Raw genomic sequence first — 56717 nt, 5'->3', positions numbered from 1 at the left:
GAGGCGGTCCTTGACCTCGTTCCAGAGGTTGGCGCCCTGCAGCGACTTCTCCACGAGGTCGTCCGCATCGGACTTGCTGATGCGCTTGTTGTTGAGCTTCACCCCGGCCAGCACGTTGTCGCGGATGGACATCGTAGGAAACGGGTTGGGGCGCTGGAACACCATGCCGATCTGCCCGCGCACGGTCACGGGGTCGACGGCGGAGTCGTACAGGTTGTCACCGTCGAGCAGCACCTCACCCTCCACGCGGGCACCGGGGATGACCTCGTGCATGCGGTTCAGGGTGCGCAGGAACGTCGACTTGCCGCAGCCCGACGGGCCGATGAAGGCCGTGACGGAGCGGGCTTCGATGTTGATGTTGACGTCCTCCACGGCAAGGAACTTGCTGTAGTAGACGTTGAGGTCCTTGACGTCGATTCGCTTGGACATTGCTTCCTTATCGGTCGGTACCGCGAGTGCTCAGCGGCTGGTCTTGGGGGCGAAGATCTGGGCGACGAAGCGGGCCACGAGGTTCAGCAGCATCACCATGAGGATGAGCAGGAGCGCCGCCGCCCAGGCGCGCTGGGTACTCGGATCGGGCGACGTCGGGGACGTCGGGGTGAGGATCTGGTAGTAGATGAAGGTGGGCAGCGTGCTCATCCAGCCGCTGAACACGTTCCAGTTGATGGAGCTCGCGAATCCGGCTGTCACGAGGATGGGCGCCGTCTCGCCGATCACGCGGGCGATGGAGAGCGTGACGCCGGACGCGATGCCCGAGATCGCCGTCGGGATGACCACCTTCGTGATGGTGCGCCACTTACGCACCCCCAGCGCGTAGGCCGCTTCGCGGAGCTCGTTCGGCACGATCTTCAGCATCTCCTCGGTGGACCGCACCACCACCGGGATCATCAGCACCGAGAGCGCGACGGCGGCGACGAAACCGGTGCGGGTCCCGGGGCCGAAGAGCAGGGTGAAGAGCGCTGCCGCGAACAGCCCGGCCACGATCGAGGGGATGCCCGTCATGACGTCCACGAAGAAGGTGATCGCCTTCGTGAGGTTCTTGCCGGCCCCGTACTCGACCAGGTAGACGGCGGTGAGGAGACCGATCGGCACGGAGATCAGGGTGGCCCAGAGGGTGATCTGCAGGGTTCCGAGCACCGCGTGGTACGCACCGCCGAGGACGGGGGTCCCGCCCTCGACGGCCTGGTTGTCCACGGCCCCGGTGACCCCGTTCATCGAGGTGAAGAGGAAGTTGTAGCTCAGGCCCGGGACACCCCGCTCGAGGACCGTCCAGAGGACGGAGACGAGAGGGATCAGCGCGATGAGGAAGGCGCCGTACACCAGGAACGTGACGAGCTTGTCCTTCGCCTTCCGCTCGCCCTCGGCGACGGCCGTGACGATGGTCGCCGCGAGGACGAACACGATCGCCGTGATGATGGCCCACCCCACGACGCTGAAACCGACGAGGGAGGAGATCGCTGCACCCAGGATCAGGGAGGCGGCCACGACCACCCAGATGGCATAGGACGGGAGGCGTCCGCGGGTGAGCTGGGACTGGCGACGCTGGAGCGTCTGGTTCGCTGCCATTAGTTAGCTCCCGAGAATTCTTTGTGCCGGGTGATGATGAAGCGGGCGATCATGTTCACGATCAGCGTGATGACGAAGAGGACGAGTCCCGCAGCGATCAGCTCGTTGAGTCGGAGGCCGAAGGCTTCAGGGAAGTTCAGGGCGATCTCCGCCGCGATCGTCTGGTTGCCCGTCCTGATGAGGCTCGCACCGAGGGCGCCCGGGGAGAGGACCAGTGCGACAGCCATCGTCTCGCCCAGCGCCCGGCCCAGACCCAGCATGGTCGCGCTGATGATGCCCGGGCGCGCGAACGGCAGCACGGCCATCCGCACCATCTCCCAGCGGGTCGCGCCCATCGCGAGGGCTGCTTCCTCGTGGAGGTTGGGGGTCTGCAGGAAGATCTCCCGGCTCAGCGAGGTGATGATCGGGATGACCATCACCGCGAGCACCACACCGGCCGTGAACATGGTCTTGCCGGTCTGGCTGGCCGGACCGGCGAAGAGGGGGATCCAGCCCAGATTCTCGGCGAGCCAGGCGTAGCCCTTCGCGAGCTGCGGGGCCAGGATGATGTAGCCCCACGCACCGTAGATCACCGACGGGATCGCTGCGAGCAGATCGATGACGTACCCGAAGGCCCGGGCGAGGCGGCGTGGCGCGTAGTGGGAGATGAAGAGGGCGACGGCGATACCGACGGGTGTCGCGATGATCAGGGCGATCGCGGCCGCGACGACGGTGCCGATGACGATCGGCAGGATGTAGGCGGCGAACCCCTCACCTCCCGTGACCTCGGCGGGATCCGCGGAGAGGATCGGCGCGGCCTGCACCATCAGGAAGACGGCGACACTGAACAGGACTGCCAGGATCAGCACGCCCGCGGCGAGCGAGACGCCGGAGAAGATCTTGTCGCCGGCACGGCCTCGATCAGTCGATGCCTTCAGCGAATTGATTGACACGTTCTTGCCTTCCAGGCGGTCTGTTCAGGTGTGGTGACGGCTTCCGGCGCCGGGCGGGGAGGGAAGGGCACTGCTGATCCCGGCCGTAAACGGCGGATGGTCCCGTCCGGTCTCCATTAGACCAGACGGGACCGGAGGGGCCTCCGCTAGGAAGCGACCTTGATGGAGTCGATCGCCATCTGGGCTTTCTCACTCAGTGTGGCCGAGAGGGGAGCGTTGCCGGCCGAGGCCTCTGCCTCGGCCTGCCCGTCCTCACTGATGACGTAGGAGCCGAAAGCCTTCACGAGGTCGACGGTCTCCTGGCTGTCGTAGGTGGTGCAGTAGACGTGGTAGCTGACGAGGACGACGGGGTACGCACCGGATTCGGTGGTGTCGCGCTCCAACTCGAGCGACATGTCCAGCTCGGGCCGGCCCTCGACCGGCGTGGCGACCTCGACGGCCTTCGCGGCCGCGTCCGAGCTGATCTCGGTGTACTCCTCGCCGACCTTGACCTTGGCCTTGCCCAGGTCGCCGACCGCGGAGGCATCGGCATAGGTGATGGCGCCGTCGGTCGAGGTGACCGTCTGGACGACACCGGAGGTTCCCTTCGCATTCTCGGACTGCAGGTCGGCGGGCCAGGCGCCGTCCACCTCGTACGTCCACACCTCGGGTGCGGCGGCCGACAGGTAGTCGACGAAGTTCTCGGTGGTGCCCGACTCGTCCGAGCGGTGCACGACGGTGATGGGGGTGTCGGGCAGCTCGACTCCCTCGTTCTGGTCGGCGATCGCCGGATCGTTCCAGGTGGTGATCGCCTTCGTGAAGATCTTGGCGATGGTGGGGGCGTCGAGGTTCAGCTCGGTGACGTCACCGAGGTTGAAGGCGATCGCGATGGGGGAGATGTACGCCGGGATGTTGAGCGCACCATCGGGACCACAGACCTCCATGGCCTGGGTCATCTCGTCGTCCTTGAGGTAGGCATCCGAACCGGCGAACTGCGCTCCCCCGCTGAGGAAGGCCTTGCGTCCGGCCCCTGATCCGTCGGGCGAGTACTGGACCATGGCGTCCTGGTTCATGGACTCGAAGCCGGCCTTCCAGGCCTCCATGGCGGAGTTCTGCGAGGAGGCGCCGATCCCGGTGAGGGTTCCTGACACGGCAACGCCGGCGGCGGACGAGGCGGCCCCCTCTGCTGCGGGAGTGTCGCCGGTGGCGTTGTCGGAACCGCATGCGGTCAGCGCCAGCGCGGCCACGGAGATTACTGCCGCAGCGCGGCCAAAGCGAAGAGCCTTCACTAGATCTTTACCCCTTCCAGGGATGTGTTCATCGGTGCGCGAGTGGCACTCGGTAGACATGTACGTGTTCTCGTACCGTCCGAAGCTAGGCACTGCAGGTGAAGAGACTGGCCGAGCGACCTTAACGGAAGGTGAACAGCGCCGGTCCATTGGCCGGTAGGGGCGATCCGCCCTGATGGATGAGACGAAGGTCTCCTGCTGCCCGACCTCCTAGACTGGGCCTATGCCGCCGCGCCAGGGAATCACCAGGACCCTCGCCTTCCTGCGCAAGCGCTCCCGGACCGGCTTCAGGCGCAGCTCGAACTCGATCGTCACCGCCCTGCAGATGACGGTGTGCGCCGTGGGCGCCTACGCCTTCGCCGAGGAGGTCCTCGGCCACAACGGTCCGCTGTTCGCGGCGACCTCGTCCATGATCTCGCTGGGCTTCTCGCGGGATCCCCGGATCCGGCGGGTGCTCGAAGTGGCGATCGGGTGCACGCTCGGCATCTCGGTGGGCGACCTCCTGCTCACGTTCTTCGGCAACGGCATCTGGCAGGCCGCCGTCGTCCTCTTCATCTCGATCCTGCTGGCCCGGTTCCTCGACAGCGGCACCATCTTCACCACGCAGCTCGGGCTGCAGTCCCTCCTGGTCGTGCTGCTCCCGGCACCGGAGGGCGGCCCGTTCACGCGGAGCGTGGACGCCATCGTCGGTGGACTGTTCGCGCTCGTGGTGACCATGCTCCTGCCGCGCGACCCGCGGGGGGAACCGAAGACGAACGTCCGCGGTCTGCTGGAGGAGCTGTCCGGCGTCCTGCGCGAGAGCGCCTCGGCACTGCGGCAGAGCGACTCCACCCTCGCCTGGCACGCACTCGTGCGCGCACGGAACTGCCAGTCGCAGCTCGACGGCCTCACCGGCAGCGTGCGGGCCGCGCAGGAGGTCGCGCGGATCTCGCCCGCCTACCGGCGCCACCGGGACGAGCTCGGTTCGCTGCGGAGCTCGGTCGGATCGATCGACCTCGCGATCCGCAACAGTCGCGTCTTCGCCCGCCGCCTCACCTCGGCCATCAACCATGCGGCGCTCACGGACGACGCCATCGAGAGCCTGAGCCAGGCACTGGCGGACACGGCCGACGCCGTCGACGTCCTCAGCCGATCCCTCTCGGCACGCGACTCCGCCGAGCGTCGCCTCAACCAGCGCCAGGCCCGCGACGAACTCGCCGCCGTCGCGACGGATCTGCACCCGGAGACGCTCGGCATCCAGCGGCTCGAGGGCGAGGGACTGGTCCTGCTCCTGCGGCCCCTCGTCGTCGACCTGCTCGAGGCGACCGGACTCTCGCACGAGGACGCCGCGGACTACCTGCCTCGCCTCTGACCACGCCCGGGTCACGGGCGTGGTCAGGCTGTCGGTGACCGCGGGTAGCCTGATTCCATGGCCACCAAGACCTCCACAGCTGCGCGCACGGGCCGCGGTAACACCCCGAACTTCCGCTGCGCGGAGTGCGGTTGGACCACGGCGAAGTGGGTGGGCCGCTGCGGCGAGTGCCAGGCCTGGGGCACCGTCGAGGAGACCGGGCAGGTGGTCGCGCGCACGACGGCGGCGGCCGCCGTGACCACGCCTGCCCGCCGTATCGCGGAGGTCGACGCCACGCTCTCCGGATTCCAGCCGACGAAGATCGACGAACTGGACCGGGTGCTCGGCGGCGGCCTCGTCCCCGGCGCGGTGATCCTGCTCGCCGGCGAGCCGGGCGTGGGGAAGTCCACCCTGCTGCTCGACGTCGCCGCTCGGGTGGCCCGCCTCGGCAAGGACGTCCTCTACGTCACCGGGGAGGAGTCCGCCGCCCAGGTGAAGCTCCGCGCCGATCGCATCGACGCGGTCGCGGACTCCCTCTATCTCAGCGCGGAGACGGACCTCGGACAGGCACTCGGCCAGGTGGAGAAGCTCGATCCCGCGCTGCTCGTCGTCGATTCCGTGCAGACCCTCAGCAGTGCGGCCGTGGACGGCAGCGCGGGCGGTGTGACGCAGGTCCGCGAGGTGGCCGCGTCCCTCATCGGCGCCGCCAAGGCCCGCGGGATGACCACGCTGCTGGTCGGCCACGTCACGAAGGACGGTTCGATCGCCGGCCCCCGCCTGCTCGAGCACCTCGTCGATGTCGTCTGCCAGTTCGAGGGCGAACGCCACTCCCGCCTGCGTCTCCTGCGCGCGGTGAAGAACAGGTACGGCCCCACGGACGAGGTGGGATGCTTCGACCTGACCGACGGGGGCATCGAGGGGCTGGCCGATCCCAGCGGACTCTTCGTCTCGCGCACGAAGGACCCGGTGTCCGGCACCTGCATCACCGTGACCCTCGAGGGACGGCGCCCTCTGCTGGCGGAGGTACAGGCGCTGCTCGCCGAATCCCCCAACTCCCAGCCGAGGCGCGCCACGAGCGGCCTCGACAGTTCACGCGTCGCGATGCTGCTCGCCGTCCTCCAGAGCCGTGCCTCGGTCAGCCTGCACAAGGACGACAGCTACGTGGCGACGGTGGGCGGGGTACGCCTGACCGAACCGGCCACGGATCTCGCGGTAGCCCTCGCCATCGCCTCCGCGAAGACGGATCACCCCCTCCCGGCGCGGCTCATCGCGTTCGGTGAGGTGGGTCTCGCGGGCGAGGTCCGTCCCGTGCCCGGCATCGGGCGGCGGATCCAGGAAGCGGAGCGCCTCGGGTTCACGCACGCCATCGTGCCCGCCTCGCCGGGGGGCACGGGTCCGGTGCCGAAGGGCTTCTCGGTCCGTGAGGTCTCCACCCTCGCGGAAGCGCTCGCCCTGCTGTTCTGACGCCGGCAGTCCAGGGGCCGGGACAGGAGTGTTACCGATCTGCGACGGCAGGCCGTACCGCGGCTTTCGCGCGCGCCAGTAGTATTACTCTCGGCTGCGCGGGCACACCCGCGGGCCCTGCCCGCCGTCGGAGGTTCGACGGCGTCGCCCGACCGCGCCGGGCTATCGACAGCGCGGCGGCGAAAGGATAGGCCCATGGTTCGCAGTCCGGAGGACTCGCTGAAAGCCACCCTCGCCAGAGTAGCCCCCGGGACGCACCTCCGCGACGGTCTTGAGCGAATCCTGCGGGGACGGACAGGAGCCCTGATCGTCCTCGGCTTCGACCGCACGGTGGACTCGATCTGCTCGGGCGGATTCGACATCGGTATCGAGTTCTCGCCCACCCGCCTGCGGGAACTAGCGAAGATGGACGGGGCGATCGTGTGCGACAAGGACGCCAGCCGCATCCTCCGGGCGGCGGTCCAGCTCGTCCCGGACCACACCATCGAGACGCAGGAGTCCGGCACGCGCCACCGGACTGCGGAGCGGGTGGCGAAGCAGACCGGGCTGCCCGTCATCAGCGTGAGCCAGTCGATGCAGATCATCGCCCTGTACATCGACGGCCTCCGCCATGTCCTCGAGGGTTCCGAGCCGGTGCTCGCCCGCGCGAACCAGGCCCTGGCCACGCTCGAGCGGTACCGCGCGCGCCTCGACCAGGTGACCAACTCGCTCTCGGCCCTGGAGATCGAGGCCATGGTCACGGTGCGCGACGTCGCCGTCACCCTCCAGCGCCAGGAGATGGTGCGGAGGATCTCGGAGGAGATCTCGCAGTACGTCCTGGAACTCGGCGTCGACGGCCGGCTGCTCTCGTTGCAGGTCGAGGAGCTGACCACGGGGCTGGGACCGGGCAGCGAGATGGTGCTGCGCGACTACATGGACCTCGGCAACAGCACGGCGCCGCTCGACGAGCGCGTGGCGACCCTCCAGGGATTCAGCTCGACGGACCTGATCGACCTCGGGACGATCGCGAGCGTGCTCGGCTTCAATCCGTCCGTCGACTCGCTCGAAGCGGTGATCCAGCCGAAGGGCTATCGGCTGCTCTCGGGCATCAAGGCCGTGCCGCCGGCCGTCGCCAACCGCCTCGTGGACCATTTCGACGGTCTGCAGAACCTCATGGCCGCGAACATCGAGGATCTCATGGCGGTCGACGGCATCGGCGAGCAGCGGGCACGGACCGTGCGCGAGGGACTCTCGCGCATCGCCGAGACGAGTCTCCTCGACCGGTTCATGTAGGGGACAGCGCCACCCCACGAGCCGTCCGGGCTGACCGGCAGCCGCGCGTACGGGCCGCGGGCCGACAGCGCTACTGGAGGGTGAAGTCCACGGATGCGCTGCTCCTGGCGCCGAGCCGCGTGATCACCGTGTAGTCACCCGCACCCGGCTCCTCGTCCACGACGGTGCAGCCCGGGACCGTCCGGTTCCTCGTCCACTGGAAGGTCGCCCGCTCCTCACCGCCCGGCGCGATGGTGCGCTCGAGATCCTGGGAGCCCTGCTGGCAGTCCGTGGACGAGAAGATCCGCTCGCCGTCCGAGGTGATCTCGAACGCCATCTGCGAGGTACCGACGTTGACGGTGCACGGCTTCTCCCCCTCGTTGCGCACCACCAGGACCAGGACGGGACTCTCGCCGGAGCCGTAGGATTCACGGTCCGTCTCGGCCGAGACCACCACCTGCGCGGCAGCACACCCGTCCGACGGCGTCGGTCCCGGTGACGCGGTGGTCGGGCCTGCCGAGGGAGTCGCGGTCGGCGCGGCGGTCGGCGCTGCTGTGGGTGGGGCGGAGGGAGCCTGGGCACTGGGCGCGGACGTCGCCGTCCCGGACGGCGCGGGTGCGGCGGTGGGTGCCTCCGGGCTCGTCGATGCTCCTGCTGTCGCACCACCCGTGCGTCCCAGCGTCCCGGCGAGTGCCATACCGCCGATCGCGAGCACGGCGACCACGAGGACGGCCAGGATCAGGACGGCCAGACGCCGCCGCCGGTACACAGCCGGGCTCGCCCGACGACCGCCCCGCCGCCCGCTGCCGTGATCGCCCGTATGTGCCATCCATCAAGGCTAGGGAGGCGGGCGCCGATTCACCGGGCCACCACGCCGGTGGATAGAGTATCCACGACGATGACCGCGAGGAGCACCACCATGAATCCGGGCAGCGGAAGCGCCACGGCCCCCCGACCCGCAGCAGGCGGTGCAGGCGATGCACACGGCCCGCCCCCGGGCCTCGAGGCGCTCCACACGCGGATCACCGAGTGGTTCTCGGACGAGGCACGCGACCTGCCGTGGCGCGATCCCGGCTGCACCCCCTGGGGCATCTTCGTGAGCGAGATCATGCTGCAGCAGACGCCTGTGGTCCGCGTCCTCCCGGTGTGGCGCGACTGGCTCCAGCGGTGGCCCACCCCTGCCGACCTGGCAGCCGAACCCTCCGGCGCGGCCGTGCGCCATTGGGGCCGGCTCGGCTACCCGCGCCGCGCGCTGCGGCTGCACGCAGCTGCGTCCGCGATGGTCGCCGGTCACGACGGCGAGGTGCCGACGACACACGACGAACTACTGGCTCTCCCCGGGGTCGGCGCCTACACCGCCGCCGCCGTGGCGGCTTTCGCCTTCGGACGGCGCGAGACGGTGGTGGACACGAACATCCGGCGCGTCCACGCGCGCCTCGTCGACGGCAAGGCCCTCCCGGCCCCCGCACTCACAGCAGCAGAGATGAAGCGGGCGGTGGCCCTCATGCCCGGGGACGCGGGACTGTCCGTCCGCTGGAACGCGGCCGTCATGGAACTGGGGGCGGTCGTCTGCACGGCGCGGGCGCCTCGCTGTGTTGCATGCCCCGTCCTGGACGCCTGTGCCTGGGTAGCGGCAGGACGCCCGGCACCGGACCATGTCCCGAAAGGCCAGGCCTGGGCGGGGACGGACCGTCAGGTCCGCGGTGCGATCGTGGCCGTCCTCCGGGACGCCGAGGACGAGGTACCGCGCTCGGTTCTCCTGGACGCGCCCGTGGACCTGCTGCAGGGAGGACCGTCGACCGTGGCGCTGACGCCCGGTCCGCTGGCCGCGCTCCACGGCCTGCAGGCTCCGGCCGAGCAGCTCGAGCGCGCCCTCACCGGCCTCCTCGCCGACGGGCTGGCGGAGGAGTCCGAGGGCGGCGTCCGGCTGCCCGGATGATCCGCCGACCGGGCGCGTGAGGCATCGGGTAAGCGGGCCCCGGACGTCGAGGAGGAGCGGCTGACGGCCGGAGACGGCGCCACGTGCAGCCCCGGCACCGACCGGGCTCCGCGCCCCCGATCAGGACGGTTCGCCGAAGCCGGACTCCACGGCCTGACCCACGAAGTCGACGGCGGCCTGCGCGTCCGGCCCCGAGGCCTCGACGGTGACCGTCCGTCCCTGGCCGAGCCCGAGGCTCATGAGCAGCATGACGGACGTCCCGTCGACGCCGTTCACCGTCACCTCCGCGTCGAGCTCGAGCAAACCGGTGGCGAGTGTCGCAGCCGGCCGGGCGTGCAGGCCCATCTGGTTCGGCAGGACGAAGGATCCGGTGGCCGCGGGCCCGTCCGCGGAACCGGCCGCTCCAGGCTCCTCCGGCCGGGGCTCCTGCCGACCCGGCGCCGCTGCAGCGTGCGAGACGAAGGGTTCGAGGTCCTCGGGTCGGATGGAGACGACGGCGTTCTCGGCCGCCCGCAGCACCTCGTCGAGGGAGGAGCCGCCCTGCGCCTGGACCGCGGCAGCGACGGCACCCTCCACGAGGGCCGCCTCCGCGAGCCGCACCCGGTCACGGGCCTCCGGCTCCAGGAACTCGAGCACCATCTCGGCGGTCATCACCGCGGAACCCAGATCCGTCAGGATCACGACCCCGTCGCCGTCCGAAGCCTGTTCGATCCCCGCCTGCACGCGCTCGAAGCTCGTGCCGATCCGCGACGGTCCGTCGCCGTCGTCCGCTCCGCCGGCGGCGACGAGGACGACGTCCGGCGCCATCTGCGCCGCGAGTTCGACGACGCCCTCCGCGATCTTCCGGCTGTGCGAGACGATGACCAGCCCGACGCTCATGCGACCTCTCCACCGGCGGCCTCGGCGGCGGCCTGCAGGATGAGGGCCGTCGAGACCGCCCCCGGATCCTGGTGGCCCGCGCTCCGCTCGCCGAGGTAGCTGGCCCTGCCCTTCCGTGCGATCAGCGGCTCCGTGGCCACGGCGCCCGCGTGCGCGGCATTGGCCGCGGCGGCGAGCACCTCGGGGGCCGTGGCCCCGGCCTGCGCAGCCGTCTCCGCCGCCTCGGACGCCGGCGTCCACGCATCGACCATGGTCTTGTCCCCCACCTCGGCCTTCCCGCGCGCGACGATGCCGTCCCGAGCGGCCGCGATCATCCCGGCCACACCGCTGGGATCGACCACGCCGGTGTCTCCCAGCGACGTCGCCGCCCGGAGGAACGCCGTCCCGTACAGCGGGCCGGCCGCTCCCCCGACGGTGGACATGAGGGTCATCGCCACGAGCTTGAGGACGGCGGCGGGCGTTTCCGGTGCGTCGCCGTCGAGCTTGAGCAGCACGGCGCCGAACCCCCGGTCGAGGTTCTCGCCATGGTCGGCATCGCCGATGGCGCGGTCGAGGTCGATCAGGAGGGCTCGGTTCTCGGAGACGACCTGCGCCGTGCCGCGCATCCATCGGACGGCCCAGGCGGCGTCGAGGGGTCCGGTGGCGTCGGCCACGCTCATGCCCCCCAGCGCAGCGCGGCAGTGTGGACCGGTGCGTCCCACAGGTCGAGCATCTCGTCGTCGGCGCGGAGGATCGTGAGAGAGGCACCCTGCATCTCGAGGGCCGTGATGTAGTTCCCCACCAGCGAACGGTCGATGCTCACGCCGAGGTCCCCGAGGAGTTGCGCCACCTTGCGGAACACGATGTACAGCTCGCTCGCGGGTGTCCCGCCCATCCCGTTGACCATCACGATGGTGCGGTCGCCCGAGGTCAGGGACAGATCCGCGACGATGGGGTCGAGCAGGCGTTGCGTGATGCCGTCCGCGCCCTCCATGGCGATGCGGTGCCGGCCCGGCTCGCCGTGGATGCCGATGCCGATCTCGATCTCGTCCTCGGCGAGCTCGAAACTGGGCACGCCCGCATGGGGCACGGTGCAGGCCGCGAGGGCCACGCCCATGGAGCGCACGCCGTCGACCACGCGCTGGGCGATCGCCGTCACCGCGTCGAGGTCGTCGCCCCGCTCCGCCGCTGCTCCCGCGATGCGCTCCACGAGGACGGTACCGCCCACGCCGCGACGCCCGGCCGTGTAGAGCGAGTCCTCGACGGCGACGTCGTCGTTCACGAGGACCGAGCGGACGGAGATGCCGTCAGCCTCCGCCATCTCGGCCGCGGTCTCGAAGTTGAGGACGTCCCCGGTGTAGTTCTTAACAATGTGCAGTACTCCGGCGCCGCCGTCGACAGCCGCGGTGGCGGGGATGATCTGGTCGGGGGTCGGCGAGGTGAAGACCGCCCCCGGTACCGCGGCATCGAGCATCCCTCGGCCCACGAACCCTGCATGCAGCGGCTCGTGTCCGCTCCCACCACCGGAGACGAGCCCGACCTTCCCCTGGACGGGGGCGTCCCTGCGGGTGATGAACAGCGGCTCCGGATGAACGATCACGAGGTCGGCATGCGCGATGCCGAATCCCTCGACGGACTCGTTGACCACGGCTCTGGGGTCATTGATGAGCTTCTTCACGACGGCGGCTCCTAGCCTGCGAACGGACGGATGACAGCCTGCAGCCCGCCTCACGTGGACCACCCCGGCCATGGGGGACACGTTACCGCCCGTTCCCCGGCCTGCCTATAGCCCGGCGGGTACGTCAGACCGACGCCCAACGCCGGAGGGAGGGGCCCTGAATCGGGCCCCTCCCTCCGGTCCTCAGGCCACCCGATGAAGGGTGAGCCCCGGTTCGATCAGTCGCGCTTGAACGCGTCCTTGACGTTCTCGCCGGCATCCTTCAGGCTCGAACTCGCCTGGTCCTTGTGGCCCTCGGCTTCAGTGTCCTTGTCGCCGGTCGCCTTGCCGAGACCTTCCTTGAGCTTTCCGCCCAAGTCCTGGCCCTTGTTCCCGATCTTGTCATCCAGTCCCATGATGCGGACCTCCTTCAGTCGGTGTACTGCCACCGGTTCCGGTGGCGTCCCGGCATCCCCCTGAGGGAATGCTAAGCAGTCTTACCTTATCGTCGCGGCGCCGCTGATGCCAGCCCGGGAGGCGAAGCGGGTCAGAGCGGCCTGATCATGCGGGTGTTCCCGAGCGTGTTCGGCTTCACCCGGGCGAGATCGAGGAACTCGGCGACCCCCTCGTCGTGCGAGCGGAGCAGCTCGGAGTAGATCCGCGGATCGACGGCCGACTGGTCCGCCATCACCTCGAAGCCGTGCCGGCGGAAGAACTCGACCTCGAAGGTCAGGCAGAAGACGCGGCTGACCCCGAACCCCCGTGCCTCCTCCAGCAACTCCTCGACCAGGGCATGCCCGACACCGCGCCCGCGGGCGGCGGGGGCCGTCGCCAGGGTACGCACCTCCGCAAGGTCCTCCCACATGATGTGCAGCGCGCCGCAGCCCAGCACCTCGCCGTCGTCGGACTCGGCGATGCGGAACTCGGGGAGGCCCTCGTAGTAGGCCACGGTCTCCTTCGCCATGAGGATGCGCTCCTCGGCGAGCGGCTCGACGAGGGCCTTGATGGCGGGGACGTCCGATGTGCGGGCGCGGCGGAGGCTGAAGGTCGGGCTCATCCTGCCCACTCTAGCGATCGCCCACAGGCCCGGGTGCAGTGCGCATCCCGGGCCCGTGGACAGCTACCCTCCGGCGGCACCCCTACACGGCGCTATCCTCCGTGGTGGGGGCGGTACCACGCGGCTTCCGCGCCGGGCGCCCCTGCCGCCCTGCCACGATGGCGAGTTCGTCCGCGTGCGCCTCCTCGACGGCTGCGAACGCGGGGTCGTCGGCGTAGGACTTGAGCTTCGCCACGCGGTAGATGATCAGGGCGTACACGGCCTTCGCCGCGATGTCGGCGATCGAGTAGCCGCCCTGCTTGAGGACCCATGCGTCCGCCCCCGAGATCCCGAGCAACGGGAGTGCGTAGACGGTGTCGTACTGACCCTGGGTGAGGGTTTCCGGAATCATGAACGTACTCCTTTGCACAGAATCGATTGAACCCTGCACAGCGGTGGACAATGGAAGATGTCCTGTTCCACGCGACGTGTGGAGCGATTTTACGCTTTGTAGAAGAAATGTCCAGAGGGTCCGCGCCGGCCCTCACCCAGGGTGTGCGACCCGCCTACAGGCCGAGTTCGCGGGGCAGTTCCCGCTCCTCCCCGAGGACGTTCGACGCCAGGAACGCCTCCACCACCGAGTACCAGATCTTCGCGTGCTGCGGCTTCAGGATCCAGTGGTTCTCGTCGGGGAAGTAGAGGAACCGGTGGGGCGTGACTCCGTGCTCGTTCGCAGGGAGCTTCGAGGCGGACAGGAGGTCGTACCAGAGGCGCAGTCCCTCGCCGATCGGCACGCGGTAGTCCTTGTCCCCGTGGATGACCAGCATGGGTGTGTCGATGCTCCCGATGTGGGAGTGGGGAGAGTTCTCCAGCATCGCCTCCGGAGTCATCTCACGTGCCCAGTAGTACGCCGCATCCGTGGTGCCCCCGAACTGGTCCAGCGCCCAGAGGCTCGCGTGCGTGACGATCGCCGCGAACCGGGCCGTGTGGCCCGCGACCCAGTTCGCCATGTACCCGCCGAAGCTCCCGCCCATCGCCGCGACACGCGTTCCGTCGATGTCGTCGCGGGCCACCAGGTCGTCCGTGGCGGCCATCAGGTCGGTGTAGGGGGCTGCACCCCAGGAACCCCAGCCGCGGTCGACCATGTGCTGGCCGTACCCGGTGGAGAGCGCGGGATCCGGCAGCAGGACCGCGTAGCCGCGGGCTGCCATGACCCAGGGGGACCAGCGCCAGGTCCAGGCGTTCCACGAGCCGATCGGACCACCGTGGATCCAGAGGAGCGCCGGCACGGGAGCATCCGCGGAGGCCCCCTCCGGGAGCACGAGCCAGGACTTCACGGCCTGCCCGTCCTGACCGACCGACTCCACCCGCTCGAGTGTGCCGGGCAGCTCCGGACGCTCGGCAGGGTTCTGCAGGCGGTCGGTGGCGCCCGTGGCGAGGTCGATGCGCACCACTTCGGCCGGGAAGAGGTAGGAACTGCGGACGGCGTAGGCCGTCCTGCCGTCGGGGGAGACCCGGACGTCGGAGTAGGCAGCAGTGTCTTCCGTCACCCGCCGCACCGCCCCGGTCGCGACGTCGATGACGACGACGGGTGCCCCGCCGTCGTCGTCCGCCGTGGCCACGAGGGACGAGCCATCCGGCAGCCAGGCCTCCGGCGACGGCCAGCGGTCCCAGTCCGCAGCCAGCTGCCGGGGCTCGCCCCCGTCGAGCGGGAGCAGCAGGAGGCTCGACTGCGGCGCCAGCTCGGCCGTGGTCCGGCGGTCACGCGTGACGGCGAGATATCTGCCGTCGGGGCTGACCGGGCCGGGTGTGTAGTCGTTCTCCCGGTCGTCGAGCAGGACGCTGAGTTCCCTGGTCGCCAGGTCCACGCGCACGAGGACCGAGCGCTGGGAGCCGAGCTCCTCGGGCACGGTCAGGGAGCTGAACAGCAGGCGTCCGTCCGGGCTGAGCACGGCATGGGCGTTCCGCAGCCCGCCCCGCGCGGAGGGAACGAGGTCGTCGAGGGTCGGTCGCCCGTCGCCGTCGACATCGGTCACCGCAAGGTACCGCGGCTCGTCGGGGCCGAGGTCCGCGTCCCAGTAACGCACCGGGTAGCCCGCGTGCAGGATTGCTGCGACGCCGGAGTCCTTCCGCGCCTTCCGCCGCTCGGCGTCGTCCTCCTCGCCGGTCGATCCGGCGAGCGCATCGGCCGTCAGGACGACGACGTCGGCCTCGGCGGCGGTCAGCACGCCGGACATCCCACCCTCACGCGTCACGAGGAGCGACGCCTCACCTCCGGTCGCGGGCAGCCGCCAGAGGGACGGACGCTTCTCCCCGTCGGCATCCTCGGGATCGGGGCGGGCGGAGGTGAAGAGGAGATCTCCACCGGCGAGGAACGCCGCACCGGACTCCCCGGCGGAGCTGCGGGTCAGCCGACGGGCGGGCTCGGCGCCCGAGGGGTCGATCTCCCAGAGCGCGCTCTGGTAGGCGGTCTTCTTCGGGTCGAGGGTGGCGACGGACGTGACGAGTCGCGTGCCCTCCCTGTTGAGGACGAGTCCGCTGAGGCGCGGAAGGGCGACGAAATCCTCGAGCGAGGAGAAGGGCGTGGTCATGCCTCATCTCTACCATCGGTGTGTGCGGCGTCACAGGGAGTTCACTCAGGGATGAATTCCGTTGCCGTGGGCACCGATCACTTCAGCAGGGAACGAAGGAACCCGCCCCGGTGATCCGGGACGGGCTCCGTCGTCGTGCTGGTAGGGACTCTGACTACTCCGGGACGCTCGCCTCGAGCGCAGCCGGTGAGTCCTCGATCTCCTTGGGTGCGCCATGGGGAGTGAAGGTGAAGATCGCGTCCACACCCTCGCCCTCGACATCGACGGCCACGCGCTCGCCCGACTTGATCTCCCCGAAGAGGATCTTCTCGGACAGCTGGTCCTCGATCTCGCGCTGGATGGTGCGGCGCAGCGGCCTGGCTCCCATCGCGGGGTCGTAGCCACGGGTTGCGAGGAGCACCTTCGCCGCGGGCGTGAGCTCGATCGTCATGCCCTTGTCGGCCATGCGGCCACTCAGGCGCTCGAGGAACAGGTCCACGATCTCGACGATCTCGTCCTGCGTGAGCTGCGGGAACACCACGGTGTCGTCGACACGGTTGAGGAACTCGGGCCGGAAGTGCTGCTTGAGCTCCTCCTGCACCTTGGCCTTCATCCGGTTGTAGCTCGTCGTGGTGTCGGAGCCGGACTGGAAGCCCGTCATGACGCCCTTCGAGATGTCCCGGGTACCGAGGTTGGTGGTCATGATGATCACCGTGTTCTTGAAGTCCACCATGCGGCCCTGGCTGTCGGTCAGGCGACCGTCCTCCAGGATCTGGAGGAGCGAGTTGAAGAGGTCGGCGTGCGCCTTCTCCACCTCGTCGAAGAGCACCACGGAGAACGGCTTGCGGCGGACCTTCTCGGTCAGCTGGCCACCCTCCTCGTAGCCCACGTATCCGGGAGGGGCACCGAAGAGCCGCGAGACGGTGTGCTTCTCCGAGTACTCGGACATGTCCAGCGTGATGAGGGCGTCCTCCTCGCCGAACAGGAACTCGGCAAGAGCCTTGGCGAGCTCCGTCTTGCCGACACCCGTGGGGCCGGCGAAGATGAAGGAGCCGCCCGGACGCTTCGGGTCCTTGAGGCCGGCGCGCGTGCGGCGGATGGCCTGGGAGATGGCCTTGATGGCCTCGTTCTGCCCGATGACCCGCTTGTGCAGCTCGGCTTCCATGTTGAGCAGTCGCGAGGACTCGGCCTCGGTCAGCTTGAACACGGGGATGCCGGTGGAGTTCGCCAGCACCTCGGCGATGAGCTCCTCGTCCACCTCGGCGATGTCGTCCAGGCCGCCGGACTTCCAGCGGCGCTCCTTGTCGCTCCGCTCGTCATGGAGCTTCTGCTCCTTGTCGCGCAGTGCGGCGGCACCCTCGAAGTCCTGGGAGTCGATGGCCGACTCCTTCTCGCGCTTGACGTCCGCGATGCGCTCGTCGATCTCCTTGAGCTCCGGCGGGGCCGTCATCCGACGGATGCGCAGCCGCGCCCCCGCCTCGTCGATGAGGTCGATCGCCTTGTCCGGCAGGAAGCGGTCGGAGATGTAACGCTCGGCGAGCGTCGCAGCGCTCGTCAGCGCACCGTCGGTGATCGAGACGCGGTGGTGCGCCTCGTAGCGGTCCCGCAGGCCCTTGAGGATCTCGATCGCGTGGGCCACGGAGGGCTCGGCGACCTGGATCGGCTGGAAGCGGCGCTCGAGCGCTGCATCCTTCTCGATGTGCTTGCGGTACTCGTCCAGCGTGGTGGCGCCGATCGTCTGGAGTTCGCCACGCGCGAGCATGGGCTTCAGGATCGACGCGGCATCGATGGCACCTTCGGCGGCGCCTGCCCCGACGAGCGTGTGGATCTCGTCGATGAACAGGATGATGTCGCCGCGCGTGCGGATCTCCTTGAGGACCTTCTTCAGTCGCTCCTCGAAGTCACCTCGGTAGCGTGAGCCGGCGACCAGGGACCCGAGGTCCAGGGTGTACAGCTGCTTATCCTTGATGGTCTCCGGGACATCCCCGCGCACGATCGCCTGAGCGAGGCCCTCGACGACGGCGGTCTTGCCGACGCCGGGCTCGCCGATGAGCACCGGGTTGTTCTTGGTGCGGCGGGAGAGGACCTGCATGACGCGTTCCATCTCCTGCTCGCGCCCGATCACGGGATCGAGCTTGGACTCCCGAGCAGCCTGGGTCAGGTTGCGCCCGAACTGGTCCAGCACCACCGAACCGGCCGGGGTGCCCTCCTGCTGGGGGCCGCCGGCAGCTGCCGGCTCCTTGCCCTGGTAGCCCGAGAGCAGCTGGATGACCTGCTGGCGGACGCGGTTGAGATCGGCGCCGAGCTTGACGAGGACCTGCGCGGCGACGCCCTCACCCTCGCGGATGAGACCGAGCAGGATGTGCTCGGTGCCGATGTAGTTGTGGCCGAGCTGAAGGGCCTCCCGCAGGGAGAGCTCCAGCACCTTCTTGGCCCGGGGGGTGAAGGGGATGTGACCGGACGGGGCCTGCTGGCCCTGGCCGATGATCTCCTGCACCTGTTCCCGTACGGCACCGAGGGAGATGCTGAGTGACTCGAGGGCCTTGGCGGCAACACCCTCACCCTCGTGGATCAGGCCAAGCAGGATGTGCTCGGTGCCGATGTAATTGTGGTTGAGCATGCGGGCCTCTTCTTGGGCCAGCACAACAACTCGACGGGCACGATCTGTAAATCTCTCGAACATCAGACACACTCCTAGCTAACGCGTATTTCGATGCTACGGGCACGGGGTGTGCTTTGGGCGCGTGTTCGCCACAGGCGAGATATACCGGAAGGGGCTTCCGCTCCGGCGCCCGGAGGGGATGGTCAGCGCTGTGCCGCGCGGTACGCCTCCACGATCTCGCTGTTCACGCGACCGCGGGAGGAGACGTTGTACCCGTTCTCCTTGGCCCACTCGCGGATCTGTGCGGCTTCCTGGTTGCGGGAAGCGGACGGCGCACCGGCGGAGCTCGACCGCTGCTTCGTCTGGTTGCTGCGGCGGGCGGCCCCGACGTAGGCGGCGAGGGCCTCGCGAAGCTCGGACGCGTGCGCCTCGGAGAGGTCGATCTCGTACTGGACGCCATCGAGACCGAAGCGCACCGTCTCGTCGGCTTCTCCGCCGTCGATGTCGTCGATGAGGATGATCTTTACCTTCTGCGCCACAATGCTCTCCTAATGGTTACTCGATAGAGATGCCCCCGAGAAAGAGTATGGGCCACGCATCTATTGAGGTCAAAGAAAGAGATTACGCGCGGGGGTCGATTTCCTGGTCGTCATTCTTTTTCTCCCGCGATTCCGCGACGCGGGCGTCCTCGGCGTCCTGCATTTCCTCCGCGCGGGCCATGGCCTCACGCTCGGAGCGGTCGACATTGAATATGGCCTTGATCACGAAGTAGAAAAGAACTGCCAAGCAGACTGACGGTAGGAGGACGGCGATATATTCCACGGCTACTGACCGGCCTCGGGCTTGAGAATGGGGAACAGGATCGACTCGCGAATTCCGACGTCGGTGAAAAGCATGACGAGGCGGTCGATACCGAGACCGATACCTCCCATGGGCGGTGCGCCGTACTCCAGTGCACGGAGGAAGTCCTCGTCGAGCTGCATGGCCTCGTCGTCGCCCGCGGCGGCCTGGCGCGACTGCTCGGTCAGGCGCCGGCGCTGGACGACCGGGTCGATGAGCTCGGAGAAGGCCGTACCCCGCTCCATCCCGCCGATGATGAGGTCCCACGCCTCGATGAGCCGGGGGTCCTCGCGGTGCGGGCGCGCGAGGGGCTGCGCCGAGGGCGGGTAGTCGTAGACGAACGTGGGCTGGATCAGGGTCGGCTCCACGATCTCGGAGAACAGCTCCAGCACCACTTTCTCGGCGCCCCAGGCAGGGTCGAGCGACACCTCGTGACGCTCGGCGACGGATCGCAGCTCGTCGAGCCCCGTGTCGGGGGTGACGTCCTGACCCACCGCTGCGGACAGGCCCGGGTAGACGCCGAGCCACGCCCACTCACCGTCGAGCTCCACCGTCCCCTTCGACGTCTCGAGGGTCCGGGAGCCCAGCAGGTCGGCGCACGCGAGGATCATCTCCTTCATCCGGTCCGCCATGACGAACTGGTCGGCGTAGGCCTCGTAGCACTCGAGCATCGTGAATTCCGGACTGTGCGTGGAGTCGACCCCCTCGTTGCGGAAGATCCGGCCGATCTCGTAGACGCGGTCGATCCCACCCACCACGGCGCGCTTGAGGTACAGCTCCAGGGCGATCCGCAGCGTCATCTTCTGGTCGAAGGCATTGAGATGCGTCTCGAAGGGCCGGGCGGTCGCCCCTCCGTGGACGAGCTGCAGGATCGGCGTCTCCACCTCGACATAGTCGTGGGCGTGGAGGGTGTCCCGAAGGGTCCGGGTGATGGCCGCGCGGGTGCGCACCATGCTGCGAGCTTCCTCCCGCACCATGAGGTCGACGTACCGCTGGCGGACGCGCGTCTCCTCGTTGAGTCCTGCGTGCAGCGTGGGGAGCGGGCGCAGCGCCTTGGACGCCATGGTCCAGGCCTTCGCCATGACCGAGAGCTCACCGCGCCGGGAGCTGATGACCTCGCCGTGCACCTGCACGTGGTCACCGAGGTCCACGAGGGACTTCCACTGGGCGAGGCTGTCGGCGCCGACCTCGGCCAGGCTCAGCATGAGCTGGAGCCTCGTGCCGTTGCCCTCCTGCAGGGTCGCGAAGCACAGCTTGCCGGAGTTCCGGATGAAGACCACGCGCCCGACGACGGCGACGTCCTGCCCGCTGGACTCACCTGTCGCGAGGTCCGCGAACCGCTCGCGGATCTCGGTCAGCAAGTGCGTCCGCTCGGGCTTCACGGGGTAGGGCTCCATCCCGGCATCGAGCAGCGCGGCCCGCTTCTGCAGGCGGAAGCGCATCTGCTCGTTGAGGTCGTCGGCGGGAGCGGTGTCGTCGGGGGTCACGGAAGACAAGTTTACGGCTCCGTGCCAGGGCACGGGCGCCGGGGACAGGCGGTGTGGGTCAGCCCACAGTAGGCAGGAGCACGTTGTCGATGAGGCGGACGGCGCCGACGCGGGCGGCGACGACGACGAGCACGGGCGCGGCGGTCAGGGCGCCCTCCGCCACGGGGGCGAACGACGCCGGATCGACGGCCTCGAGGTAGTCCAGGTCCACCTCGGCCTCGGCGGCCACCGTCGCGCGTGCGGCGTCGAGGTCCGGCGTGCACCCGCTCCGAACGTCCTCGGCGAGGCCGTGCAGGACCCGCGACAGCACGAGCGCGCCCCGGCGTTCCTCCGCACCGAGGAACCTGTTGCGGCTCGAGAGGGCGAGGCCGTCGTCGTCGCGTACGATCGCGACGCCCTCGATGGCGACCGGGAAGTTCAGGTCCAGCACCATGCGGCGGATGATCGCCAGCTGCTGCGCGTCCTTCTCGCCGAAGTACGCGTGGTATTCCGCCGCGGTTCCCGGCAGGCCGAGGTTCAGGAGCTTCGACACGACGGTCAGCATGCCGTCGAAGTGGCCGGGACGGGAGGCACCCTCGAGGACCTCCCCCATGCGGCCGGCGCTGAGCCGCACCAGCGGTTCGCCGCCCGGGTACATGTCAGCGACCGACGGGGCGAAGACGATGTCGACGCCGGCCCCGCCGAGGAGGCGGAGGTCGTCGTCGAGGGTGCGGGGATACCGCTCGAGATCGGCGGGGTCGCCGAACTGCAGGGGGTTCACGAACACGGAGGCGACCACGACGTCGTTCGCCTCCCGTGCGGCGCGGGCGAGGGACGCGTGTCCGGCGTGCAGCCCGCCCATCGTGGGCACGAGGCCGAGTGACGGCCGTGGCCCCGCCGGGCGCTGCGCGCGCGCCCGCTCCAGGAGGTCGGCCGTGGCGGCTCGGAGGTCCGCGGGAGTGGAGACGAGGAGCGGCGCGGTGCCTGCGCCGGCAGAGCTGTCGACGGTCATGGAGGGTCCTTCCGGGTGGGGAGCGCGGGCCGTGCGGCCGGGGTGCGTCGGCGTCGGCGTAGCGCTGGGGGCTGGTCGAGAGGATCGGATCCGTCGGGAGCGGACCGATCCGTCGGGTCCGGGTCGGCGTCGGAACGGATCCGGGGTCGGGGTCGGGGTCGGGGTCGGATCACGCGAAAAGCGTGCCGGGATCGGTGCCGTCAGGTCGGTCCCCGTCGGTCCCGGGTCAGTCCCGGGTCAGTCCCGGGTGTCCGACCCAGGATCGGGGGGATCGCCCGTCCCGGGGTCGTCGGCGAGGGCGGCGAGGATCGAATCCCCCTGCGCCGGGGTCAGGACGCCGCGTTCCAGGGCGCGCAGCGCCGTGGCACGGGCCATGCCGAGGTAGGCCTGGCGCGTGTCCGGGGCGTCGTGCGCCTCGAGGGCAGCCCGGTGGATCCGGACGGTGCCCGCGTCACCGCGCGCCACCGGACCGGTGAGTGCGCCCTCACCCGCGGAGAGGGCGTTCTCGAGCGAGGCCTTCATGAGCGGACCGAGCATGCGGTCGGGATGCTGCACACCGATGTCCGCCAGGAGCTGTGCGGACTGGGCCGCGATGGTGACGAGGTGGTTCGAGGCATGCGCGAGGGCCGCGTGGTACAGCGCCCGCGATTCCTCCTCGATGACCACCGGTTCCGCCCCCATCTCGACGACGAGCGCCTGGGCGATGGGAAGGACGGCCGACGGCGCCGTGATGCCGAACGCGGTGTCCGGCAGGCGCCCGAGGTCGAGGCTGAGCCCGGTGAAGGTCATGGCGGGGTGGATGGCGAGCGGGATGGCCCCGGCGGCACGTGCCGGGCCGAGCACCGCAGTGCCGTACCGGCCGGAGGTGTGCACCACCAGCTGTCCCGCCTGCCACACGCCGAGCTGGGCGAGGCCGTCGACCAGCGGGGCCAGGGCGTCGTCGGGCACGGCCAGGAGCACGAGTTCCGCACGCTCGATGATGTCCGGCACCTCCAGCACGGGTACGCCCGGCAGCAGGTTCTCGGCGCGTTCACGGCTGGCCTCGGACACGGCGGACACCCCGACGACGGCGTGGCCGGCCGAGCGCAGTGCAGCACCGAGGACGGCCCCCACCCTGCCGGCGCCGACGACGCCGACCCCGAGCCTGCCCGGGCGGCGGGACGCATCAGCGCTGCCCATCGGGCGCCTCCTCGAGCGACCGGGGCGCCTGCGCCGGTGCCGGCTCGTACCGGGGAACCTCGGGCATGACGGCGGCCTGCTCCGGAGCAGCAGCCCGGTCGACCGCGGCATCGGTGGCTCCGGACGGGACCACGAACCCACTCGGTGATCCAGCGGTGATCGGGGGGCCACCGTCCACGACCGCGGACCGCGTCGCCACGTCATCCACCGGCAGGTCCTCCGCGGCGCCGTGGAGGCCGACGGGCTGCCCGGACGGAGGAACGGCTGACGCGCGCCCGGAGTCCCCCGGTGCCGCATCCGAAACGCCCGGCCCGGTATTCGCGCGGACCTCGATGCGGTGGTCCGGTCCGTCGACGGTCTGCGCCGCGGGCAGGCTCACGGGCTTCATCCACTGCTCCGGACCGCTGCGGCGTCGTGCCTCGGCGGCCCGCACCGACTGACCGTGGAACAGGTCCCAGGCCGCATCGGCATCGGCGAGGAGGACCCGGGGGCTGACAGGACCCGGCGTCGTCTGGAACTGCAGGTTCGCCACCCGGACGCGGCGGTCCACGGGCCCCTGGTCGATCGACAACGACTGGGTCCGCTCGTGCGGCACCACGACGAGCTGGCGCCACAGCACACCGGAGCGCAGCAGCAGAGCCGTACCGGTCACGGTGAAGCCGTTGCGCCGCCACGCGAGCGGAGCCAGCCACCGCGCCCGGCGCGGGGTCGTGACGAACCCCTCCCCGCCGTCGCGCCCGGTCATGCCGGCACCGAACACCTCGACGGGCCGCGGGGTGCCGGGATCCGGGAGGACCAGGGCGAGGATCTGCAGGACCTCGTCGCGCGTGCCGACGGGCAGGAGGGTGGCCCGGGCCTGGCCCTCGTTGGAGGCCGACGCCCCGTAGCCGGCGACATTCACCGTGACGCGGTACCACCCCTTCAGGCGCCACAGCGGGGACTGCACGATGCCGAGGGCCTGCACGCGACCGGGGGGAACCGTCTGGGCACGCGTGTCGAGCAGGCCGTAGCGCATGCGGATGCCGTCCGGTGACGTGGCGGCGCGGAAGTTGTAGCCGGTGCTCAGGGCGGACCAGTACGCACCCACCACGCCGATCAGCAGCGGGATGAAGGAGGTGGCGATGAAGGGCGTGTCCAACGTGATGCCGAGGGTGATGATGACGGCCGCCGCCACCACGAGCGCGACCGTGGTGCCGGAGAGCAGGGCAGCTCCGACGACGCGGCCGGGAGGGCTCACCACGACCTCCCGCTCGGGGGCCTCGGGGACCTCCTCCGGGTGCTCGGGGTCCGGCTCGACACCCGCTGCCCGGGCGAGGATCGTGGCGCGGAGCTTCTTCGCGTCGTCGAGCTTGAGGAAGGCGAGCCGGACGGCCGACTCCCCCGCGTCCGCCACCTCGAACTTCAGTTCGGCCAGCCCGAAGATCCTGGCGAGGAACGGCTGCACGATGTCGATGGCCTGGACCCTGTCCAGGCGCGCCTGCCGCTGTTGCCGGAAGACGACACCGGAGTGCACCCGCACGTGCTCGGCGGTCACCTGGTAGCGGGTGAAGTACCAGGAGACGAGGAAGACAGCCGCGATGACGACGACGACACCGAGCACCACACCGCCCGCGAGCAGCAGGCCGACCCCCTCGGGCAGGGGGCCCCGACCCCTCGAGTCGGCATCGAAGAGGCCCTCGAACCAGTCCCTGCCCGCGAAGTAGAGGATCGCCACGAGCGCGATCCAGCCGCGCACGAGCGGTGAGATGACATGGACGCGGCGCCACTCGTCCGCCGCCTGCGGTGGGACGACCGCTCCGGCGGTCACAGTCCGGCCAGCCTGGCTTCTCCCCGCGCGGACAGCTGCTCGCGCAGCCGGGCACCCTCCCCGGTCGGCAGACCGGGGATGAAGGCGTTCGTCGCGGGAGACGCCGTGTGGAGCTTCAGCGTGCAGATGCCGAAGGCACGCTCGATTGGACCGACGGCGACGTCGACGTACTGCATGCGGCCGTAGGGCACCACCATGGTGCGCTGGAAGAACACGCCCTGGCGGACCAGGAGGTCGTCGTCGCGCTCCGCGTACCCGATGGCCCGCACCTGGCGGGGAAGGAGGATCCCGCGCCAGACGGCGCTGACCAGCACCACGGCCGGAAGGCCCCAGGCGAGCCACACGGGCGGGAAGGAATCCCAGACACCGGTGAGGCGCAGCACGAGCGGCACGGACGCGAGCAGGATCCACACGAGAGACCCGATGAGCCAGCCGAGCAGGCGGACCCTGAGGTACTTCGGGGACACCCTCGTCCACTCGAGACCGGACGGATCGATCGGTTCGCTACGCATATTCCCCCTCGGTGTGGCCCGGAGCCCCGGTGCCGTCGTCGTCGGGCGGCAGCCTGCAGAAGTTCTCGACGACCAGTCCCACCATAATCATGACGGTCCCGCCCGCCATCAGCGCCACCGATCCCCAGACCGGCAGGCTGGTGGAGCGGACGGACGCCAGGGCCACCTGGTCCACGAGGATGCCCGCGTGCCAGCCGAGGTTGAGGGCACCTGCGTAGGCGCAGGCCTGCGCGAGCACCAGGGTGCGCAGGGCGAGAAGGGGATCGAGGGGACGGTCCCGCCTGCCGTTCCGCCAACGGAGCACGCGGCGCCCGAAGACCAGGGTGATGGCGATGATCGCCGCCGTGGTGACGAGGGACGTCAGCGGCAGGGCCGGCGTCCCGTACCCGTTGCGGGTGGCGAACCAGTTGACCAGCCAGCCGGCAAGCCCGGCCACGAGGCCCACGAGGGCCAGCCACCGGAACCGAAGGGTGCTCACAACGTCCTAGACTCCCTCGAAGGGCACCAGGCCCGCAAGGTCCTCCGCCTCCGCGGCCAGCTCGGCGACCGGCCGGCCGGCGAGCCGGGCCCCGGCATCCATCCACGCCCACGGCTGCAGGACGAAGGCACGCGACGCCGCCCGCGGATGCGGGATGGTCAGTACCTCATCGTCCGAGACCAACGAACCGTAGGTGATGATGTCGATGTCCAGGGTCCGGGGACCCCACCGGACGATGCGCTTGCGGTGGTACTTCTCCTCCACCGCCTGGCAGTGGGCGAGGAGCTCGTACGGGCCCAGATCCGTCTCCACCTCGATCACCATGTTGAGGTAGTCCGGCTGCTCCGGTCCACCCACCGGCTTGGTGCGCACCACGGGTGAGACAGCGTGCAGCCGCACGTCGTCCGGTTCGACGAGGTCGGCGACGGCGAGCACCAGGGTGTCGCTGCTCACGCCGAGGTTGCTGCCGAGCGCGAGCACGGAGCGCACGGTACCGCTCACGGCCGGCTCCTGCGCAGCGTGACCGCCACGTCGCCGAAGGGCACCTCGATGGGCGCCTTCGGCTTGTGCACCGTCACGTCGACGGCGGCCACGGGGAAGGCGGCGAGGACTGCAGAGGCGATGGTCTCCGCCAGCGCCTCGATGAGGTCGAACGGCTCCCCGCCGATGATCCCGTGCACCAGGTCGGCGAGGTCGCCGTAGTGCGCGGTCCGCTCCAGCTCGTCGCCGGCACCGGCCGGCTGCAGGTCGAGGTGCAGGACGATGTCGACCACGAAGGGTTGGCCCTCGCGGCGCTCATGGTCGAAGACGCCGTGGTAGCCGTTCGCGGAGATGCCGCGCAGCACCACCGAGTCGAGGGCACCGGACGGCGAACCGGCGAGCCCGGGGACGAAGCCGGACGTGGTCCTCAGGGACTGCCCGGGCGACGTTCCCCCGGCGTCGGCGACCGCGTACCGGGACGCGCCGTCGGACGTGGCGCCGGGGCCCTCGCTCACGGGCGCGGACCGACGGCGGCTGCGACCTTGACGGCGTCGAGCGTGGTGACCGGGTCGTGGACACGGACGCCCCAGGCGCCCGACGCAGCGGCCAGGGTGGCGACGGCGAGCGAGGCGTGGTCACGCTCGCCCGGCGTCGCGACCTTGCCCGCCGACGTGAGCAGGGTACCGAGGAACCGCTTGCGCGAGGCCCCGACCAGGACGCGGTGGCCCAGTGCCGTGAAGGCATCGAGGTGGCGCAGGATCAGCCAGTTGTGCTCGTCCGTCTTCGCGAACCCCAGGCCGGGGTCGAGGATGATGCGCTCGGCGGCCACGCCGGCCGCCACGAATCGGTCACGGAGCCCGGCGAGTTCCCCGGCCACCTCCGCGACGACGTCGTGGTACTCGGCGAGGGAGGTCATGGTGGTCGCGGATCCGCGCCTGTGGGTCAGGATGTACGGGACGCCCCGCTCGGCCACGAGGGCCGGCATGGCCGGATCGAACTCGACGCCCGAGATGTCATTGATGATCGACGCGCCCGCATCGAGGGCCTGGCGGGCCGTCTCGGCATGCATGGTGTCGATGCTCACGAGGGCGCCGGCCTTGACGAGCCCCCTGATGACGGGCAGCACGCGCTGCAGTTCCTCCTCGACCGGCACAGCCCGGGCTCCCGGACGCGTCGACTCACCTCCGACATCGATGATGTCCGTCCCGCCGTAGTGCATGCGCAGGCCGTGACCGATGGCGTCGTCGGTGCCCGCGAACCTGCCGCCGTCGCTGAACGAGTCCGGCGTGACGTTGAGGATACCCATGACCACCGCGCGGTCCGTGGGGAGGTCACCGAAGGTCCTGGCGGAACGGACCGGTCGGATGACGGGCAACGGCGAGGTCGCCGGCCCTGTTCCGGGCGCTGCGGCGAGTGAATCCATGAAAGCGGGGCTCCTACCTTCCGAGAATGAGGCTCATGGCCTCGGCGCGCGTTGCCGTCTCGCGGATCTGGCCGCGCACGGCGGACGTGACGGTCTTGGCTCCGGGCTTCCGGACCCCGCGCATCGACATGCACATGTGCTCGCACTCGATGACGACTATCGCGCCTTTGGGCTTCAGGTGTTCCATCATCGCATCCACGATCTGCGTGGTCAGCCGTTCCTGCACCTGGGGGCGACGGGCGTAGACCTCCACGAGGCGGGCGAGCTTGCTCAGGCCGGTCACGCGTCCGTCCGCCGAGGGGATGTAGCCGACGTGCGCCGTGCCATGGAACGGCACCAGGTGGTGCTCGCACGTCGAGTAGAAGGGGATGTCCTTCACCAGCACGAGCTCCTGGTGGTTGATGTCGAAGGAGGTGGAAAGGACCTCGGCCGCGTCCTGGTGGAGTCCCGCGAACATCTCGGCGTAGGCCTTCGCGACCCGCTTCGGGGTCTCCAGCAGGCCGTCCCGGTCCGGATCCTCACCGATGGCCGCAAGGATCTCGCGGACGGCCCTGGCGATCCGCTCCTGATCCACGGGCGACCCCGTGGCCACCAGCGCGGCGTCCACCACTTCGTCGTCGAAATCTGTCATTGGGTCGTCTCCCCTTCTTCGGGCACTGCCCACCGGCCCCGTGACCGCTGGTCTGTCGCTACAGGACTACGCGTCCCGCCTGTCGCCCGGGCCGTCGCCCGCTTCGGGCGACGGGAGGTCGGATCCGGCGACGTCGAACCCGCGTGGGATGTCGGCGTCGGCGATCTGGTCCTGGGGAGCGACGGTCTCGGGCGCGGGCTGTCCGCTCTCCAGCGCTTCGGCGCGCTCCTTCTTCGAGACGACCGGCGGCAGGGAGTGCACGGGCCTGGTCTGCTTGGACAGCCACACCTCGCGCAGGCCCCGCTTCCGGACCGAGGTGAAGACCTCGGCGATCTCCGCCTGGTTCAGGGTCTCCCGTTCGAGCAGCTCCAGTGCGAGCTGGTCGAGGACGTCGCGGTTCTCCGTGAGGATCTGGTACGCCTCGTCGTGCGCGTTGTCGATGAGGCGGCGCACCTCCTCGTCCACGACGAGCGCGATCTGGTCCGAGTAGTCGCGGTCGCTGCCCATGTCACGGCCCAGGAACGGCTCACCGGCTCCCTGGCCGAGCTTCACGGCGCCGATGCGCTCACTCATGCCGTACTGGGTCACCATCTTGCGGGCCGTGCCGGTGGCCTTCTCGATGTCGTTGGACGCACCCGTCGAGGGGTCGTGGAAGACGATCTCCTCGGCGACGCGACCACCCATGGCGTACGCCAGCTGGTCGAGCAGCTCGTTCCTCGTCACCGAGTACTTGTCATCACTCGGCATGACCATCGTGTAGCCGAGGGCACGGCCGCGCGGCAGGATGGTCACCTTCGTCACCGGATCCGTGTTGCGCAGCGCGGCGGCCACGAGGGCATGCCCGCCCTCGTGGTATGCGGTGATCTTCCGCTCGAGTTCCTTCATCACGCGGCTGCGCTTCTGGGGTCCCGCGATGACGCGGTCGATCGCCTCGTCGAGGGCGCGATCGTCGATGAGCTGCGCATTGGAGCGCGCCGTGAGCAGCGCGGCCTCGTTGAGGACGTTCGCCAGGTCGGCACCGGTGAAGCCCGGCGTCTTCTTCGCCACGCCCTTCAGGTCGACGCCGGCCGCCATCGGCTTGCCCTTCGAGTGGACCGACAGGATGTGCTCGCGGCCCTTCATGTCCGGGGCCTCGACGCCGATCTGGCGGTCGAAACGGCCCGGCCGCAGGAGCGCGGGGTCCAGGACGTCGGGGCGGTTGGTGGCAGCGATCAGGATCACGTTGGTGGTGGCGTCGAAGCCGTCCATCTCCACCAGGAGCTGGTTGAGCGTCTGCTCGCGCTCGTCGTTGCCACCGCCCACGCCCGCACCGCGGTGACGCCCGACGGCGTCGATCTCGTCCACGAAGATGATGGCGGGCGAATTGTTCTTGGCCTGCTCGAAGAGATCGCGGACGCGGGACGCGCCGACGCCGACGAACATCTCCACGAAGTCCGAGCCGGAGATCGAGTAGAAGGGGACGCCGGCCTCACCGGCGACCGCGCGGGCCAGCAGGGTCTTGCCCGTCCCGGGAGGCCCGTAGAGGAGCACGCCCTTCGGGATCTTGGCCCCGAGGGCCTGGAACTTCGCGGGTTCCTGCAGGAACTCCTTGATCTCCAGCAGTTCCTCGACGGCCTCGTCGGCGCCTGCGACGTCGTTGAACGTCACCTGCGGCATGTCCTTGGAGATGAGCTTGGCCTTGGACTTGCCGAACTGCATCACCTTGGATCCCCCACCCTGCATGCGGCTGAGGAGGAACCAGAAGATGACGCCGAGGATCAGGATGGGGAAGATCAGGCCGGCGAGGCTGAGGAGCCAGTTGCTCTCGGCGGGCTGGTCGGTGAAGCCGTCCGCGCTGGAGTCGTTGATGGCCTCGACCACGCTCTCGGCCCGCGCCGTGCTGTAGAAGAACTGGACGTTCTCGCCCTTGTCCTCGTACGGCTTACTGAGCGTGAGGTCGACGCGCTGCTCGCCGTCGTAGATCTTGGCCTGCTCGACGGTCTCGCCGCGGAGCAGTTCCAGTCCCACATTGGTGTCCACGCGGTTGGCACCCGTGCCGAACAGGGATGGAAGCACCAGCAGGAGCGCCACGACCGCCAGGACGATCCAGAAGATGGGCCCCTTGAAGATGTTCTTGAATTTCATTCGTCTCAGGGCAGCACGCCCTGTCCCTCCTGCTGATGCACGTAAGAATGTACGGGCGCACTGCCGAGCGGGTGCGCTTTAAGCACCTCAACATATACACCGTCCGAGATTCTCCACGCGCGGATTGCGCCGATAGTTCCCTCTCGGCGTACCGGGCACGGACCCTCCGGGAAGGGCTTATTCGTAGACGTGGGGCGCCAGGGTCCCGATGAAATCGAGGTTCCGGTACTTCTCCGCGAAGTCCAGGCCGTAGCCCACCACGAATTCGTTGGGGATGTCGTAGCCGACGTATTTCACGTCGATCTCGACCTTCGCGGCGGCCGGCTTGCGCAGCAGCGTGCAGATCTCGACGGACGCCGGTCCGCGGGACAGCAGGTTGGCCTTCAGCCAGGAGAGGGTCAGGCCGGAATCGATGATGTCCTCGGCGATCAGGACGTGCTTGCCCATGAGGTCGGTCTCGAGGTCCTTGAGGATGCGCACCACGCCGGAGGACTGTGTACCGGACCCGTAGGAGGAGACGGCCATCCAGTCCATGGTGATGTGTGAGTGCAGCGCGCGCGCCAGGTCCGCCATGACCATCACCGCGCCCTTGAGGACGCCCACGAGGAGGATGTCCCGCCCCGCGTAGTCCGCATCGATCTGCTGCGCCAGTTCGTTGATCCGCTGCTGGATCTCCTCCTTGGTGTAGAGGACGTGCTTGAGATCTGACTGGACGTCGTTGGAATCCACCGGTTACTCCTGGGTTGGACGGCGCGACTGCTTCACACCGGGGCCGTTGTTGCTGCCATTGCTGCTGAGGACAAGATTGCCATAGCTTGCATCCCCGCGAAGAACCGCCCGCCCGCGGACCTGCCGGTGGACGCTCACCTTGCCGCCCAGCTGCACCGGCCCGGCGGACCCCCTGCGGTCGAGGAGCGACTCGGCGGCGCGGAGTCTTTCGGAGCTGGGTTGGAACGCCCCGAGTTCGAGTGCCGCGAGGGCGAGCACGCGCTGCCGCAGCGCCGCGGGCAGGGCCCTGAGCCCGTCCTCCGGGAGAAGGACCGCACCGTCGTCGCCCTCCGTCCTGAGCCCGGCGTACGCCTCCGAACTGAGCTGCTCCAGCAGATCGGCGTCCTGCCCGAGGATCCTGGCTGTCCGGGCGAGGGCCTGCGCGATCCCGGGCCCCAGCTGGTCCTCGAGGAACGGCAGGACTTCCTGCCGCACCCGGGACCGGGCGAAGGCCCGGTCCTCGTTGGTGGGGTCGTGCCAGGGCTCCAGCCCGTAGAAGGCGCAGATGGCCTCGGTATCGATCCGGCGCAGTTCGAGGAACGGTCGCAGGTAGAGTCCCCGCCGACCGGGCATGCCGGCGAGCGACCGGGTGCCCGAGCCGCGAGCGAGGCCGAGCATGACCTGTTCGGCCTGGTCGTCGAGCGTATGGCCGAGCAGGACGGCGGCGGCTCCGTGCACTGCCGCGGCGTCGTCCAGCGCCGAGTATCGGGCGGTGCGGGCCGCGGCTTCGGGGCCCATGCCCGTCCTGTCCACCGAGACGGTCCGCACCTCCACGGGGTCCAGCCCGAGCCCCCGGACGGTCTCGGCGGCTCGGGCCGCGACGTCGGCGCTCCCGGGCTGCAGCCCGTGGTCGACGACGACTGCGCCGACGCGGCACCGTCCGGTGTGCGCCGCATGCGCCGCGACCGCCGCGAGGGCGAGGGAATCGGGACCGCCGCTGCACGCGACGAGGACGAGGGGAAGGGCCGGGGACCCCGTCGGCGCCCTGTCCACGATCCCCTCGAGACCGGCCGCCAGCAGGTTGCGGGCGGTACCGACCGTCGGCAGGAGGCGCGGGCGCCTAGCCATGGCGGCGCAGGCTCATCCTGTCGATCCACTCGTCCGGTGCGTGGATCTCGCGCTCCGTGGGGAGATGGTCGGCCGATTCCCACACGGCGTTGAAACCGTCCATCCCGGTCTGGCCGACCACCCTCCGCACGAACTTCGAGCCGTCACTGTACTGGCGCATCTTCGCGTCGAGGCCCATGAGCTGGCGGATGACCTTCTCGAGGGGGCCCCGGGACTTCCCGCGGGCGTTGAACCGGCGGCGGATGGTCTTCACGGAGGGGACGATCCTGCCATCCACCCCGTCCATCACCACGTTGGCGTGTCCCTCGAGCAGGCTCATGACGGCGGTGAGATGGGACAGGCGCGCCTTGTCGTCCGGATCCTGCAGGATCGACAGCACACCGACGTCCTGCGGCGGCACGCCCGCGGCGCCTCCTGCGATCCTCGACCGCGCGCCGGCGAGGTTCTTCACCGCCGCACCGAGGCGTTCCGACAGGGAGTCCGCCTTGTCCATGAGCCCGGACGTGAGCTCGCCGATGTGTCCGGTCATGTGGTCCTTGAGCCACGGGGCTGCCGCGAACTGCACGCGGTGCGTCTGCTCGTGGAGGCACACCCACAGGCGGAAGTCCGACGGGTCCACGTTCAGTTCCCGCTCCACGGAGATGATGTTCGGGGCAACGAGCATGAGCCGGCCGCCCTGGCCGTTCCGCGAGGGGACGAAGGGATCGTACTGCCCGAGCACCTTGCTCGAGAGGAAGGCGAGGATGGCGCCGAGCTGCGCGCCGGTGACGCTCCCACCGAGTGCCAGCGAGGCGGACTTCAGCAGATCCGGGCGTGTGGCGGCGAGCTGGTCGAGCGCCGGATCCATCAGGGTGCGGAAGCTCTGCGCATTGGCCTTGGCCCAGGACGCACGATCGACGATCAGCAGCTCGGAGTCACGGAGGTCACGGGCGGCGTCGAGCCGCGAGATGGCGTGGACATGGCCGACCGATGCGTCCGCGAGCTCGCGCATGTTCTGCACCGCCCGGGCGATCTCGGCGGGTTTCATGGTGGGACCCGCGGGCGTCAGGGAGGCTGCGGTCGACGCCGCGATGTCCCAGTTGACCAGCTGCGGGCGGGGCGTTGCGGACTCGTTCCTGGGCATGGGCCTATTCGATCACACCCTGCTGACGGCGAGCCGAGGCACCCGTGGAGCGGGCTCGGGTTCGTCTGTCGGCGAACGGGTCAGCGGCACCCGCAGGCGGCCAGCAGCGCTGCCGCGTGGTCGGCCGAGGACCTCGCCTCGCCCGTGTTGCCGTCCAGCCCCGCCGCAAGGAAGGAGAACACCAGGAGCCGCCCGTCGACGGTCACCACGTGCCCGGAGAGCGCCGTGACCGCGTTCAGCGTGCCGGTCTTGGCCCGCACGGTCCCGGCGCCCGGCCGTGCATCAGGATCCTCGGCGGTGAACCGCGGGGCCAGCGTGCCGGTCAGCCCGGCGATCGGCAGCGACGCGGCGACGGCGGCGATCCCGGGGTCGGCCGACGTGGTGGTGGCGCGGACCAGTGCGGCCACCTGCGCCGGCGAGACGGCGTTCCGGGCGGAGAGTCCTGCCGCATCACCGAAGGCGAGGCCCTCCCCGGCCACGCCCGCACGCGTCGCGGCCGCGGCGAGGGCCTCGGTCGCGCCGCCGAAGGAGGCGGGACGTCCGCTCTCCAGTGCCGCGATCCGGGCAAGCGCCTCGGCGAGGTAGTTGTCCGAGACCTCGAGCATGCGGGCCACCTGCGCCGCGCGCGGCGCCGACTCCACGGCCGCCAGGGCGACGGCGTCCTCCGGACTGGTCCGCCGCTGCACGTCGGGCTGGACCGTGATGCCCCGCTCGACGGCGGCGGCCACGAGCGCCGTCGCGAAAGCGTTCGCCGCGTCGAGTCCGGCGTCCTGCGAGCGTGGGCCCCCGGTGCGCCCCTCCTCGAGCCAGGACGAGTTGACGGCCAGCGCGTGCACCGGAGCAACCTCGCCGGCCTCGATGTCACCCTGCGCCCAGGTGGGATTCAGGCTGGCACCGGCGAAGAGGCTGTCATCGAGGAACACGGTGTACGGCCCCGATCCAGCGGGAAGCGCGGCGGCCGTCTCGGCGGCGAGTGTGCCGAGCCCGGCGTGCCCGACGACGGCGTCGGGTGCGGAGGGCCCGGACGCGAGGAGGACGTCGCCACCGCCGCGGAGGAACAGCGCGCCGGCGGCCGACGGCGAGGACAGCACCGAGGTCTGCAGCCGCGCTTCCGGACGTCCGAAGGTCAGGGCGGCGACCGCCGTGAACACCTTGACGGTGGACGCCGGCGGCTGCGCGCGGTCGGCGTCCCTCGCATAGAGCACGGTGCCGTCCGCCGAGTCCACCACCGTGCCGGCGAAGGAGCCCGGCCCCGACAGGGCCAGCGCGGCGTCGAGTGCGGGACCCAGTGCGGCAGGATCCGGGGACGGCGCGGCGGGTGAGAGCGGGGTGACGAGGTCGGGCACGGTGACGGAGGTGGGCGGGACCTGAAGCGCGGGTGTGACGGGCGGCTCCGCGGGTGGCGGCGGGTCGGCCACGGCGAGGACGGCGGGAGCGACGTGCGAGGCGACGGGCACCGCGATCGCCGCCATGACCAGGACCAGCAGCAGCCCGGTCAGCAGGCGGAGGGATCGCGTCATGGTGTCCTTTCGCGGTCTGAGCGGCACGCGCCGCAGCGGTGCGTCACCACGGAAAAATGCCTCGGTAGCGGTGAGCGACCGATATGTTAGGGCTGACGATCAACAGTAGACCGGCCGGCAGCCGCTCCCCGTGAGGGCGCGACACCGGCCAACAGTTCCCCATCGACCCAGCACAGGAGTTGCCATGAAGCTCGACGTCACCATCGAGATCCCGAAGGGCTCGCGCGTCAAGTACGAGATCGACCACGAGACGCACCGCCTGCGCCTGGACCGCGTCCTGTTCACGGCCATGCAGTACCCCACCCATTACGGCTACTTCGAGAACACCCTGGGCGAGGACGGCGATCCGCTCGACGCCCTGGTGATGCTGCAGGACTTCGACCTGATCCCGGGCGTCCTCGTCGAGTCACGCCCCATCGGCGTGTTCAACATGGTCGACGACGGCGGCGGGGACGCGAAGGTCCTCTGCGTTCCGGTGGACCCACGTTTCGAGGACATCCAGGAGCTGTCCGACGTCTCGGACTTCCTGCTCGACGAGATCAAGCACTTCTTCACCAAGTACAAGGACCTGGAGCCCGGCAAGTGGGTCGAGGCCGCCGACTGGGCCGGCCGGGAGGCTGCGGAGGCCGAGATCGAGGCATCGCTGCGCCGCTTCAAGGAGGCCGGTGACGCGAGCGCCCAGGACGAGCCGCAGGGCCGCGCCGTCGACGTCGACGCGAAGAACGCGACGGAGACGCCCGAGGGGCGCTAGGGTCCTGCCACCCTCCGGGCCCTCCGCCCGGCACCGTCGAGGCCCCCGCCGGCGCATTCCGCCAGCGGGGGCCTCTTCTATCGCCGCACCGGCATACAACTGCCTTCGGTTGTTTGCGTCCCCCAGCAGCGATACTGGTGCCATGTACTACGTCCTCACGATCAACCAGCGCGACTCGCGGGACGTCGGGGACATGGTGGGCGACCTCCTGCGGGCCCTGCGCCACCTGCCGACCGTCGTCCCTTTCCAGCGCTCCGTCGGGGACGAGGTGCAGGGTGTCGTCGACGGCGCGACGACGGCGGTCGACGCCGCCCTCCGGGCCCTCCGCTACCGGCGGTGGCACGTGGGCCTCGGGGTCGGCGGCCTCACACCCCCGCTGCCCGAGCGCATCGTCGACGGTCAGGGCTACGGGCTGGTCTACGCGCGCCGCGCGGTCAACCGGGCGATGAAGACCGGCGAGCGGATCCCCCTCGCCGTGGAGGGCCCCGACGCCCAGATCGCCGCAGAGGCTGAGGCCGTGTTGCGTCTCCTCGGGCAGATCGTCCACACCCGCACCGACGCGGAGTGGGCTGTCCTCGATCTCATGACACCCGGAGCCCGTGGACAGCAGAAGTATGTCGCGCAGGAACTCGGCATCACCGCGCAGGCCGTCAGCCGCGCCGTGGTCCGTTCGCACTGGATGGAGGAGTGGGCCACCCGGCCCGCCGCCGCACGCCTGCTCGACCTCGTCCACGGTCCGGCAGCCCTGCCCGAGGCGAGCCTGGCCTACTGAAGCCGTCGAGCGCGATCATCCGGTCCGCACCGCACCGCACCGCACCGCACCGCACCGGCGATCATGCGGTCTGCCGGCGCGACCTGCGACGTCGGTCGCCGCCTGCCTGACCGGGCAACGCCCTGCTCAGGGGTGGCGGGCCGGGCCAGCGGGCGCAGGACCTTCGCACGGCCGTGGCCCCGTGCGTCGACGACGGGTCAGACGAGCGAGCGGAGGACCTTCGCGGCGCCGTCGTCGTACACGCTGCCCGTGACCTCGGACGCGGCCGACCGCACCTCGTCGGGAGCCTGGCCCATCGCGACGCCACGACCCGCCCACTGCAGCATCTCGATGTCGTTCCGGCCGTCGCCGACGGCGACCGTCATGGCGGAATCCGTGCCGAGGCGGCGGCGCAATACTTCCAGCGCAGTGGCCTTCGTGACCCCCGAGGCGGCGATGTCCAGCCAGGCGGTCCAGCCGACCGAGTAGGTGACGCCGTGGAGGCCGATGGACGCGACGGCGGTACCGAACTCCTCGGCCGAGCTGTCCGTGCTGAAGACCACCACGCGGACGGCGCGGCTCTCGAGCATCTCCTCGAAACCCACGTTCTCGGCCTCGGAGCCGAAGCTCGCGTCCTGGAAGCTCTCGGTGGAGAGGAACCGGCCGCGGTCGTCCTCCAGCGCATACTTCGCGGAGGGCAGACGTTCCCGCAGTGCCGTGAGCGCGGGCCTCGGGTCGAAGGTCACGCGCTCGAGGACCTCGAAGCCCTGATCCAGGGTCGCGTCGACCCTCAGGGTCACGCCTCCGTTGGAGCAGACGGCGTAGCCGCGCGTGATCCCCAGGAGCCGGATGACCGGCAGGGTGGCCCCGAGGGACCTGCCGGTGGCGATGATGACCTCGTGCCCGGCGTCGATGACGGCCCGTGTGGCGTCCCGCACCTCCTCCGTCATAGAGCCCTCGTGGTCCACGAGGGTGCCGTCGACGTCCAGGGCGATCAGGTGGTGTGTGCGGTTCTCCTGCCGGTCATCGATGCCGGCACCGGTCAAAGTGCTCATACTTCAGTGAACCAGACCGCACCGACACCGGGGTAGGAGAATCCTCACAGGACCGGGAGGGTTTCCAAACCGTTCATGTAGGGGCGCAGCGCCGCGGGGACCGTGACCGAGCCGTCGGGGTTCTGGTGGTGCTCGAGGATGGCGACGATCCAGCGCGTGGTCGCGAGTGTGCCGTTGAGGGTTGCGACGGCACGGGTCCCCTTCTGGCCCTCCCCCTCCTGGCGCTCCCGGATGTTCAGGCGGCGGGCCTGGAAAGTGGTGCAGTTCGAGGTGGAGGTCAGTTCCCGGTAGTCGCCCTGCGTCGGGACCCACGCCTCGCAGTCGAACTTGCGGGCCGCGGACATGCCGAGGTCGCCCGCAGCGGTGTCGATGACGCGGTAGGGCAGTTCCACCTTGGCGAGCATCTGCTCCTCCCAGGCCAGCATCCGCTCGTGCTCCGCCGCGGCGTCCTCGACGGTCGTGTACGTGAACATCTCCACCTTGTTGAACTGGTGCACGCGGATGATCCCGCGGGTGTCCTTGCCGTGGGAGCCGGCCTCCCGCCGGTAGCAGGAGGACCAGCCGGCATAGCGGACCGGACCCGCGCCGAGATCGATGATCTCGTCGGAGTGATACCCGGCCAGCGCCACCTCGGAGGTCCCGACGAGGTAGAGGTCGTCCTCCTCCAGCCGGTAGATCTCGGCGTCGTGCGCTATGTCGAAGCCCGTCCCCTGCATGGTCTCGGGGCGGACGAGCGTGGGCGTGATCATCGGCGTGAACCCGGCGTCCATGGCCTGGTCCAGGGCCATGCGCAGCAGCCCGATCTCGAGCCGGGCACCCACACCCTTCAGGAAGTAGAAGCGGGACCCGGAGACCTTGGCCCCGCGCTCCATGTCGATGGCACCGATGAGCTCACCGATCTCGAGGTGGTCCCGTGGCTCGAACCCGTCGGCCGCGAAATCCCTCGGGGTGCCGACCGTCCTGAGCACCACGTAGTCGTCCTCGCCGCCTTCGGGGACGCCGTCCTGCACGAGGTTCGGCAGCTTCCGCAGCAGCGCCTCCTGCTCGGCCTTGGCCTCCTCGGAGGTCGCGGAGGCGGCCTTCACGGCCGTGGCGAGCTGCTTGACCTCCGCGAGGAGGGCCTGCTTCTCCTCACCCCTGGCCTGGGCGACGCGCTTGCCGAAGGCGTTCTGCTCGGCGCGGAGCGTCTCGTAGGCGGTGACCGACTCACGGCGCCGCGCATCCGCCGCGAGGACCGCGTCGACGAGCGACTCGTCCGCCCTGCGGGCGCGCTGCGATGCTCGGAACTGCTCGGGATTCAGGCGGAGGTCGTTGACGTCGATCACACCGTCAAGACTACCCAAACCCCTGCCGGCCGCGGATCGCCCGGCCTCGCCGCTATTGTGGATGACCATGCGCCGCAAACTCCTCGCCGGGACCGCCGCGGCTTCCGCCGCCGTCGCCTCCGTGCAGACCTACTGGTCGGTGCGTCGGCTGCAGCAGACCCGGACCCCGACGGCCTCTGTGCACGAGCCGGTGCCCGCACCCGTGGGTCCGCAGCGGGTGGCCCTCGTCCTCAACCCGACCAAGCTGCAGGCCGGCGCGACCCGCGAACTCGTGGAGCAGGCCTGCTCCGATGCGGGCTGGGAACGGCCGCTGATCCTCGAGACCACCGTCGAGGACCCGGGCACGGGGCAGGCGCAGCGGGCCCTCGACGCGGGGGCCGACCTCGTCATCGCCGCCGGCGGCGACGGCACCGTGCGCGCCGTCGCACAGGCCCTGGCCCATCGGCCCGCGGCGCTGGGGCTGCTGCCCCTCGGTACCGGCAATCTGCTGGTGCGGAACCTCGGGCTGCCGTACCACGACATCGCCGGGTGCCTGCGGATCGCGCTGCACGGCTACGAGCGGCGCATCGACGCCGCACGGATCATCCTGCGCAACGACCGCACGCACACGAGTTCGGAGCACCCGTTCCTCGTCATGGGCGGGGTGGGCTTCGACGCCAGCGTGGTGGCGGACGCGAAGCAGGACCTGAAGGACAAGCTGGGCTGGCTCGCCTACAGCGAGGCGGGCGTACGCCACCTCCCCGGGCGCCGCCGTCGGATCTCCATCAGCCTCGACGGCCAGCCGCCGCAGAGCCGCAAGGTGCGCAGCCTGCTCGTGGCGAACTGCGGGAAGCTGCCCGCCGGCGTGGACTTCGTGCCTGATGCCATGATCGACGACGGCTACCTCGACGTGGTGGTCCTCAGCCCCCGCAGCCTGATCGGCTGGACACTGATGGCCGCGAAGATCCTGCTGCGACACCGCGGGGCGACCCCGGTGATCAGCTACTACCGCGCCCGTGAGGTGACCGTGTGGTCCGCCGAACCGATCGCGACCCAGCTGGACGGTGATGCCTCCGGCTCGACGACGTCGGTGACGGCACGGGTGGACCCGGACGCACTGATGGTCCGGGTGCCTGCTCCGGCTCCCGGACCATCGGGGTCCTCCGTGCTGCCGCTCCCCGACTTCCAGAAGGGGTGGCGGCGGCTGCTGCGCCGCTCCTAGCGCTCGCGGTCCGTGTACTCGCCCTGACCCTCGGGTGCCTCGACGAGGGGCTTGTCCTTGTCGGTGTACTCGCCCTCCTCCGCGGCGTCCTGGGACGACGTGTATCCGCCGGAGGCTCCTGCCGGCTCGGTGCTCGTGTAGTGGCCCTCCTGCTCGGCGGCCGCGACGGCCTCCGAGGGATCGCGGTCGGCGCGATCGGCCTGCTCGTTGATCAGGGCCTGCTCCTCGGCGAAGCGCAGGTCGTTACCCTGGTCCCCGACGTCACCCTGCCAGTTGGGATCCGACGTCGAGCCGTCACCCTCGTTGGGGTTCACGATGTGTCCACCATGGGCGTTCTCGGTCATGATGCTGCCTTTCGTCGAAGGATGCGCTCCTCGTTGGGCGCCCGGTGCCAGCGTACTGACCGACGGGATGGTTTGAAACGGGCTCCGGTGCGCTCAGTCGCGCAGCAGCTCCTGCACGGCCTTCTCCGAGGCCGAGTAGGTACCGATGGGAATGACCTCACCGCTCATGAAGCGGTCCACGAGCCGCGGGTCCACGTAGGACGTGCGGGCGACCGTCGGCGTGTTGCCGAGGTGCTCCGCCACGGCCTTCATGGTGGCGCTCACCGCCTTCTGCCGGGCCGTCCGTGTGGTCGCCCCGATGTCCTCCTTCGCGAGTGCCATCGCGGCGACGACTGTGGCCTGCCAGGTCCGGAAGTCCTTCGCGGTGAAGGGGCCGCCCGTGACCTGGCGGAGGAACTCGTTGAGCTGGGAGCCGTCCACGTGGTGCCACACGCCGTTCTCCGACTGGTAGGCCAGGACCGTGTCGGCGTCCTCACGCTCCACCATGGGCCGCAGCGCCTCGGCCAGGTCCTCGTCCTCGAGGCGTGTGTCCCAGTGCTGGCCGCTCTTGCCGGGGAAGTCGAAGACGATCAGGTCGCCGTCGATGGTGCAGTGCTCCACCAGCAGCGTGGTCACCCCGAAGGAGCCGTTGGCCTCCGCATACTGCGCGGAGCCGATCCGCAGCGCGCCGGAATCGACGATCCGCAGGGCTGCGGCGAAGGCCCGCTCCCGGCTGACGCCGTCGCTCCGCAGGTGCTGGGTGATGGCGCGGCGGGCGCTCGGCAGCTTCGCACCGAAGTCGAGTGCGCGGTCGAACTTCTCGCGGTCCTTCTGCTCCCGCCACGCCGGGTGGTACATGTACTGGCGCCGTCCGGCGTCGTCCGTACCGATCGCCTGGACGTGCCCGTTCGGGTACGGCGCGATCCAGACGTCCTTCCAGGCCGGCGGGATCACGAGCTCCTTGATCCGCTCGAGCTCGGCGCGGTCCTGCAGCAGCTCGCCGCTGGGCGCCCGGTAGCTGAAACCCTTGCCGTGCCTGCGGCGGGAGATACCGGGCCTGCGCGTGTTGCTGCGGCGCAATCTAGCCATCAGGAGAACCAGCCTTCGAGTGGGGGGACCATCGATGGTAAGCCTACTGTGTATTGGGTCGCAGGAGCGCGCCTACCTCGGCCGGTCCCCGAGGATCCCCCCGAGCCAGTGGTCCGCCGACGAGAAGGCCTCGTCCGAGGTGTGGCGCTCGACGGCGGGGGACCGGCGATCCGCCCGAGCGTAGGACCCGAGGAAGCGGAGGCCCGGGCTGATCCGGTGCAGGCCCTTCAGCGCGTCCGCCACCCGGGCGTCCTCCACATGGCCGTCCGCGTCCACGCTGAAGAAGTAGTCGCCGAGGAACTGCCCCGTGGGCCGCGATTCGATCCGGCTGAGATTGACCCCGCGCGCAGCGAACTGGTCCAGGATCTGCATCAGCGCCCCGGGGTGGTCCTCGGGGAGCGGTATCACCAGCGTGGTCTTGTCCGCCCCGGTACGGGCCGGCAGCGCGTCCGGTCGGCCGACGAGGACGAACCGCGTGACGGCGTCGGACACGTCCCCGATGTCCTCCGCGAGCACGGCCAGCCCGAGCCGCTCGGCCACGAGGGGCGAGCAGATGGCGCCGTCGTAGGACTCGTCACCGTCGACGAGCCCGTAGGCGGCAGCGGCGGTCGACGACGACGGGAAGTATTCCGCGTCGGCGATGGTGGCGTCCACCCAGGAGCGGCACTGCGCCCAGGCGTGCCCGTGGGTCGCGATCCGCCGGACAGCTCCGAGCGTGGTTCCGGCCCGCGCGGCGAGCACGAAGGTGATGGGCACGAGTTCCTCGCGCAGAATCCGCAGGGGCTCGCCCACGGCGATGGCGTCCAGGGTCGCGCTGACACCTCCCTCGACCGAGTTCTCGATGGGCACCATCGCGGCGTCCACCGCCTCCGACCGGACGGCGTCGAGCGCGGCGGCCACGGTGGACGCCGGTACGCGGCGTGCCTCTCCGGCTCCCGGGACCTGCAGGAGTGCGGCCTCGGTGAAGGTCCCCTCCGGCCCCAGGTAGGTGTACGAGGACGGCTGCGTCACAGGACCGTGGGCTCGCTGCCCGTCTCGGAGACCATCGGCTTGCCGGCGTCGGCCCAGGCACCCATGCCGCCGCTCACGTTGATCGCGGTGTACCCGTTGCCCTCGAGCCACTCCGCCGCGCGCTGCGAGCGCCCGCCGGCGCGGCAGATGACGTGCAGGTCCTCGTCGGGATCCAGCTCGCCGAACCGCGCGGGCAGCTGGTCGAGCGGGATGTGGACGGCGCCGTCCACGTGGCCCGCCTCCCACTCGTAGTCCTCACGGACATCGAGGATGCGCGCGTCGCTGGGCACTGCCGTCACCGGTACGTTCTGGAGATCGCTCATGCGCCTACCATTCCACGCACCGGCAGGGGACGCCATTGCTACGGACCCCTGCGGGCCGGCTCCTATAGTTGGAGGATCCCCGCCTTCCCTGGAGTGCCCATGAGCGAACTGCACGACCTGCCCGCCCTCACGCTCCGTGACGCGCTCGCCCGCGGCACCGTCAGTGCCCGCGAGGTGACCGAGCACTTCCTCCGGCGCATCGACGCCCTGAACCCGGACCTCGGCTCGTTCGTCACGGTCACCCACGACGCCGCGCTGCGCGCCGCCGACCACGCCGACCGGCTGCACTCCTCGGGCGTGGCCCTCGGGCCGCTGCACGGCGTGCCGATCGCCCACAAGGACCTCACCGACGTCGCCGGCGTCCGTACGACGCTGGGGACGGCCGCCCTCGATCACGCCGTCGCCGAGAAGGATGCGCCGCTGGCGTCCGTCCTCCGGCGGGCCGGCGCCATCAGCCTCGGCAAGACGCAGGTCCCGGAGTTCGGTCTGAGCTGCTACAGCGAGAACCGCATCGCCCCGCCGGCCCGCAATCCCCTGGACCCCCGGCTCAGCCCCGCAGGATCGAGCGGCGGGAGTGCGGCCGCCGTTGCCGCGCGCATGGTCCCCTTCGCGCCCGGGACCGACGGCGGCGGTTCCGTCCGCATCCCCGCGGCGGCCACCGGCCTCGTCGGGCTCAAGCCGAACCGTGGCCGCGTGCCCTCGGGGTCGGCGCAGGCGGACCTCGGACAGCTGGTCGTCGCCGGCCCCCTCGCCCATACTGCCGCGGATGCCGGCCTGCTCCTCGACGTCCTGGTGCAGGAACCGAACTACCGGCCCACCAGCGCCGCCTCCCGCTATCCCGGCTCCTTCCTCGACGCGGCGCTGCGGGCGGAAGGGCACTTCCGGATCGGCGTCAGCACCGCCTCCCCCTTCGCCGGAGCCGGCGACATCCTGGGCGACCTCGGCCTGGACAGCGCCGCGACCGACGCGCTCCATGCCGGTATCGCAATGCTGCAGCGGGTCGGACACGACGTCGTCGAGGCCGACCTCACCTACGACCGCCGCTACCACGACGCCTTCCAGCTGGTGTGGACCGCGGGACTGGCCACCGCCCCCCTCCCCGCGGACCGCGAGGACCGGCTGACGGACATCACCCGCGTGCTCCGCCGCCGCGCGCTGGGCCGCAGCGCCGCGGACCTCGCGGCCGCCGTCGACGTGCTGCGGCAGTTCGAGCACGAGACGATCCGCCAGTACTCCGACTACGACATGATCCTGACTCCCGCCGTGGCGATGACGCCACGACCGATCGGGTGGTACACCGACGCCGACGGCGACACCGACTACCTCCGCCAGTGCCGCTACTCCCCCTACACCTCCATGGTGAACGTCTGCGGCCTGCCGGCCGTGACGGTCCCCACGCTCCGCCTGCCGGACGGCCTGTCCATGAGCGTGCAGCTCATCGGGCGGCCCGGCGAGGAGGCGCAGCTGCTCGCCGCAACGGCACAGATCGAGGCCGTGCGGTACGCCGATGGTGATTTCCCAGCTCTCATGGCCAGTGGCACCATGGAGTAGATGAGCACTTCCCAGCGCACCGCCCGCACCGGCGGGTCGACCTTCCTCGGACACCCGCGCATGCTGGCGAACCTGTTCAGCGTGGAGCTGTGGGAGCGGTTCTCCTTCTACGGCATGCAGGCGCTGCTGCTCTACTACATGACCTACACGCTCGCCGAGGGCGGCCTCGGATTCGACGAGGTGACTGCTGCAGGACTCGTCGGGGCCTACGGCGGCGGGGTCTATCTCTCCACCATCCTGGGCGCCTGGCTCGCCGACCGCGTCTTCGGCTCCGAGCGCGTGCTCTTCGTCTCGGCGATCATCATCATGGGCGGGCACATCGCCCTCGCGCTGCTCCCCGGTGTCGTGGGCCTCGCCGTCGGGCTCGTCCTGGTGGGCGTGGGCTCGGGCGGCCTGAAGGCGAACGCGTCGTCACTCGTCGGCACGCTGTACGCGCCCGGCGACGACCGCCGCGACGCGGGCTTCTCCATCTTCTACATGGGCATCAACATCGGTGCGCTCGTGGGACCGCTGCTCACCAACCTGGCGTGGGACGCCTACGGGTTCCATGTGGGCTTCGGCCTCGCGGCGGTCGGCATGGCCGCGGGCCTCGTGCAGTACGCGTTCGCCCGGAAGAACCTGCCGGCCACCGCGCACGAGGTCGAGAATGCCCTTCCACGCGCCGAGTACCGACGCTGGATCATCATCGCCGCCGCCGTCCTCGTGCTCCTCGGCGTGGTCGTGACGACAGGCCTCCTGAACGCGGAGAACCTCGCCGACGTGATGGCCTTCGCCGCCATCATCGCGACCGTCGCCTATTTCGCGGTGATCCTGCTCAGCCGCAAGGTCACCGCCGTGGAGCGGCGCCGCGTCTACTCCTTCATGCCGCTCTTCATCGCGAGCGCCGCCTTCTGGTCGCTGTTCCAGCAGCAGTTCACCGTCGTCGCCCTGTACTCCGAGAGCCGCCTGGACCGGGACCTCTTCGGCTGGGAGATGCCGCCGGGCATGGTGCAGTCGATCAACCCGATCTTCATCATCGTCTTCGCCGGCGTGTTCGCGGCCCTCTGGACGCGCCTCGGGAGCCGCCAGCCGTCGTCACCCGTGAAGTTCTCCTTCGGACTCATGGTGATGGGCCTCGCGTTCCTCGCCTTCATCCTCTTCGCCGGTGGTGGACCGAACAGCACGCCGCTGCTCGGGCTCGCCGCGATCCTCCTGCTGTTCACCTGGGCGGAGCTTTTCATCTCCCCGATCGGCCTGTCCGTGACCACCAAGCTCGCGCCCGAGGCGTTCCGCACGCAGATGCTGGCCCTCTTCTTCCTGTCCATCTCCCTCGGGACCACGGTGTCCGGCATCCTCGCCGGGTTCTATTCCGAGGAGACCGAGGTGCCCTACTTCGCCTTCAGCGGCATCACGGCGATCGTGCTCGGCGGCGCCCTCCTCGCCGGAGCACCCGCCATCCGGAAGGCCATGAGCGGCGTCCGCTAGGCCCCGGCGGGCCCTGTTGCGCGGCCGCCCCTGATCCCACAGACTTCTACCCACCGGTAACATCCGTACCGGGAGCACCGGAACGGACACCGTACGTGCGGCGTGCGGCCGCCCGGCAGTCGTCGAAGGATCAAAGGAGATCGCGTGTCGAACCTCGCCAACAATCTTGTCGCCACCGCAACGAGGAGCCCCGCGGCGGTGGCCATCAAGCTCGACGACGTCGAAGTCACCTTCGGAGCCCTCGAAGTACTCAGCCAGAAGGTCGCGACACTCCTCGCCGGCCATGGTGTCCAGCGCGGTGACCGCGTCGCCCTGATCATGCCGAACATCCCGCAGATGGCCTTCGTCTACTACGGCATCCTGCGCGCCGGAGCCGTCGTCGTGCCGCTGAACCCGCTGCTCAAGGGACGCGAGGTCGCCTACCACCTGACGGACTCGGGGGCCTGGCTGGTCTTCGCCTGGGAGGGCATCATCGCGGAGGCGCAGTCCGGGGCGGAGGCATCGGGAACGGAACGCGGCGACGAGGTCACGGTCGTCACCGTGGACAGCGGCGCCTTCATGCAGAGCGTCTCCGCGGCCGAGCCCACCCCCGGCGTCGTCGACCTCGACGGCGAGGACACCGCCGTCGTCCTCTACACCTCCGGGACCACGGGACGGCCGAAGGGCGCCACGCTCTCGCACACCAACCTCTCGCGGAACACCGAGATCTCCCGCGACCTCATGGGTACGGCCGAGGGCGAGGTGCTGTTCGGCGGCCTGCCGTTCTTCCACATCTTCGGGCAGACCTGCGCCCTGAACGCGGCCGTGCTGACCGGCGCGACGGTCACGCTGCTGCCGCGCTTCGAACCCGGCAAGGCACTGGAGATCATCGCCCGGGACCGCGTCACCGTGTTCGAGGGCGTGCCCACCATGTACATCGCGATGCTGCGGCATCCGGCGGTGCAGGACACCGACCTCTCCTCCGTGCGGGTCGCCGTCTCCGGCGGCTCGGCCCTGCCCGTCGAGGTGCTGCACGAGTTCGAGCGCGTGTTCAAGGCCGATCTCCTCGAGGGCTACGGTCTGTCCGAGACGTCGCCGATCGTCAGCTTCAACCGCGTGGGTGCGCTGCGCAAGCCCGGCTCCATCGGCACCCCCGTCGAGGGCGTGGAAGTACGCATCATCGATCCCGACGGCGCCGAACTGCCGCAGGGCGAGGTGGGCGAGATCGCCGTGCGCGGTCACTGCGTCATGAAGGGCTACTGGGAGAATCCGGACGCGACCTCCGCGGCCATCCCGGACGGCTGGTTCCGCACCGGGGACCTCGCGCGCGTCGACGAGGACGGCCTGCTCTTCATCGTGGACCGCAAGAAGGACGTGATCCTCCGCGGCGGGTACAACGTCTATCCGCGCGAGATCGAGGAAGTGCTCTACGAGCACCCGGCCGTCGCCGAGGCCGCCGTGATCGGCGTGCCGGACCCGCTGCACGGTGAGGAAATCGTCGCCGTGATCGGCCTCAAGGCCGGGTACGCCCCGGCCGACGACGCCGCGAAGGAGGCCCTCGCCGCGGAGGTCGTCGAGTTCGCGAAGGAGCGCGTCGCGGCCTACAAGTACCCGCGACGGGTGGTGCTCGTGGACGCCCTGCCGAAGGGCCCCACCGGCAAGATCCTGAAGCGGGAGATCTCGGTCTAGCTCTGCGCCGCGGCGGTCCGCGCCGCACCGAACACGCCGTACACGTGCGCGGCGGCCCCTTCCATGAGCACCCCGGCGTCCTGCATCAGCTCCTCGAGCCGCACCGGACCCGTCGCCAGGGAGAAGGCCGCCGCCAGCCCGGCGTCCTGGACCTCCGCGGGCGTGAGCTGGACACGTCCCGCGATCGCGACGACGGCGCAGCCGGCCGGGGCGTTCGCGACGACGGCCTGGACCACCTTGCCGCCGAGGGACTGCGCATCGAAGGAACCCTCCCCGGTCAGGACGAGGTCGGCGTCGGCGAGAGCGGCCCCGAGACCGACGGCGTCCGCGACCAGCGCGGACCCCGGGACGATCTCCGCACCGAGCAGCGCCACGAGCACGGCGGGCAGTCCCCCGGCCGCCCCGGCGCCAGGCAGCTCCAGCACGTCCACGCCCGTCAGATCGCGCAGGATGCGTGCAAGGTGCGCCAGGCCGTGGTCGAGCACGGCGACGTCGTCCGGCGACGCGCCCTTCTGCGGACCAAAGACCGCTGCGGCACCGCGGGGCCCGCACAGGGGGTTGTCGACGTCGACGGCGATGCGCCAGCGTGCTGCCCGGGCCCGCGGGTGGAGTCCGTCCAGCTCGATCGAGGCGAGGGCCGCCAGTGCTCCGCCGCCCGGCGGGAGGGGGTCGCCGTCGGCGTCGAGGAAACGTGCACCGAGGGCGGAGAGGAGCCCCGTGCCGCCGTCGGTGGTCGCGGAGCCGCCGATGCACAGCAGGATCTCCTCCGCCCCGTCGCCGAGCAGCGCCGTCGCGATCTCGCCCACCCCGAAGCTCGTGGCCGTCAGGGCATCCAGCGGCAGGTCCGCGACCAGGGGCAGTCCGTTGGCCTCGGCGGCCTCGAGGACACCGCGTACCCCATCCTCCGCCGCATCGTCCGCGGTACCGGTACCGGCATCCGCAGCTGTGGAGCCGTTTCCTCCGGTGGTGATGCCGTACCGGGCGGTGCGGGCCCGGCCGGCGGCGTCGTGGCAGGCGACGGTCCGGGGCTCGACGCCCCAGGCTGCGAGCAGCGCGTCCAGTGTCCCCTCCCCACCGTCGGCGAGGGGTGCGAGGACGACGTCGGGCGCCGGGTGTCCGAGACGGGCCGCGGCGGAGGTGACGCCCCGCGACATGGCGAGGGCAGCCTCCGCTGCGGGGAGGCTGCCCTTGAGGGAGTCGGGAGCGAGGACGATCCTGAGCGGGCGGGGCTGCGCGGGCGTGGTCACCCGTCCACACTAACCGCAGGCCCCGCGACGCGGCGGACCGTGTCCGCCGCCGTCCGGCGCGGTTCCAGGGTACCGGGCGTCGCCGCCCCCGTCGGCGTCAGTCGGTGGGACCGTTGCCGTTGTCCGCCTCGAAGTCCGGGGCCACCTCGTCGTCCGTGCCTGGTCCGCCGTAACCGCCGGCGAGCTGCTCGTCGAGGTTGCCGGCCTGCTCGGCGCCCTGCTCCTCGGGATCGCCGGTGGGGGTGTCGCTGGGACCGTCGCTCATGGTGCTTCCTTCCGTTCGCGTCTCCACCCTGGCCGGGTGCTGATCCTCAGCTTACTGACGATCAGCGACACCGGGTGTAATCGGCAGCGTTCTTTGACATGCTGGGGCCATGGCTAACCGAGCGGGCACAGTGGCCCTCCCCTCCGACCTCGTCGACGTGACCAAACTGCTCGACGCGTACTTCGACGTCGAACCCGATCTCGGGGATCCCGCCCAGCGCGTGGCCTTCGGGACCTCGGGGCACCGCGGGTCCTCCCTCAAGTCCTCCTTCAACGAGGGGCACATCGCGGCGATCACGCAGGCGATCGTCGAGTACCGCGCGGGGCAGGGGATCACCGGGCCCCTGTTCATGGGCAAGGACACCCATGCGCTGTCCGAGCCCGCGCAGAACACCGCACTCGAGGTCCTCGCGGCCAACCACGTGGCCGTCCTCGTCGACGCCCGCGGCGCATACACCCCCACCCCGGCCGTCTCTCACGCCATCCTCAGGTACAACGCGACGCGCACGGAGCAGGCGGACGGGATCGTGATCACCCCCTCGCACAATCCCCCGGCCGACGGTGGCTTCAAGTACAACCCGCCGCACGGAGGCCCCGCCGACTCCGATGCCACCACGTGGATCGCGAACCGCGCCAACGACCTCCTCGAGGGCGGCCTCCGCGACGTCCGGCGCATGCCCCTCGCCCAGGCGCGGACCGCCGAGGGCATCAGCACCTACGACTTCCTGCAGCACTACGTGGACGACCTCCCCTCGGTCCTGGACCTCGACGCCATCCGCTCCGCGAACGTGCACATCGGCGCCGATCCCATGGGCGGCGCGGCCGTGGACTACTGGGGCGCGATCGGCGAACGCCACAACCTGAACCTCACCGTGGTCAACCCGACGGTCGACCCGCAGTGGGCGTTCATGACGCTCGACTGGGACGAGAAGATCCGGATGGACTGCTCCTCCCAGTACGCCATGGCCTCGCTCATCAAGCAGGCGGACCAGTTCGACATCGCGACGGGCAACGACGCCGATGCCGACCGCCACGGCATCGTCACCCCCGACGCCGGCCTCATGAACCCCAACCACTACCTCGCCGTCGCCATCCAGTACCTGTACGCGAACCGGCCCAACTGGCGTCCCGACGCCGTGATCGGGAAGACCCTGGTCTCGTCCTCGATCATCGACCGTGTCGCCGCCGACCTCGGCCGCGTGCTGCAGGAGGTCCCGGTGGGCTTCAAGTGGTTCGTCCCCGGCCTGCTCAGCGGCGAACTGGCGTTCGGCGGCGAAGAGTCCGCCGGGGCGTCCTTCCTGCGCCTCGACGGGTCACCGTGGAGCACGGACAAGGACGGCATCCTGCTGGCACTGCTGGCCTCGGAGATCACCGCCGTGACGGGGAAGACGCCGTCCCAGCACTACGGCGCGCTGACCGAACGCTTCGGCGCCCCGGTCTACGCGCGCATCGACGCCGCCGCGACGCGCGAGCAGAAGGCCGCCCTCGGCAAGCTCTCGCCGTCGGACGTCACCGCCACGACCCTCGCGGGCGAGGAGATCACGGCCCGCCTGACGGAGGCGCCCGGCAATGGTGCCCCCGTGGGTGGCCTGAAGGTGACCACGGAGAACGCCTGGTTCGCGGCCCGCCCGTCCGGCACGGAGGACGTCTACAAGATCTACGCCGAGTCCTTCCGCGGCGAGGAGCACCTGAAGCAGGTGCAGGCCGAGGCGAAGGCCCTCGTGGACGGCGTCATCAGCTGACCCGGCGGGCCCTGCGCCGGCCCTAGAGGAGCCGGCGCAGCAGGGCCCGCTTGACCGGCCCGAAGGGTGGGTAGGCGAGGCGCAGGGTGTCCAGTCCCGATGGCTTGGAGAACACGGGCTGCAGGTGGCTGAAGGTCACGAAGGACTGCCGGCCGTGGTAGCTCCCCGTGCCGCTTGCCCCAACGCCGCCGAAGGGCAGGCCGGGGACCGCGAGCTGGATGGTGCAGACGTTGTGGGCCAGCCCGCCCGCCTGGACCTGCTGGGTGAACGCCGCCAGGTGGTCGTCGCGGTCGCTGAAGAGGTAGGCGGCCAGCGGGTGCGGTCGTGCCCCGATGAAGCGGATCGCGGCCTGGAGGTCCTCCACCTCGAGGATGGGCAGCAGCGGGCCGAAGATCTCCTCCTGCATGAGCGGTGACGCCGGATCCACGTCCCGCAGCACCGTGGGCTCGATATACCGATCGGCGCGGTCGTGGCGGCCACCGGAGACGACCCTCCCGCCGTCGAGGAGCCCGACGATCCGGTCGAAGTGGTGCTCGTTGATGATGCGGCCGTAGTCCCCCGACGTCCGCGGGTCCTTCCCGTAGAAGTCCCGGATCGCGTCGTCCAGGGCGTCGGCCAGGACCGGGGCCGCGGCCCGCGTGGTCAGGATGTGATCCGGAGCCACGCAGGTCTGCGCCGCGTTCATGAACTTGCCGTAGGCGATGCGCCGCGCCGCAGCGCGCAGGTCACCGCCGACGACGACGGCCGGGGACTTGCCGCCGAGCTCGAGCGTCACGGGCGTGAGGTGTTCCGCGGCGGCCTTCATCACGATCTTCCCCACCCGCTCGCCCCCCGTGTAGAACACGTGGTCGAAGGGCTGCGCGAGGAGATCCGTACTGGCCTCCACCCCGCCCTCCACCACGGACACCGCCTCGGCATCCAGGTACAGCGGCACGAGGCGGGAGAGCACGGCGGAGGTCGCGGTGGCCAGTTCACTGGGTTTCAGCACCGCCGTGTTGCCCGCCGCGAGCGCACCGACCAGAGGGGCCAGGACCAGCTGCAGCGGATAGTTCCACGGCCCGATGATCAGCACGACCCCGAGCGGGCGCGCCTGCGTCCACGCGCGCCCGGGGCGCAGACCGCCCGGCACGGGGATCTTCTCCGGCGCCATCCACCGGTCGAGGTGCTTGAGGGCGAAGTCCAGTTCTGCCCGCACGACGGCGATCTCGGAGAGGAACGCCTCCGTGCGGCTCTTGCCGAGGTCCGCCTCGAGGGCGGCCGTGAAGTCCTCCTCCCGGTCGACGAGCAGGCGTCGGAGGGCCTCGAGCTGCCCGCGCCGCCAGGTCGCGGGCCGTGTTGCACCGGTGTCGAAGTACCTGCGGCGGCTGTCGAGGAGTGCAGTGGCATTCATGGCGTGTCCTTCGTCTCGGAGGCGGGGCCGTCCTGGCGCCCGGTGAAGTGGTCCATGGAGCTGTAGATCCTGAGGACGCGGCCCGCGACGACGTCCCAGACGGGTTGCGGCAGCACAGCGCGGAGCGTGCCCGCGAGCTGCACGGTCCACGGCAGCTGGACACGTGCGCGTCCGCCGAGCATGCCGTTCCAGGCCCGGTCCACCACGTATTCCGGCTCCATCAGCGGGGTCATCAGGGGGCCTCGGGCGCCCTCGAACATGCCGGTCCTGATGTAGCTGGGAATCAGGGTGGTGACGGCGATGGGATGGCGTGCGGCCCGCAGTTCGAGGCGCAGTGAATCGCTCCAGCCGATCACGGCCCACTTGGACGCCGCGTAGACGCTCATCCGCGGGACGGACAGGGTGCCGGACGCCGATGCCACGTTCAGGATCCTGCCTGCACGGCCCTGCGCGATCATCGCCGGCAGGAAGGCCCGTGCGACGTGCATGGGACCGGCGGCGTTGACGCGCAGGGTCAGGTCGATGTCGGCGAGGTGGTCGTGCTCCCAGAAGTACGCACCGCGCACGATCCCGGCGTTGTTGACCAGGACGTCGGGGACACCGACGTCGTTCAGGACCGCGGCGGCCGCTGCCCGGATCGACTCCACGGATCCGACGTCCACCACGTAGCTGTGGACGGTGGCGCCGTGCGGGGCGAGGTGCGCCACCACGTCCTCGAGCGCCCGAGCGTCGATGTCCCACAGCACGACGGCGCCCGCCCCCTCCCGCGCGGCCCGCTCGGCGTACAGCCTGCCCATGCCCATGCCTGCACCCGTGACCAGCACGGTGCGTCCGCGGACCGTGAATGCCATGTCTGCCCCTTTGCTCGCTGACAAGCAACGTAACACCCCCGTCACGCGCTGCCGATAGGATTTGCCGGAACCCCCGACCCACCCGGAAGGCACCCCCATGAGCACACGAGGTATCGGCTGGACCCTGCACGGGGACGGCAGGAACGTCACCCCCGGCGGCTTCGTCGCGCCCGACGAGCGCCTCTCCTGGCCCCGGACCGTCGGCATCGGCGCGCAGCACGTGGTCGCGATGTTCGGCGCGACGTTCCTGGTACCGCTGATCACGGGATTCCCGCCGTCCACCACCCTGCTGTTCTCGGGTATCGGCACCCTCCTGTTCCTCGTCGTCACCGCGAACCGCATACCGAGCTACCTCGGGTCGAGCTTCGCGTTCATCGCACCCATCGCCGCGGCACAGTCGCAGCACGGACCCGCCGGGGCGCTGGGCGGGATCATCATGGCCGGCGCCGCGCTGGCGATCATCGGGTTCATCGTGCACACCGCGGGGGCGCGCTGGATCCAGGTGGCCATGCCGCCCATCGTCACGGGCGCCATCGTGGCCCTGATCGGCCTGAACCTCGCACCGACGGCGAAGGCCAGCTTCGAGCAGGGGCCCGTCACGGCGCTCGTCACCGTGATCGCCATCCTCCTCGTGACGGTCCTCTTCAAGGGCATCCTGGGGCGGCTCTCCATCCTGGTCGGCGTCCTCGCCGGGTACGCCGTCGCCCTCCTCCGGGGTGAGGTGGACCTCGCGGCGATCAACGACGCCGCGTGGGTCGGTCTCCCCGACTTCGCGGCGCCCGAGTTCCACCTGTCCGTCGTCGGACTGTTCATCCCTGTCGTGCTCGTGCTCGTCGCGGAGAACATCGGCCACGTCAAATCCGTGGCCGCCATGACGAACCGGGACCTCGACCCGATGACCGGCCGGGCCCTCATGGCGGACGGCCTCGCCACGATGGTCGCGGGAGCCGGTGGCGGCTCCGGCACCACGACGTACGCCGAGAACATCGGCGTGATGGCGGCGTCACGCGTCTACTCGACGGCTGCCTACTGGGTGGCGGGGGTCGTCGCGATCCTCCTCAGCCTGTTCCCCAAGTTCGGGGCGCTCATCGCCACCGTGCCGCCAGGAGTCCTCGGCGGCGCCGGTGTGGTGCTGTACGGGATGATCGGCATCCTCGGGGTGCGCATCTGGGTGCAGAACCGCGTGGACTTCTCCAACCCGATCAACCTCTCCACGGCGGGCGTCGCCCTCGTGATCGGTATCGCCGACTTCACCTGGGTCATGGGGGACCTCACCTTCGCGGGCATCGCCCTGGGAACCGCTGCGGCGCTCGTCATCTTCCACGGCATGACGGCGATCGCGCGGGTGCGTGGCAGCGAGCACGTCGCCGGGCCGGAGGAGCTGGAATCGCGCGACCACGGCAGCAGGCCGTCGAAGCTCGGCTGAACCCGTACCGGATGGCAGAATCACAGGCATGAACAATCCGCGTGCCGTCTGGGCCTCGCCGGAATGGCGGCAGCAGGCGGACCAGTGGATCGACCTCGTCCTCGGGTCCTTCGGCGTCACGCGCCTCGGGCCCACGGAGCAGCCGCGCATCCGGTTCTGGTCCACGCAGCTGACCGTACCCACCGACCACGGCAGGCTGTGGTTCAAGGAGAACAACCTCGGCCAGTTCGCGGAGGCCTCCATCATGTCGCTCCTCGGCGAACTGGCCCCGGACCACGTGGCGGCGCCCCTCGCCATCGAACCGTCACGCGGCTGGCTGCTGACGGCCGACCACGGGGCCACGCTGGACAGCGTCGGATCCGACGACGCGTCCATCTGGGCACGGATCACCGGGGACTTCGCGGACCTCCAGCAGACTGTCGCCCCGCACGGGGAGCGGCTGGCCCAGGCAGGCCTCGTCGTCATGAATCCGGAGGTCGCCTCGAACTTCGTGGAGAACCAGCTCCTCCTCCACACCGGGCTGCCCTCCGAGCACCCCCTGTACCTCGGGCCGGGGGAGGCCGACGACATCGTCCGACGCCTGCCCGCCATCGAGGAGGCGGTCGAGGTACTGCGCGGCGTCGGCGTCCCGCTCTCCCTCGACCACAACGACCTGCACGCGAGGAACTGCTTCCTGCCCGGCTCCAGCACCGACCCCCTGCGATTCTTCGACTTCGCGGACGCCTCCTGGGCGCATCCCTTCAGCGCCCTGCTGGTCCCCGTCACGCAGATGCGGGAGCAGTGGAACACGACGGCGGACGACCCCCGGATCCTCGCCGTCGTCGATGCGTACCTCGACCACTGGACGTCCTACGCCCCCCTGTCCGAGCTGCGCACCGCCGTCGAACCCGCGCTGAGGCTGGGCGGCGTGCATCGCTACGGCTCCTGGCTCCGCCTGCTCGTGTACGCCGACGACGACTCGATGCGCGCCTATGCCCCCGCCGCACTCCATTACCTGCGCACGCTGACGGACCCGGTCCTCACGACCTAGCCGGACGGACAGGAGGAGGGGGCCGCTCCCTTCGGAACAGCCCCCTCCTCATCCGTGCGTCCTGCCGGTCAGCGCCGGCGTCGGCTCGACGTCGCCAACGCTGCGCCTCCCGTCAGGAGGATCGTCAGCGCGATCCCGACGAGCCCGAACAGTCCGCCCGCACCGGTGTCCGCCAGATTGCCATTGCCCGTGCTGTTACCGGACCCGATACCGCTGTCTCCCTCGATGACGTTCCCGTCTCCGTTCCCGTTTCCGTTCCCACCGATGGTGGCGGGGCGGATCGTGAGCAGTGCCGTCGCCGGGGTGTCGCTCTGCTCCCCCTCGGCCGTCACGATGGTGGTGCCGACCGGGCAGTCAGCAGGCACCGTCACCTCCACCGCGAAGGTTCCTTCGCCGGTCGCGACGACGGTTGCCGTTCCACCGCATCCGAGTGAGACGTCGACCTGCTCACCGGGCGCGAACCCCTCACCGACGACGACGACCGTGCCGCCCGGCGTGACCGCATCGGGCTGCACCACGATGGTGGGCCCATCAGGGATGGGCACCGTTGCGGCCTGAACGATGAGACCAGCCGTCACCGGCACGCCGGAGACAGGTCCGACGGCGGACACGTCGACCGGGCCGGTCGGGTAACCGGCCGGGATCGGCAGAGCAACCTCGAACGATCCGTCGTCACCGGCGAGGACCTCGACCGTGATCGGATCATCGCCCTCAACAGCACCAGGGATAGACACCGTGACCGTTTCGCCGTTGGCGAAGCCCTCACCCGTCACCACCGTGGAACCACCGGCGGCGACAGTCGCCGGATCCAGAGTGATCGACGGATCATAGACAACCGCAGGAGCCTCGATGACCAGTTCCTCCACCACAGGGATATCGGAGATATCGCCCACGACAGTCACATCGACCGGACCGGTCGGGTAACCAGCCGGGATCGGCAGAGCAACCTCGAACGATCCGTCGTCACCGGCGAGGACCTCGACCGTGATCGGGTTCCCGCCGTTGATACCGGGAATCGAGACCGTGACGGTCTCACCGTTGGCGAAGCCCTCACCCGCGACCACCGTGCTGCCCCCAGCAACGACAGTCGCCGGATCCAGGGTGATCGACGGATCATAAACAACCGCAGGAGCCTCGACCGTGAGATCAGCGGTGACCACCGTGTCCGACACCGGACCGACAGCCGAGACCTTGACCGGACCGGTCGGGTAGCCGGCCGGGACGGGCAGAGCAACCGCGAACGATCCGTCATCACCGGCGATGACCTCGACCGTGATCGGATCACCGCCCTCAACAGCGCCAGGGATCGAGACCGTGACGGTCTCACCGTTGGCGAAGCCCTCACCCGCGA

Annotated in this window: 53 protein-coding genes and 1 pseudogene (1 of these 54 running past the window's edge); 13 read left to right on the top strand and 41 right to left on the bottom strand. The window is 70.2% G+C overall.

Annotation, left to right across the window (positions count from 1 at the left end; genetic code table 11):
• The 4 genes from pstB to FNH21_RS15835 form a co-directional block, all read right to left on the bottom strand.
• Window positions 1-429: the 5' portion of a phosphate ABC transporter ATP-binding protein PstB gene (gene pstB, locus FNH21_RS15850; protein WP_152817025.1), read on the bottom strand. Its footprint begins 351 nt before the window's first position; only the first 429 of its 780 coding nucleotides appear in the window; it begins with the start codon at window positions 427-429; its stop codon lies beyond the left edge, outside the window.
• A gap of 30 nt (window positions 430-459) precedes the next feature.
• Window positions 460-1566, bottom strand: coding sequence for a phosphate ABC transporter permease PstA (pstA, locus tag FNH21_RS15845; RefSeq protein ID WP_055765870.1), 1107 nt, complete (start codon window positions 1564-1566; stop codon window positions 460-462).
• Complete coding sequence (gene pstC, locus FNH21_RS15840) at window positions 1566-2498, bottom strand: phosphate ABC transporter permease subunit PstC (RefSeq protein WP_191932069.1); 933 nt, start codon at window positions 2496-2498, stop codon at window positions 1566-1568. Before pstC ends, pstA begins: the two co-directional genes overlap by 1 nt.
• 146 nt (window positions 2499-2644) lie before the next feature.
• Window positions 2645-3766, bottom strand: a complete 1122-nt coding sequence (locus FNH21_RS15835; RefSeq protein ID WP_191932068.1) for a substrate-binding domain-containing protein — start codon at window positions 3764-3766, stop codon at window positions 2645-2647.
• 223 nt (window positions 3767-3989) lie between these two features.
• Between FNH21_RS15835 and FNH21_RS15830 the strand changes: the two genes are divergently transcribed.
• From FNH21_RS15830 to disA, 3 genes are all read left to right on the top strand, one after another.
• Window positions 3990-5117, top strand: a complete 1128-nt coding sequence (locus FNH21_RS15830) for an FUSC family protein (RefSeq protein WP_241743310.1) — start codon at window positions 3990-3992, stop codon at window positions 5115-5117.
• A 57-nt stretch (window positions 5118-5174) separates the two neighbouring features.
• Window positions 5175-6560, top strand: coding sequence for a DNA repair protein RadA (radA, locus tag FNH21_RS15825; RefSeq protein ID WP_152817022.1), 1386 nt, complete (start codon window positions 5175-5177; stop codon window positions 6558-6560).
• Window positions 6561-6755: 195 nt separating this feature from the next.
• Window positions 6756-7832 carry a DNA integrity scanning diadenylate cyclase DisA gene (gene disA / locus FNH21_RS15820; RefSeq protein WP_055765885.1) on the top strand — a complete coding sequence of 359 codons (1077 nt, stop codon included), beginning with the start codon at window positions 6756-6758 and terminating at the stop codon, window positions 7830-7832.
• Window positions 7833-7902: 70 nt separating this feature from the next.
• On the opposite strand, the gene FNH21_RS15815 is transcribed toward disA, so the two are convergent.
• A complete protein-coding gene (locus tag FNH21_RS15815) occupies window positions 7903-8640 on the bottom strand; it encodes a DUF4232 domain-containing protein (RefSeq protein WP_152817021.1) in 738 nt (245 codons plus the stop codon).
• Window positions 8641-8709: 69 nt separating this feature from the next.
• On the opposite strand from FNH21_RS15815, the gene FNH21_RS15810 reads away from it, so the two are divergent.
• Window positions 8710-9750: an HhH-GPD family protein gene (locus FNH21_RS15810; RefSeq protein ID WP_152817020.1), complete on the top strand. Its 1041-nt coding sequence runs from the start codon at window positions 8710-8712 to the stop codon at window positions 9748-9750.
• Window positions 9751-9870: 120 nt separating this feature from the next.
• Here FNH21_RS15810 and dhaM read toward each other — a convergent pair whose 3' ends face one another.
• The 25 genes from dhaM to dacB form a co-directional block, all read right to left on the bottom strand.
• Window positions 9871-10629, bottom strand: a complete 759-nt coding sequence (gene dhaM / locus FNH21_RS15805; protein ID WP_152817019.1) for a dihydroxyacetone kinase phosphoryl donor subunit DhaM — start codon at window positions 10627-10629, stop codon at window positions 9871-9873.
• Complete coding sequence (gene dhaL / locus FNH21_RS15800; protein ID WP_152817018.1) at window positions 10626-11288, bottom strand: dihydroxyacetone kinase subunit DhaL; 663 nt, start codon at window positions 11286-11288, stop codon at window positions 10626-10628. The genes dhaM and dhaL overlap by 4 nt, the downstream gene beginning before the upstream one ends.
• Window positions 11285-12286, bottom strand: a complete 1002-nt coding sequence (dhaK, locus tag FNH21_RS15795; protein ID WP_191932067.1) for a dihydroxyacetone kinase subunit DhaK — start codon at window positions 12284-12286, stop codon at window positions 11285-11287. Before dhaK ends, dhaL begins: the two co-directional genes overlap by 4 nt.
• 218 nt (window positions 12287-12504) lie before the next feature.
• On the bottom strand, window positions 12505-12681 hold the full coding sequence (locus FNH21_RS15790) for a CsbD family protein (RefSeq protein ID WP_082471157.1): 177 nt from the start codon (window positions 12679-12681) through the stop codon (window positions 12505-12507).
• 131 nt (window positions 12682-12812) lie between these two features.
• The gene (locus tag FNH21_RS15785; RefSeq protein ID WP_152817016.1) at window positions 12813-13322 is read right to left on the bottom strand and encodes an amino-acid N-acetyltransferase; all 510 of its coding nucleotides are present in this window, start codon (window positions 13320-13322) and stop codon (window positions 12813-12815) included.
• 82 nt (window positions 13323-13404) lie between these two features.
• On the bottom strand, window positions 13405-13713 hold the full coding sequence (locus tag FNH21_RS15780) for a hypothetical protein (RefSeq protein WP_191932066.1): 309 nt from the start codon (window positions 13711-13713) through the stop codon (window positions 13405-13407).
• Window positions 13714-13867: 154 nt separating this feature from the next.
• Window positions 13868-15892, bottom strand: a complete 2025-nt coding sequence (locus tag FNH21_RS15775; RefSeq protein ID WP_152817015.1) for a S9 family peptidase — start codon at window positions 15890-15892, stop codon at window positions 13868-13870.
• Between the two features lie 154 nt (window positions 15893-16046).
• The gene (locus FNH21_RS15770; RefSeq protein ID WP_055765906.1) at window positions 16047-18554 is read right to left on the bottom strand and encodes an ATP-dependent Clp protease ATP-binding subunit; all 2508 of its coding nucleotides are present in this window, start codon (window positions 18552-18554) and stop codon (window positions 16047-16049) included.
• Between the two features lie 122 nt (window positions 18555-18676).
• On the bottom strand, window positions 18677-19012 hold the full coding sequence (locus FNH21_RS15765; RefSeq protein ID WP_191932065.1) for an Lsr2 dimerization domain-containing protein: 336 nt from the start codon (window positions 19010-19012) through the stop codon (window positions 18677-18679).
• An 82-nt stretch (window positions 19013-19094) separates the two neighbouring features.
• Window positions 19095-19259, bottom strand: a complete 165-nt coding sequence (locus FNH21_RS15760) for a hypothetical protein (RefSeq protein ID WP_194718428.1) — start codon at window positions 19257-19259, stop codon at window positions 19095-19097.
• Between the two features lie 38 nt (window positions 19260-19297).
• Window positions 19298-20755 (bottom strand): lysine--tRNA ligase, encoded by a 1458-nt coding sequence (lysS, locus tag FNH21_RS15755; protein ID WP_152817069.1) that lies wholly within the window; start codon window positions 20753-20755, stop codon window positions 19298-19300.
• A gap of 103 nt (window positions 20756-20858) precedes the next feature.
• Window positions 20859-21791: a pantoate--beta-alanine ligase gene (gene panC, locus FNH21_RS15750; protein WP_152817014.1), complete on the bottom strand. Its 933-nt coding sequence runs from the start codon at window positions 21789-21791 to the stop codon at window positions 20859-20861.
• A 237-nt stretch (window positions 21792-22028) separates the two neighbouring features.
• Window positions 22029-22970, bottom strand: a complete 942-nt coding sequence (locus tag FNH21_RS15745; protein WP_152817013.1) for a Rossmann-like and DUF2520 domain-containing protein — start codon at window positions 22968-22970, stop codon at window positions 22029-22031.
• Window positions 22957-24777 carry a PH domain-containing protein gene (locus FNH21_RS15740; RefSeq protein WP_191932063.1) on the bottom strand — a complete coding sequence of 607 codons (1821 nt, stop codon included), beginning with the start codon at window positions 24775-24777 and terminating at the stop codon, window positions 22957-22959. Before FNH21_RS15740 ends, FNH21_RS15745 begins: the two co-directional genes overlap by 14 nt.
• Window positions 24774-25289 carry a PH domain-containing protein gene (locus FNH21_RS15735; RefSeq protein ID WP_152817012.1) on the bottom strand — a complete coding sequence of 172 codons (516 nt, stop codon included), beginning with the start codon at window positions 25287-25289 and terminating at the stop codon, window positions 24774-24776. The genes FNH21_RS15740 and FNH21_RS15735 overlap by 4 nt, the downstream gene beginning before the upstream one ends.
• Complete coding sequence (locus FNH21_RS15730; RefSeq protein WP_055765929.1) at window positions 25282-25767, bottom strand: DUF3180 domain-containing protein; 486 nt, start codon at window positions 25765-25767, stop codon at window positions 25282-25284. Before FNH21_RS15730 ends, FNH21_RS15735 begins: the two co-directional genes overlap by 8 nt.
• Before the next feature lie 6 nt (window positions 25768-25773).
• Window positions 25774-26268: a 2-amino-4-hydroxy-6-hydroxymethyldihydropteridine diphosphokinase gene (gene folK / locus FNH21_RS15725; protein WP_191932062.1), complete on the bottom strand. Its 495-nt coding sequence runs from the start codon at window positions 26266-26268 to the stop codon at window positions 25774-25776.
• Window positions 26265-26762: a dihydroneopterin aldolase gene (gene folB / locus FNH21_RS15720; protein WP_338403316.1), complete on the bottom strand. Its 498-nt coding sequence runs from the start codon at window positions 26760-26762 to the stop codon at window positions 26265-26267. The genes folK and folB overlap by 4 nt, the downstream gene beginning before the upstream one ends.
• The gene (gene folP / locus FNH21_RS15715) at window positions 26759-27670 is read right to left on the bottom strand and encodes a dihydropteroate synthase (protein ID WP_152817011.1); all 912 of its coding nucleotides are present in this window, start codon (window positions 27668-27670) and stop codon (window positions 26759-26761) included. Before folP ends, folB begins: the two co-directional genes overlap by 4 nt.
• Before the next feature lie 13 nt (window positions 27671-27683).
• Window positions 27684-28301 carry a GTP cyclohydrolase I FolE gene (gene folE / locus FNH21_RS15710; protein ID WP_152817010.1) on the bottom strand — a complete coding sequence of 206 codons (618 nt, stop codon included), beginning with the start codon at window positions 28299-28301 and terminating at the stop codon, window positions 27684-27686.
• A gap of 66 nt (window positions 28302-28367) precedes the next feature.
• Complete coding sequence (gene ftsH / locus FNH21_RS15705) at window positions 28368-30425, bottom strand: ATP-dependent zinc metalloprotease FtsH (protein WP_152817009.1); 2058 nt, start codon at window positions 30423-30425, stop codon at window positions 28368-28370.
• 177 nt (window positions 30426-30602) lie between these two features.
• Window positions 30603-31154, bottom strand: coding sequence for a hypoxanthine phosphoribosyltransferase (hpt, locus tag FNH21_RS15700; RefSeq protein WP_055765946.1), 552 nt, complete (start codon window positions 31152-31154; stop codon window positions 30603-30605).
• Between the two features lie 3 nt (window positions 31155-31157).
• Window positions 31158-32261 (bottom strand): tRNA lysidine(34) synthetase TilS, encoded by a 1104-nt coding sequence (tilS, locus tag FNH21_RS15695; protein ID WP_152817008.1) that lies wholly within the window; start codon window positions 32259-32261, stop codon window positions 31158-31160.
• Complete coding sequence (locus tag FNH21_RS15690) at window positions 32254-33384, bottom strand: zinc-dependent metalloprotease (protein ID WP_152817007.1); 1131 nt, start codon at window positions 33382-33384, stop codon at window positions 32254-32256. Before FNH21_RS15690 ends, tilS begins: the two co-directional genes overlap by 8 nt.
• A gap of 80 nt (window positions 33385-33464) precedes the next feature.
• On the bottom strand, window positions 33465-34904 hold the full coding sequence (gene dacB, locus FNH21_RS15685; RefSeq protein ID WP_152817006.1) for a D-alanyl-D-alanine carboxypeptidase/D-alanyl-D-alanine endopeptidase: 1440 nt from the start codon (window positions 34902-34904) through the stop codon (window positions 33465-33467).
• Window positions 34905-35088: 184 nt separating this feature from the next.
• Here dacB and FNH21_RS15680 point away from each other — a divergent pair, with 184 nt between their 5' ends.
• Both FNH21_RS15680 and FNH21_RS15675 read left to right on the top strand, forming a co-directional pair.
• Entirely contained in the window at window positions 35089-35655 is a 567-nt protein-coding gene (locus FNH21_RS15680; protein WP_152817005.1) for an inorganic diphosphatase, read from the top strand.
• A 142-nt stretch (window positions 35656-35797) separates the two neighbouring features.
• The gene (locus FNH21_RS15675) at window positions 35798-36427 is read left to right on the top strand and encodes a hypothetical protein (RefSeq protein ID WP_152817004.1); all 630 of its coding nucleotides are present in this window, start codon (window positions 35798-35800) and stop codon (window positions 36425-36427) included.
• Window positions 36428-36624: 197 nt separating this feature from the next.
• Here FNH21_RS15675 and FNH21_RS15670 read toward each other — a convergent pair whose 3' ends face one another.
• Together FNH21_RS15670 and serS are read right to left on the bottom strand one after the other, a co-directional pair.
• Window positions 36625-37461, bottom strand: coding sequence for an HAD family hydrolase (locus tag FNH21_RS15670; RefSeq protein WP_152817003.1), 837 nt, complete (start codon window positions 37459-37461; stop codon window positions 36625-36627).
• A 44-nt stretch (window positions 37462-37505) separates the two neighbouring features.
• On the bottom strand, window positions 37506-38786 hold the full coding sequence (serS, locus tag FNH21_RS15665; protein WP_191932061.1) for a serine--tRNA ligase: 1281 nt from the start codon (window positions 38784-38786) through the stop codon (window positions 37506-37508).
• Window positions 38787-38853: 67 nt separating this feature from the next.
• Between serS and FNH21_RS15660 the strand changes: the two genes are divergently transcribed.
• Window positions 38854-39987, top strand: coding sequence for a diacylglycerol/lipid kinase family protein (locus FNH21_RS15660; RefSeq protein ID WP_152817001.1), 1134 nt, complete (start codon window positions 38854-38856; stop codon window positions 39985-39987).
• On the opposite strand, the gene FNH21_RS15655 is transcribed toward FNH21_RS15660, so the two are convergent.
• The 4 genes from FNH21_RS15655 to FNH21_RS15640 form a co-directional block, all read right to left on the bottom strand.
• The gene (locus tag FNH21_RS15655) at window positions 39984-40331 is read right to left on the bottom strand and encodes a hypothetical protein (protein ID WP_152817000.1); all 348 of its coding nucleotides are present in this window, start codon (window positions 40329-40331) and stop codon (window positions 39984-39986) included. The two genes, FNH21_RS15660 and FNH21_RS15655, sit on opposite strands and share 4 nt — an antisense overlap.
• 93 nt (window positions 40332-40424) lie before the next feature.
• Entirely contained in the window at window positions 40425-41399 is a 975-nt protein-coding gene (locus FNH21_RS15650) for a DNA topoisomerase IB (protein WP_152816999.1), read from the bottom strand.
• Window positions 41400-41471: 72 nt separating this feature from the next.
• A complete protein-coding gene (pheA, locus tag FNH21_RS15645; RefSeq protein ID WP_191932060.1) occupies window positions 41472-42410 on the bottom strand; it encodes a prephenate dehydratase in 939 nt (312 codons plus the stop codon).
• Window positions 42407-42733, bottom strand: a complete 327-nt coding sequence (locus tag FNH21_RS15640) for a rhodanese-like domain-containing protein (RefSeq protein ID WP_152816998.1) — start codon at window positions 42731-42733, stop codon at window positions 42407-42409. Before FNH21_RS15640 ends, pheA begins: the two co-directional genes overlap by 4 nt.
• A gap of 99 nt (window positions 42734-42832) precedes the next feature.
• On the opposite strand from FNH21_RS15640, the gene FNH21_RS15635 reads away from it, so the two are divergent.
• From FNH21_RS15635 to FNH21_RS15625, 3 genes are all read left to right on the top strand, one after another.
• Window positions 42833-44284, top strand: coding sequence for an amidase (locus FNH21_RS15635; protein WP_152816997.1), 1452 nt, complete (start codon window positions 42833-42835; stop codon window positions 44282-44284).
• On the top strand, window positions 44285-45748 hold the full coding sequence (locus FNH21_RS15630; protein WP_152816996.1) for a peptide MFS transporter: 1464 nt from the start codon (window positions 44285-44287) through the stop codon (window positions 45746-45748).
• A gap of 144 nt (window positions 45749-45892) precedes the next feature.
• Window positions 45893-47416: an AMP-binding protein gene (locus tag FNH21_RS15625; RefSeq protein WP_191932059.1), complete on the top strand. Its 1524-nt coding sequence runs from the start codon at window positions 45893-45895 to the stop codon at window positions 47414-47416.
• On the opposite strand, the gene FNH21_RS15620 is transcribed toward FNH21_RS15625, so the two are convergent.
• Window positions 47413-48663 (bottom strand): glycerate kinase, encoded by a 1251-nt coding sequence (locus tag FNH21_RS15620; RefSeq protein WP_191932058.1) that lies wholly within the window; start codon window positions 48661-48663, stop codon window positions 47413-47415. The genes FNH21_RS15625 and FNH21_RS15620 overlap by 4 nt on opposite strands.
• A 97-nt stretch (window positions 48664-48760) precedes the next feature.
• On the bottom strand, window positions 48761-48928 hold the full coding sequence (locus FNH21_RS15615; protein WP_191932057.1) for a hypothetical protein: 168 nt from the start codon (window positions 48926-48928) through the stop codon (window positions 48761-48763).
• A 109-nt stretch (window positions 48929-49037) separates the two neighbouring features.
• Between FNH21_RS15615 and pgm the strand changes: the two genes are divergently transcribed.
• Complete coding sequence (pgm, locus tag FNH21_RS15610; protein WP_152816995.1) at window positions 49038-50669, top strand: phosphoglucomutase (alpha-D-glucose-1,6-bisphosphate-dependent); 1632 nt, start codon at window positions 49038-49040, stop codon at window positions 50667-50669.
• Window positions 50670-50691: 22 nt separating this feature from the next.
• Here the strand turns inward: pgm and FNH21_RS15605 are convergent, their stop codons facing one another.
• Both FNH21_RS15605 and FNH21_RS15600 read right to left on the bottom strand, forming a co-directional pair.
• Complete coding sequence (locus FNH21_RS15605; RefSeq protein WP_152816994.1) at window positions 50692-52059, bottom strand: aldehyde dehydrogenase family protein; 1368 nt, start codon at window positions 52057-52059, stop codon at window positions 50692-50694.
• Window positions 52056-52910 (bottom strand): SDR family NAD(P)-dependent oxidoreductase, encoded by an 855-nt coding sequence (locus FNH21_RS15600; RefSeq protein WP_152816993.1) that lies wholly within the window; start codon window positions 52908-52910, stop codon window positions 52056-52058. The genes FNH21_RS15605 and FNH21_RS15600 overlap by 4 nt, the downstream gene beginning before the upstream one ends.
• 97 nt (window positions 52911-53007) lie before the next feature.
• On the opposite strand from FNH21_RS15600, the gene FNH21_RS15595 reads away from it, so the two are divergent.
• Window positions 53008-54336, top strand: a complete 1329-nt coding sequence (locus FNH21_RS15595; protein WP_152816992.1) for a uracil-xanthine permease family protein — start codon at window positions 53008-53010, stop codon at window positions 54334-54336.
• Between the two features lie 28 nt (window positions 54337-54364).
• Window positions 54365-55366 (top strand): phosphotransferase, encoded by a 1002-nt coding sequence (locus FNH21_RS15590; RefSeq protein ID WP_152816991.1) that lies wholly within the window; start codon window positions 54365-54367, stop codon window positions 55364-55366.
• 68 nt (window positions 55367-55434) lie between these two features.
• Here the strand turns inward: FNH21_RS15590 and FNH21_RS15585 are convergent.
• Window positions 55435-56717, bottom strand: a pseudogene (locus tag FNH21_RS15585) (hypothetical protein); the annotation flags it as partial.

The sequence above is a fragment of the Arthrobacter bussei genome (assembly GCF_009377195.2).
Classification (GTDB): domain Bacteria; phylum Actinomycetota; class Actinomycetes; order Actinomycetales; family Micrococcaceae; genus Arthrobacter_D; species Arthrobacter_D bussei.
Note: the sequence above shows the minus strand (reverse complement) of the source record. Positions and strands in the feature narration are given on the sequence as shown.

What these genes read in the sequence shown, in the direction of transcription:
- pstA (WP_055765870.1), bottom strand. Translation starts at nt 1,566, where the DNA reads ATGGCAGCGAACCAGACGCTCCAGCGTCGCCAGTCCCAGCTCACCCGC.
- FNH21_RS15830 (WP_241743310.1), top strand. Translation starts at nt 3,990, where the DNA reads ATGCCGCCGCGCCAGGGAATCACCAGGACCCTCGCCTTCCTGCGCAAG.
- radA (WP_152817022.1), top strand. Translation starts at nt 5,175, where the DNA reads ATGGCCACCAAGACCTCCACAGCTGCGCGCACGGGCCGCGGTAACACC.
- disA (WP_055765885.1), top strand. Translation starts at nt 6,756, where the DNA reads ATGGTTCGCAGTCCGGAGGACTCGCTGAAAGCCACCCTCGCCAGAGTA.
- FNH21_RS15815 (WP_152817021.1), bottom strand. Translation starts at nt 8,640, where the DNA reads ATGGCACATACGGGCGATCACGGCAGCGGGCGGCGGGGCGGTCGTCGG.
- FNH21_RS15810 (WP_152817020.1), top strand. Translation starts at nt 8,710, where the DNA reads ATGACCGCGAGGAGCACCACCATGAATCCGGGCAGCGGAAGCGCCACG.
- dhaM (WP_152817019.1), bottom strand. Translation starts at nt 10,629, where the DNA reads ATGAGCGTCGGGCTGGTCATCGTCTCGCACAGCCGGAAGATCGCGGAG.
- dhaL (WP_152817018.1), bottom strand. Translation starts at nt 11,288, where the DNA reads ATGAGCGTGGCCGACGCCACCGGACCCCTCGACGCCGCCTGGGCCGTC.
- FNH21_RS15790 (WP_082471157.1), bottom strand. Translation starts at nt 12,681, where the DNA reads ATGGGACTGGATGACAAGATCGGGAACAAGGGCCAGGACTTGGGCGGA.
- FNH21_RS15785 (WP_152817016.1), bottom strand. Translation starts at nt 13,322, where the DNA reads ATGAGCCCGACCTTCAGCCTCCGCCGCGCCCGCACATCGGACGTCCCC.
- FNH21_RS15780 (WP_191932066.1), bottom strand. Translation starts at nt 13,713, where the DNA reads ATGATTCCGGAAACCCTCACCCAGGGTCAGTACGACACCGTCTACGCA.
- FNH21_RS15775 (WP_152817015.1), bottom strand. Translation starts at nt 15,892, where the DNA reads ATGACCACGCCCTTCTCCTCGCTCGAGGATTTCGTCGCCCTTCCGCGC.
- FNH21_RS15770 (WP_055765906.1), bottom strand. Translation starts at nt 18,554, where the DNA reads ATGTTCGAGAGATTTACAGATCGTGCCCGTCGAGTTGTTGTGCTGGCC.
- lysS (WP_152817069.1), bottom strand. Translation starts at nt 20,755, where the DNA reads ATGCGCTTCCGCCTGCAGAAGCGGGCCGCGCTGCTCGATGCCGGGATG.
- panC (WP_152817014.1), bottom strand. Translation starts at nt 21,791, where the DNA reads ATGACCGTCGACAGCTCTGCCGGCGCAGGCACCGCGCCGCTCCTCGTC.
- FNH21_RS15745 (WP_152817013.1), bottom strand. Translation starts at nt 22,970, where the DNA reads ATGGGCAGCGCTGATGCGTCCCGCCGCCCGGGCAGGCTCGGGGTCGGC.
- FNH21_RS15735 (WP_152817012.1), bottom strand. Translation starts at nt 25,289, where the DNA reads ATGCGTAGCGAACCGATCGATCCGTCCGGTCTCGAGTGGACGAGGGTG.
- folP (WP_152817011.1), bottom strand. Translation starts at nt 27,670, where the DNA reads ATGGATTCACTCGCCGCAGCGCCCGGAACAGGGCCGGCGACCTCGCCG.
- folE (WP_152817010.1), bottom strand. Translation starts at nt 28,301, where the DNA reads ATGACAGATTTCGACGACGAAGTGGTGGACGCCGCGCTGGTGGCCACG.
- ftsH (WP_152817009.1), bottom strand. Translation starts at nt 30,425, where the DNA reads ATGAAATTCAAGAACATCTTCAAGGGGCCCATCTTCTGGATCGTCCTG.
- tilS (WP_152817008.1), bottom strand. Translation starts at nt 32,261, where the DNA reads ATGGCTAGGCGCCCGCGCCTCCTGCCGACGGTCGGTACCGCCCGCAAC.
- FNH21_RS15690 (WP_152817007.1), bottom strand. Translation starts at nt 33,384, where the DNA reads ATGCCCAGGAACGAGTCCGCAACGCCCCGCCCGCAGCTGGTCAACTGG.
- dacB (WP_152817006.1), bottom strand. Translation starts at nt 34,904, where the DNA reads ATGACGCGATCCCTCCGCCTGCTGACCGGGCTGCTGCTGGTCCTGGTC.
- FNH21_RS15680 (WP_152817005.1), top strand. Translation starts at nt 35,089, where the DNA reads ATGAAGCTCGACGTCACCATCGAGATCCCGAAGGGCTCGCGCGTCAAG.
- FNH21_RS15675 (WP_152817004.1), top strand. Translation starts at nt 35,798, where the DNA reads ATGTACTACGTCCTCACGATCAACCAGCGCGACTCGCGGGACGTCGGG.
- FNH21_RS15670 (WP_152817003.1), bottom strand. Translation starts at nt 37,461, where the DNA reads ATGAGCACTTTGACCGGTGCCGGCATCGATGACCGGCAGGAGAACCGC.
- FNH21_RS15660 (WP_152817001.1), top strand. Translation starts at nt 38,854, where the DNA reads ATGCGCCGCAAACTCCTCGCCGGGACCGCCGCGGCTTCCGCCGCCGTC.
- FNH21_RS15655 (WP_152817000.1), bottom strand. Translation starts at nt 40,331, where the DNA reads ATGACCGAGAACGCCCATGGTGGACACATCGTGAACCCCAACGAGGGT.
- FNH21_RS15650 (WP_152816999.1), bottom strand. Translation starts at nt 41,399, where the DNA reads ATGGCTAGATTGCGCCGCAGCAACACGCGCAGGCCCGGTATCTCCCGC.
- FNH21_RS15640 (WP_152816998.1), bottom strand. Translation starts at nt 42,733, where the DNA reads ATGAGCGATCTCCAGAACGTACCGGTGACGGCAGTGCCCAGCGACGCG.
- FNH21_RS15635 (WP_152816997.1), top strand. Translation starts at nt 42,833, where the DNA reads ATGAGCGAACTGCACGACCTGCCCGCCCTCACGCTCCGTGACGCGCTC.
- FNH21_RS15630 (WP_152816996.1), top strand. Translation starts at nt 44,285, where the DNA reads ATGAGCACTTCCCAGCGCACCGCCCGCACCGGCGGGTCGACCTTCCTC.
- FNH21_RS15615 (WP_191932057.1), bottom strand. Translation starts at nt 48,928, where the DNA reads ATGAGCGACGGTCCCAGCGACACCCCCACCGGCGATCCCGAGGAGCAG.
- pgm (WP_152816995.1), top strand. Translation starts at nt 49,038, where the DNA reads ATGGCTAACCGAGCGGGCACAGTGGCCCTCCCCTCCGACCTCGTCGAC.
- FNH21_RS15605 (WP_152816994.1), bottom strand. Translation starts at nt 52,059, where the DNA reads ATGAATGCCACTGCACTCCTCGACAGCCGCCGCAGGTACTTCGACACC.
- FNH21_RS15600 (WP_152816993.1), bottom strand. Translation starts at nt 52,910, where the DNA reads ATGGCATTCACGGTCCGCGGACGCACCGTGCTGGTCACGGGTGCAGGC.
- FNH21_RS15595 (WP_152816992.1), top strand. Translation starts at nt 53,008, where the DNA reads ATGAGCACACGAGGTATCGGCTGGACCCTGCACGGGGACGGCAGGAAC.
- FNH21_RS15590 (WP_152816991.1), top strand. Translation starts at nt 54,365, where the DNA reads ATGAACAATCCGCGTGCCGTCTGGGCCTCGCCGGAATGGCGGCAGCAG.